Consider the following 55267-nt stretch of genomic DNA (forward strand, 5'->3'; position numbering starts at 1 on the left):
CGTCGCAACCGTCGATCGCCGACACCCACGGGCCGGGTGTGACCCCGTCCCAGCCGATGTCGTACGGCCGCACGGGACGCCGGGTCAGCACGGTGACCTCGTGCCCGGCCGCCGTCAACGCCCGCTGGAGAACCGTGCCCACCTGTCCGGTGCCACCGGGCAGCACTACCTTCATCGAACCCCCTCGACTCGGTTCGACAGCAGCGTAGCCCTACTTTTTGAACGTGTTCAACTACCGCCTCGGGTCTCCGCGCGTCCTCGGGTCTTTTCGTGACGACGGCACGGGGGGCGTCCATGAACCCGCCATGGACGCCCCCCACGGGGCACGATGTCACGCCCCGTCAGCCCGATCGCACCCGCCTACGTCTGATGGGCGAGGCTCCGGTGGATCGGTCGTGCCGAACCCGTCAGCGGAGCACCCGTCCCACCCCGCCGACTCGCGACGATCTCCGCCGCGATCGACAGGGCCGTCTCCTCGGGCGTACGGCCTCCGAGGTCGAGGCCGATGGGAGACCTGAGCCGCGCCAACTCGCTCTCGCTCAGCCCGGCTTCGCGCAGCCGGCGGTCGCGGTCGACGTGGGTGCGACGCGAGCCCATCGCGCCCACGAAGGCCGCGGGAACACGCAACGCGACCTCCAGCAGGGGGACGTCGAACTTGGCGTCGTGGGTGAGCACGCACAGCACGGTGCGCGCGTCCGTCGTCGTGCGCCGCAGATAGCGGTGGGGCCAGTCCGCGACGACGTCGTCCGCCTCCGGGAAGCGCGCCCGGGTGGCGAAGACGGGCCGCGCGTCGCACACGGTGACGTGGTAGCCGAGGAACTTGCCCGCACGGACCAGCGCCGCCGCGAAGTCGACCGCACCGAAGACGATCATTCGCGGCGGCGGCACACTCGACTCGACGAGCAGTGTGAGGCCACCGGGGCAGTGCGAGCCGTCCTCCGACAGCTCGACCGTCCCGGTACGGCCCGCGTCCAGCGCGGCCAGCGCCTCGGCCACGGCCGTCCCGTCCAGGTCCGGATGCCCGCCGAGCCCGCCCTCGTGGGAGCCGTCGGCACGGACCAGCAGCGCGGTGCCGAGGAGCCCGGCCGGGCCCCGTACGACCCGCGCGAGGGCCACCGGTTCGCCCGCCGCCGCGGTCTCCAGGGCCGTGCGCAGCAGTCGGCTCACGGGCGTGTCCGCGGCCACCGGCGTGATCATCACGTCGAGTACCCCGCCGCAGGTCAACCCCACGGCGAAGGCGTCCTCGTCGCTGTAGCCGAAGCGCTCCAGCGCACTCTCCCCGGTCTCCAGCGCCTGCGTGCACAACTCGTAGACCGCGCCCTCGACACAGCCACCGGAGACCGAGCCGATGACGGTGCCGTCCTCGTCGACCGCGAGAGTGGCGCCGGGACCGCGCGGTGCGCTGCCGCCGACGGCCACGACCGTGGCGACCGCGACGTCCCGGCCCTCCTCCAGCCAGCCGCTCAACTCCGGGGCGAGATCAAGCATTCCGGCCCGCAGCCAGGATGCGGTCGGGGCGGATGGGCAGACTGCGATGGCGTTGCCCGGTCGCGTGCCAGACCGCGTTGGCGATGGCCGCCGCCGCGCCGACGATGCCGATCTCGCCGATCCCCTTGATACCGACCGGGTCGTCCGGGTCGGGATCGTCCACCCAGTGCGCCTCGATGCGCGGCACGTCGGCGTGCGCGGCCACGTGGTAGCCCGCCAGGTCGGCCCCGACGTGACCGCCGGACGCCTGGTCGCGCACGCCCTCCTCGTGCAGGGCCATGGAGATGCCCCAGATCATGCCGCCGGTGAACTGGCCGCGTGCGGTGAGCGGGTTGACGATACGGCCCGCCGCGAAGACGCCGAGCATCCGCCGCACCCGCACCTCACCGGTGGTGACGTCCACGGCGACCTCGGCGAACTGCGCCCCGAAGGAGTGGCGTTCCTTCGGCGTGAGGGCGCGGAGGGCGGCGGTCGTGTCGGAACGCGCGCTGATGCCCTCGGGCGGGACGACCATGCCGGGGACGAGCCGCTCGCGCAGCTCCTCCGCCGCTGCGGTCACGGCCCAGGCCCACGAGCGGGTGCCCATCGAACCGCCCGCGATCATCGCAGGCCCGAACTCGCTGTCGCCCAGCCGCACATGGACCCGGTTCGGCGGGACGTCCAGGGCGTCCGCCGCGATCAGGGTCAGGGCGGTCCGCGCACCGGTGCCGATGTCCGCCGCGGCGATCCGCACGGTGAAGCGGCCGTCCGCCTCGGCGGTGATCGTGGCGGTCGAGGGGCCGGCGCCCGCGCCGAAGGACGCGGCTGCGGTGCCGGTGCCCAGCAGCCACCGTCCGTCACGGCGCAGCCCGGGGCGCGGGTCGCGCTCTGCCCACCCGAACCTGCGGGCACCCTCGTCGAAGCAGGCGCGCAGATTGCGGCTCGCGAACGGGAGTCCGGACACCGGGCCCTTCTCCGGTTCGTTGCGCAGGCGCAGTTCGATCGGGTCGACGCCGCACTTCTCGGCGAGTTCGTCGAGCGCCGCCTCCAGCGCGAAGGAGCCCGGTGCCTCGCCCGGCGCCCGCATCCACGTCGGGCTCGGGACGTCCAGCCGTACGACCAGGTTCTCCGTGTGGTGGGCGTCGGCGTCGTACATGACACGGGCCACGCCCGCGCTGGGCTCCACGAACTCGAACACGGTGGAGGTGCGGCTCAGGCTGCGGTGGTCCAGGGCGCGCAGCCGTCCGTCGGGGTCGGCACCGAGCCTGACCCGCTGGACGGTGGGGCTGCGATGGCCGCCCAGGGTGAACATCTGACGCCGGGACAGCACCACGCGCACCGGCCGCTGGAGGACCGTCGCGGCCATGATGGCGGCCACCTGGTGGGCGCGCACGCCCTTGCTGCCGAAGCCGCCGCCGACGTGTTCCGAACGCACCCGCACCGACGCCGGATCGAGCGAGAAGAGTCTCGCGAGTTCACCGACGACCCAGGTGGCGCCCTGGTTGGAGTCCACCAGTTCCAGCCGTCCGTCGTCCCAGCGGGCCGTCGCCGCGTGGGGCTCCATCGGGTTGTGGTGCTCCTCGGGAGTGGTGTACTCGGCGTCCAGGACGACGGCGGACGCGGCGAGTTCGGCGTCGAGGTCGCCCTTGTCCGTCACCGCGGGCATATGGCCGTCCAGCGCATAGGCGCCCGGGTGGTCGGCGGTCAACTCGGTGTCGTGCGGCTGCTGTTCGTAGCGGACCACCAGTGCCTCGGCGGCCTCACGCGCCTGTTCGGGCGTCTCGGCGACGACCAGCGCCACCGGCCAGCCCATGTGCGGCACCCGGTCGTTCTGGAACACGGCGCAGGTCGGATCGGGTCGCGTGCCCAGCATGCCGACGAAGTCGGTGTCGACCCGCGGGGCGTTGTGATGGTCCAGGACGGCGAGGACGCCCGGCATCGCGAGGACGGGAGCGGTCTCGATCTCCCGGATGCGGCCACGGGTGACGGTGGACAACGCCAGCCAGCCGTGGGCGAGTTCGGTGAAGGGGATCTCACCCGCGTAGCGGGCGGCGCCGGTGACCTTGTCCCGGCCCTCCACGCGGACGTGGCCGGTGCCCACGGCACGGACGGCCGCGGTGGTGGTCGTGGTCATCGCGCGGCCTCCTCGGCGAGTTCGCTCAGCACGGCCACCACGAGGTTGCGCATCAGGGTGACCTTGTATCCGTTGTGCGGCAGCGGTCGGGCCGCCGCCAGTTCGGCGTCCGCCGCCCGGGCGAACGTCTCGGCGTCCGCGGGCGCCCCGGCCAGGACGCGTTCGGCTGCGAGGGCCCGCCAGGGGCGGGAGGCGACCGCTCCGAACGCCAGCCGTACGTCGTGCACCACACCGTCGCGGACGTCTAGCGCGGCGGCGATCGAGCCCACGGCGAAGGCGTACGAGGCGCGCTCGCGGACCTTGCGGTAGCGGGAGCGGGCGGCGACCGGGGCCGGCGGCAGGGTGACGCCGGTGATCAGCGCGCCCGGCGGCAGGGCCGTCTCCCGGTGCGGGGTGTCACCGACGGGCTCGTAGAACCGGCCGATCGGCAACTCGCCCGGTCCTTCGGCGGTTTCGTAGTGCACCACGGCGTCGAGGGCGGTCAGGGCGACGCCCATGTCCGAGGGGTGCACGGCCACGCAGTGCTCGGACGCGCCCAGGATGGCGTGATTGTGGTGCTCGCCCTCGACGGCCGGGCAACCGCTGCCGGGGGCCCGCTTGTTGCACGGCTTGGTGACATCGGCGAAGTAGCCGCAGCGGGTGCGCTGGAGGAGGTTGCCGCCGACCGTGGCCATGTTGCGCAACTGGCCGGAGGCACCGGCGAGCACCGCCTGCGTCAGCACCGGGTAGCGGCGGCGGACCTCGGGGTGGGCCGCGAGGTCGCTGTTGGTGACGGTCGCACCGATGCGCAGACCGCCGTCGGCCACCGACTCGACGCGGTCCAGCGGCAGTTCGCGTACGTCGACGAGCCGGGCGGGCCGCTCGACACCGGTCTTCATCAGGTCGACCAGATTGGTGCCGCCCGCCAGGAAGCGCGCGTCCGGGTCGGCGTCGAGCAGGGCCACCGCGCCCGCCACGTCCGAGGCCCTCTGGTAGTCGAACTCCCTCATGCCGCGGCCTCCTTCGGGCCCGGCTCGGCGCCGGTCCGGGGCGCGGGAGCCGTATCGGCGGCCGCACGGGCGACGGCCTCGACGATCGAGTTGTACGCACCGCAGCGGCACAGGTTGCCGCTCATCCGTTCCCGGATCTCCTCGGGGGTCAGCGACGGAGGTCCCGCCTCGGGACGTATGTCGCCGGTGACGGCACTCGGCCACCCGGCCGCCTGCTCCCCGAGCACGCCGATCGCCGAACAGATCTGGCCCGGTGTGCAGTATCCGCACTGGTAGCCGTCCAGTTCGAGGAAGGCCCGCTGCACCGGGTGCAGTCGGTCGTCGTCGGCCACACCCTCGATCGTGGTGATCTCGCGTCCCTCGGCCGCGACCGCGAGTTGCAGGCAGGCCACGGTGCGGCGACCGTCGACCAGGACCGTGCAGGCACCGCACTGGCCCTGGTCACAGCCCTTCTTGGTGCCGGTCAGATCGAGACGCTCGCGCAGCGCGTCGAGCAGGGTGGTGCGGTGGTCGACGGGCAGCGTGTACTTCTCGCCGTTGATGTGCAGGGTGATGACGCTGGACGTCGATAAGGCCATGAGCAACTTCTTTCGCGTTTCCGGAACGGTGGGGGGCGGGTCCGGCGGTCGGTCGGACCGGCTTTCGGGGAAGTGCGTCGTACGGGACGATGGTTCGCCGCGGCGAAGTGGGCATGCTGACAAGGCCGATGAACTGCGGCAGGCGTCTGCCGCCGTCTGCTCAGCGGTCACGGCCACCGCTATGGTGGACCTATCCGGACAGCTGTCCGCCAACAGGGAACCTAACGGACTGCTGTCCGCTTAGCAAGGACGGGTTCGGCCATGAGCCTGTGAGGAGAGACCGGTGCAGCAGAAGAGAGTTGTGCCCCAGCGGTCGGACGCGCAGCGCAACCGTGAGCGCATCCTGGCGGTCGCACTGGAAGAACTCACGCGGTGTCCGGACGCCGCGCTCAGCGCGATCGCCAAGAAGGCGTGCGTCGGACAGGGCACGTTCTACCGGAACTTCCCCAACCGTGAGTCGCTCGTCCTGGAGATCTACCGTCACGAGATGCGGCAAGTCGCCGACAGCGCGGCCCAGTTGCTCGACGAGCTGCCCGCCGAACGGGCCCTGCGCGCCTGGATGGACCGGCTCGCCGAGTTCGCCATGACGAAGGCCGGGCTCGCCGACGCGATCCGGTTCGCCACGAGCGGCCCCGGCGGCCCGGCGAAGCCGTCCCCCACCCCGCTCGCCGAGGCGGCCGACCTCCTGCTCCGCGCCAACGAGGAGGCGGGCACCATTCGTCCCGGGGTGACCGCGGACGACTTCATCCTCGCGATCGCCGGCCTGTGGCTGATCGACCCCACGGACGACTGGCGCCCGCGCGCCACCCGACTCCTGGACCTGGTCATGGCCGGCCTGCGCGCCGGATCCCCGGGCTCCTAGCGGCCGGGCTCCAGGGCTCCCGAGCTCCAGGGGCCCCTCAATGTACTTGCGGGTCCATTTCTGCTCTGGCAGCGTCCATGGGATGGTCGTCATCGGTGGCTGGAGGGCTCATGCTGACGAAGAAGGGGGCCGCGACCCGTCGGCGGATCATCGAGGCGGCCGTCGCCGAGATCCGTGACCGCGGTGTCGGGGACCTCACCCTCGACGGCGTCTGCCGCCGCAGCGGCACAGGCAAGAGCCAGCTGTTCCACTACTTCCCCGAGGGCAAGGAACAACTGCTGCTCGCCGTGGCCCAGCGCGAGGCGGACCTCGTGATCGAGGAGCAGCAGTCCTGCGTGGGGGAGCTGACGTCGTGGTCGGCCTGGCGGGAGTGGCGTGACGAAGTCGTCCAGCGCTACCGCCGGCATGGCGTGAGCTGCCCGCTGGGCGCGATGATCACCGAGACCGACCGTCCTACTCCGGCGGCGCAGGAGGTCACCCGGCGCATGATCGACCAGTGGCAGCACCACATCGAGGCGGGCATCAAGGAGATGCAGGCGCTCGGCCACATCCGCTCCGACGTGGACGCGGGCACCGCCGCGGCCGGAGTGATCGCGGCGATCCACGGCGGCGTGGTGATCTTCATGGCCACGGGGTCACCGCGCCACATAGAAGCGGCGTTCGACATGTGCGTCGACCACCTACGCACCGGCACCGCCCTGGCCGCCTGACCCGTCGCTCAGCCGCGCAGGGCCGCCGCCCGGAGTGTACTTGAGGGTACATTTTTGATCTGGCAGCGTTCGCCGCGACCGTTCATCCACATGCTGATCGCGGGGCGTTCAAGTGAGTTTCAAGATAGGCAAGTTCGGTATCTGGCAGCCCGGATTCCTGACAACTCCGGCGTGCGCGGCGGAAATCGAGCGTCTGGGTTTCACCGCGCTCTGGCTGAGCGGGCAGACGGCCGATCTCGCCGGGATCGATGAGCTGCTCGAATCGACCACGTCGCTCACCGTCGGTACCAGCGTGCTGAACATCTGGCACGGCAGCGCCGAAACCGCCGCCGCGTCGTTCCACCGGATCAACGACCGTTTCCCCGGACGCTTTCTGCTCGGTATCGGAGCCGGTCATCCCGAGCAGAACCAGGAATTCCAGACGCCGATGCAGGCGATCACGGGTTATCTGGACAAGCTCGACGCCGCGGGAGTTCCCGTCGAATCCCGGGCCGTCGCGGCCCTAGGCCCGAAGATGCTCGCCATGGCGGCCGAACGGGCCGGTGGTGTACTGCCGTACAGCGTCACACCGGAATACACCGAGCGGGCCCGCCCCGTCCTCGGCGCCGCCCGGTTCATCGCACCCGAGCACAAGGTGGTGGTGGACACCGATCCCGCGCGGGCGCGGGAGACCAACCGCGACTACATGGAATCGATGCTCGGCCTGCGTCACTACAGGAACAGCCTGCGTCGGCTCGGGTTCACGGAGGACGACGTGACGGGACGCGGAAGCGACCGGCTCATCGACGCGCTCGTGGCACATGGCGACGTGAAGACCATCGCCGCTGAACTCGACGCGCACTTCGTGGCCGGTGCCGACCATGTCGCCCTTCAGGTGATGACCAGGAACCGGGTGGTGCCGCCCGGCTTCCCGCCGAACGTCACGGTCGAGGTGTACGACGACAAGATGCTCGCCCTCTACGGGACGCTCGCCGAGCAGCTTCTCTGACGCACCCCTGCGGCCTCGGGCCGGGACCGTGTGGGCGCGGACGGCGTACCGCCCGCGCCCGACGCGCCTACGACGCCTGGACGAGGTCGCCCGGGTCGCTCGCCGTGACGCCCGCCCCCGCGGCGGCGGCACGCCGGCGGGCGAGCACACCGGAGTACCAGTAGCCCATGACCAACAGGGCGACGAGGACGAGGGTTTCGGCGGTCCCCCAGACCCACGTGGACGCGCTGACCTCCTTGGGCGCGAGCTTGGGCAGTTCCTCCGGGAGGACCGCGGAGCGCTTGGCCACGTCGGCCTGGAACGCCTGGTTGCGCGCCGAGCCGTGCAGGAACGGCGCGACGAACAACAGCGCCGCCCCGAGCAGCGTCTCGACGGTGACGACCATGGGGAACTCCCGGACGAGGATCGTGCGCAGCGGTCGTACGTCACCCGCCGCACGCAGGGCGTCGATCCTCGGGTGCAGCCAGAACTGGTTGAAGCCGCCCAGGAGCAGCAGCACGCCGAAGATGAGGATCTTCACGCCGAGCACGCGCCCGTACATCGTCGTGAGCAACTGGGAGGGACCGTCGACGTGCTCCCAGTACAGGAACAGGCCCGAAAGGGCGATGGCGGCGACGCAGCTCATCGCGCCGACGGAGAAGCGGCGTATGGACGGTGACCAGAAGGCTCCCCGGTCGTCCGGGCCGACCGCGCCCGGCAGGGCGAGCAGCGCCAGGCCCGCCAGTCCGCCGAGCCAGACCGCGCCGCCGAGCAGGTGCAGCATCCACATCAGCGTCTCGAAGACGGTGCGGCCCCAGTCGTCCGGCACCTCGTCCGGGAACTTCGTGGTCCCCAGGGCGACCGCGCCCGCGCCCAGCCCCACGGCCAGCAGCCATCTCCGCGCCGGACCCGCCGCGGTGCGGCGCGCACACAGCGGAACGAGCACCACGGCGCCGGCGAGGACGAGGGTGACCTCGAGCCCGGAGAGACGGCCGGCGTTGCTGCCGTCGTACAGCGTGTTCCACGCCGCGCCGTAGTCGTAGCCGACGCCGTCCTCCGACGCGCCGTGGGCGAGGTCGGTGAGCACGGCGGGTACGGCCAGGAGCCCGAGGACCACGGCCGCGCGGGACAGCCGGGTCGTCACCGCGGCCAGCGTGTCCGCTCCGATCCGACGGGCGGGCGGGCCCGCGGACACGAGCGCCAGTGCCGTCAGGCCGACGAATCCCATCAAGGTCGCCCAGGCCGCCCACGCGACCGCGCTGTCCTCGAACGGGCCGAGGGGAGTCGAGGGCGGCGCCACGGCGAGTGGTGAGGCGTCCGGAAACGGGCTGAGCGGGGGCATGGCCGACCGTCCTAGGTAAGTGAGAGATCAAACAGCCCGGTTAGGTTAGGCACACCTAACTTGATGGATCAACGATTGTTGTTTCAAGGATTCTTCAAATCGCCGAGGTCACGACGGCGCCGCGACGGGGCCGCGACGGGGCCTGAGGCCGAGCGGCGGTGTCGTCGCGGAGCGGATGCATAGGATTGCCGGCATGGCGCTGCGACCGGTTCAGGTGAACATCAAGGCCCTCGACGCCTCGGCGGTCGGCCGGTTCTGGGCGGAGGCGCTCGGCTGGAGTGCGTACAGCCCCGGCGTGACCACCTACGTCGGACCCGCCGGCGGCCTCGTCTGGCCGGACCCGGTCGCCCTCGGCGTCGACGTCGTTCCCGTCCCGGAACCCAAGACGCCGACGAAGAACCGTGTGCACCTCGACCTCGCCACCACGTCCGCGGCCCATCGGACGGAGTTGGTCGCGCGCCTCGAGTCTCTCGGCGCGACGCCCGCCGACGTGGGCCAGGGCGACGTGCCGTGGACGGTCCTCGCCGACCCGGAGGGCAACGAGTTCTGCGTGCTGGAGCCCCGGGAGGTCTACCGGGACACCGGGCCGATCGCCGCGGTGGTGGTCGACTGCGTGGATCCGCGGGCCATGGCCCGGTTCTGGGGCGAGGCGATCGACTGGACCCTGCACGAGGTGGCCGACGATCACGCGGTGCTGCGCTCCGCCAAGGGCGCCGGCCCGTATCTGGAGTTCCTCCGCAAACCCGAAGCGAAGACCGTACCGGACCGCGTCCACCTCGACCTGCTGCCGTACCCCGGCGACGACAAGGCGACGGAGGTGACCCGACTACGCGCTCTCGGCGCCACCGACCTCGACATCGGCCAGGGCGCCACCCCGTGGACCTGCCTGACGGACCCGGACGACCACGAGTTCTGCGTCCTGTCCCATCCCTGACGCGGGCGTCGATTTGTGCTGCGGAGCGGCGGGCCAGGTCGAGTGCCGTCCTGGCCCGCCGTTGCCTCAGGAAGCCGTTGGTGGGTGCTCGTGGCTGTCGTAGGGGCGGGTGATGATTTCCATGCCGTGGCCGGACGGATCCATGAAGTACAGGCCGCGTCCGCCGTGGTGGTGGTTGATCTCTCCGGGCTGCTTCAGACGGGGATCGGCGTAGTACGTGATCCCGGCCTCCCTGATGCGCGCGAACGCCGCGTCGAACTCCTCGTCGGAGATGAGGAACGCGTAGTGCTGCATGACGATCGACTCCGCCGGGATGGTGGCGAAGTCCAGGGTGACCCCGTTGGCCGTGGACACGGGAATGAACGGGCCCCACTCGGTCCCGACCTCAAGTCCCAGGATGTGCGCCAGGAACTGGGCCGACTCCCGGTTGTCCCGGGCGTGGACGATGGTGTGATTCAACTCGACTGACATGTGTGGAATGCCTCCGCAAGGCAATCTCACGGGCACCTCCATGCCTCACCCGGCCGGTGACCGACACGCGATGCCGTACACATGATCCTAAGCACCACCGCGCACGCCGTCATCACCCTGTGCGGGGCGAGCGGGAGCGCGCTTCAACTGCGGGGCGTCACAGGCGTGTTGGTGCGATCGGCGACTCCGCTTCGGGAAGTTTCGATGTCGGTACCGGCGGGTGGGATCACCCGTCGCCGGCCTCCCGCGCCACCCGCTCCAGTCGGTTCCGGTAGTCGTCCCACCAAGCCCGATCACCTGGCGCCAGGCTGTCCTTGCCCTGCGAATGTCCGACGGACCCGTCGATGAGCTCCCGCACGATGTCGGCGTGGCCGGCGTGGCGCTGGGTGTCGGAGATCACCCGTACGACGATGTGGTGCAGGGTCACCTCGCGGCGTTCCTCCGGCCACCACGGCACGTGACCGATCGCGTCGAGCGGCAGCGCGGCCATCGTGGCGTCGGAGTGCTCCCACGCCCGCCGGTAGAGCCCGACGATCTCCTCGCGCGACTCGTCCGCGGTCGCCCACATGTCCGCGTTGGGTTCCGCGTCCTCCGTGTACCACCAGGCCGGCGGCGCCTCGTCGAAGAACGGTCGCCCGAACGTGTCGCCGAGGTACCCCAGCTCCACCCCGGCGACATGCTTGACCAGCCCCAACAGGTTCGTGCCCGTGGCGGTCAGCGGACGGCGCACGTCGTATTCCGAGAGCCCGTCGAGCTTCCACACCAGGGCGTCCCGCGCGTCTTGCAGATACCGCAGAAGATCCGCTTTCGGCTTCGCTTCGATCATGCCGAAAAGTCTCCCACCCACCACTGACAACGGGGCTCCTCGCATCAAGGAAGGGTCGTCTTGGCGGCGATCCTGGCCCGCAACGCGTCACGGACGGCTGGCCATTCATCCGCGAGCAGGCTGTAGTACAAGGAGTCGCGGCGGGTGCCGTCCTGGCGTCGCATATGGCTGCGCAGCGTTCCTTCATGGACGAGCCCTAGACGGATCAGGGCGTGCTGGGAGCGCACGTTCAGATTGTCGGTGCGCAGGGCGAGCCTGGTGATGTGCAGGTCGTCGAAAGCGTGACCGAACAGCAGCAGTTTGGATTCGGCGTTGTACGGTCCTCCCCAGCAGGACCGGTCGAACCAGGTCGCCCCGACTTCGGCGCGGCTTTCGTCGAGATCGATGTCGTACAGGCTGGTCGAACCGATCACGGCGTCGTCGCGATGACGCCGCACGGCGAAGCACAGCCGACCGGGGTCCGCGATCATCCGGCTCAGCATCGTGCGCATCTGCGTCATGGACTCGGGGCGGGGCCGTGGCATCCATCGCCATACTTCGGGATCGGACGCGGCGGGGAAGAGCGCTTCGGCGTGGTCGGTCGATAACGGGACGAGACGGATCTCGCCGCCGACGAGAGCGTTGGTGGTCACGGCGACACACTAGAACCAGCGGATCGGACCACCGATGAGTTTTCGGGCCCGGCAGGGTCCATCTCTTCGCTAGTGGAAACTGGGTACGAGTTCTGTGAGGGGATCATGAGCACCCACGCACTACCCCCCGTCGTCGACACCGGAACCTGGGAGCGTCGGCTTGAGGCGTTGCGGGTTCGGGAGAAGGCCGCCACCCGTGAGCTCGACGCCATCGCGGCCGAGCGTCGGCGCCTGCCGATGGTCGAGATGCCCGACTACACCCTTGAGGGCGAGGACGGTCCCGTCCGGCTGGTGGACGTCTTCGAGGGCAAGCGGCAGTTGATCGTCTACAACCACATGTGGTTCGCCGGCAAGGAATGGCAGTGCCCGGGGTGTACGGGGTTCACCTCGCAGTACACCCGGCTGGGCTTCCTGGACAACTATGACGCGCGCTTCGTCATCGTTACCCAGGGCCCGATCAAGGAGGCGCTCGCCTACAAGGAGCGGGTCGGCAACCGGATGCCCTGGTACTCGACCGCCAACAGCTCGTTCGGCGCCGACGTCGGCGCACCGCCCGACGGAGGATTCGCGGTCAATGTGTTCCTCCGCGACGGCGACACCGTCTACCGCACCTGGCACACCACCGGCCGGGGCACCGAGCAGTTGAGCCACACCTTCGCCCTGATCGACCTCCTGCCGTACGGACGCCAGGAGGAGTGGCAGGACTCGCCCGAGGGCTGGCCGCAGTCGCCCACCTACAGCAGGTGGGCGACATCCGAAGACATCGCCGCCCTGTACGGCCCCGGCCCCGGCTCCGGTTCCGGGGGCGACTGAGCGACGTCAGCGGAGTACGTGCTCGGCGAACGTCCACCTGTTGGCGGCCAGGGCGTCGTCCGGCACCGGAAGGGGGCCGCGCCCGAGGCGACGGGAGTGGTCGAACGGCGTGTCCGTCCATGTGCGCCAGCCGTGCCCCGCGAGCGCCGTCGCCGAGTCGGGTCTCGGGTCCGGGTCGAAGAGGGCCGGCAGGTCGACGCCGATCCGCCGCCGTGCCGCCGTGTACACGGGTGAGTCGCGGACGGCGGCGGATTCGAGGGTGACCTTCGCCTCGTAGGCGAGGGCACTGCCCGGCACGCTGTGCGCGGCGACGGTGTTGATCAGCAGGCGCTCCGCCGCCGACGGGAGGTAGAGGAGCAGACCCTCGGCCAGCCAGGTGGTCGGGCGGGACGGGTCGAATCCCGCGGCGGTCAGGGCCGGGATCCACTCGTGGCGGAGGTCGGCCACGACAGGGATCCGGCGCGCCCCGGCAGCGGTACCAGCAGTGGCCCTGCCGACGCCGGCGGTGCGGGCAGCGTCGCTGCCCGCCGCAGACCCCGGATACGGCGTCGTCCGCAGCACGTGTTCCTTGAACGCCAGCACCGCTTCCTGGTCGACCTCGAAGACCGCGCAGCCACGCGGCCAGGCCAGTCGGTACGCGCGCGTGTCCAGGCCGGCACCCAGGACGACCACCTGACGGGTCCCCGCCTCGGCCCGGCTCAGCAGGTAGTCGTCGAAGACACGTGTCCGCAGCCCGAAGTACCGGCCCAGCCGCCCCCACAGCGGGTCGGCCTCGCCCGCGGGCACCTCGTCCGGATGCAGCGGCCAGTCCGCGCAGGCCGGTGCCGCACGGACGAAGTGTTCCGCGTACACGTCCCTGGCCAGGGCGTCCGGGCGCGCGGCCTCGATGGCCCGCGCGGCGGCGACCATGAGCGCGGTCAGCCCCACCCCACCGCCCACCCCCGCGGTCACCGAAGCGGTCCCGGTCGTGGAGCCGGTCACCGAGCCGGTCATGGAGCCCTGTCTCCTTTCATTACGGCTGCCTTCACAGCCACTGGGCCGTTGTCCTCAGCCGTCCGCCGGTCCGGTTCCTCGGCGGACCTCGTCCATACGGCGGCCTCGTCGTGGCCGGTGACGCGCGCGCCGTAGACACGGCTCATGAAGCGCAGTGTCTGGTCGAGCGGCGTGTGGAGCGCCGCGGTGCAGTCCTGGAGGACGGTGACGTGGAAGCCCTTCTGGAACGCGGTACGCGCCGTGGTGTCCACGCAGACGTCGGCGAACAGGCCCGCCAGGGCGAGGTGTTCGACACCGCGTTCCCGGAGGTGACGCTCGAAGCCCTCGGCGAGGAACGCGTCGAAGCAGGCCCGCTTCGTGAACACCTGCTCGCCGGGCGCGGGACCGAGCCCGGCGGGGAACTCCGCGCCCCACGTGCCCTCCAGACACTTGGGCGGCCTGCCCCGCGCCGCGTCCCGGCGCCGCCAACTCGCCCGCTGGTGGACCGGGTCCCCGACAAAACGCACGAACACCACCTCGGTGTCGCGCTCACGGGCCAGCGCGACGGCACGCGCGGTGTTCGCCACCACCCCCGCCAACTCGGCCGGGTCGCCCGGGTAGCGCGCGATAGCCAGCGGGCCGGCACAGAAGTCGTTCTGGACGTCGACGACGACCAGCGCCGTGCTCCCGTACGAGGTCACGGCCGCCCCGAGGTGGGTACGGCCACCGGCGCGCGGACGACGGAGTGGGGCACCGGGCTTTCCGGCTGTTCCAGGTCCGCCCTGTCCATGGGCGACTCCAGGTCCGCCGGGACCACGGGCTGTTCCAGGTCCGCCGGGACCACGGGCTGCTCCAGGGCCACTGGGTCCACGCACTGCTCCAGGGCCACCGGGCCCACCGTCGGCTCCAAGGCGTCGAGCAGGGCCTTCACGACCTCGGAGGTGGAGTGGCGCCCGCCCAGGTCCGGAGTACGGACACCTGCCTCACGGATGCGTGCCAGGGCGGCCTCGGCCGCGGCGATTGCCCCGCCACAGCCCGCGTGCCGCTCGGCGACCGCCGCGGCGGCCCGCACGGTGGCCACGGGATTGACCAGGTCACGGCCTTCCAGGTCGTCGGCCGAACCGTGCACCGTCTGGTACTCGACGAGTCCGCGCACGTCCGGGTGCAGATGGACGTTGAGGGTGCAGTGGTCCTCCTGCCGGCCGGCCCCGAACCGGTCGAGCAGGACGACGTGCATGATGTCCGCCCACTCGTTGCCCGCCACCAGGACCGTGCGGTCGGCCGGGCCGTGGGTGATGAGGTTCCGGTTCACCGTGTCCGGCTGGAAGACCTGGACCTCGACACCGTGGCGGGCGGCGAACTCGGTGGCCCACACGTCGAGCGCGCCGTCGAGCAGGTGGAACTTGTACGCCATGACGATGCGGGCCGGTCCCTCGCCCGGCCACTCCCGCCGGGCCCTGCGCAGCGCGTAGTGGAGGACCTCCTCGGTGATGTCCTGACGGAACTCGGTGACCCTGCGGACCTGGCCGGGGGCGTGCTCGTTGTCGCCGGTGTAGAAGCCCTGGGCCTGGTCCCGGACCAGCAGCACCCTCGCTCCTGCGGCGTCCAGGGTGTCCACCTTGACGGCCTGGAGCCGCTGGCGTACCAGGTACAGCGTCTGCGCGTTGATCGCCGTCCGGAAGATCACTCGGGTGCCGGCGGCGGCGCGGGCGCGCACGAACGACTCGTAGTGGTCGGCGTCCCCGTGCGTGAGCCGGCGGATCTCCTCGATGCCGCCGCCCTCGTCCCGCAGGGAGACGTAGGAGTGGTACGTGCGCGGAGAGCGGTCCACCCTGATGTGCCGGTCGTGCAACTGGGCGAACCTGCCCAGGACTTGTTCGAAGACGGCCGCGACCTCGGGGCCCGTGCCGCGCCCCACGGCGAGGCCGACGGTGTGCTCCGGGGCGGGTACGGCGGTGGGGCCGGGGCTCGTTGTGCTCGCGGGGTGCGATGTGCTGCTCATGGACGTCCCGTCGCCGTGTCAGACAGCCGTGCCCGTGACGAGGTGGTCGCCCGCGATGCCGACCTTGTCGGGGGCGTAGTACTCCATGATCCCCTCGGCCCAGGTCCGCACCGGGACACGGTCGTTGTCCGTGGGTCCGAAGGCGTCGAAGAGCGCGTCGATGTTGGCGGGGTGGAAGCCGATCGCCGTCATCAGCGCGGTGAAGGCGGGGCGTTCGATGAGCCCGTCACCGTCGGGGTCGCCCAGCACGGCGAGGGCCTCGGCGAAGTCGGCGATCGTCGAGGCGAAGCGCTCCGGGGACAGCACGCAGGCGGTGTACTCGTCGAGGCTGATGACCCCGTCGCCGTTGGCGTCCAGTTCGGTGACCAGCGTGGTCCAGTACCGCTCGAAGGCGGTCCGCATCGTGTCCTTGGCCGCCCGGTCGGACTGCGGTGCCGCGGCGACCACCCGGTCGCTCATCAGCGTGAAGTCGCCGGCGTCGAGGACGCCGTTCCCGTTCGCGTCCAGCAGGGAGAAGATGAGTTCGACCCGCTGGATGGCTTCTGCGCGCATGAGACTTCGTGCCCTTCTCGCGGTCGATTCCCGGAGCGGGGCACCGAATTCGCCTGCCGCTCCGTGGGCCGGACGGTGCCCGGCCCGGAAGGTGACTGCCCGTGCGGCCTGCGCACATGCGACGAAGCGGCACGATTACCCAGAAGGGTGGAAGTGCTTGGATATCGCTGCGAGTTCGGAACCGGGCGTGCTGCGACCCGTGCGGGGACCTGTGGGGGCGGGCCGGTCCGGGACGGTGGGTCGGCAGGTGTGAATTGGTTCTAACTGAGGCGTTGAATAAGGGGAGTTGACGATTTCTGGTGAGCCCGCCGACTCGCTTATGATCTTGGTCATGTCTGTACAGAGCTCTGAGAACGCCCCCTCCCGCAAACAGCGACTCCAGGAGAAGCAACGTCGTCAACTGACGGTGGTCGACACCGTGGACAAGGCCGAGGTCAAGGTCCGCAAGGCCGAATCCGAACTGGCCGTCGCCGTGGCCGAGGCGGTGCGGGTGTTCGGTGGCGAGCCCTCCGCCTCGGAGGAGCTCGACATGCCCATCGAGGCGATTCGTCGCTTTGTCGCCATGGCGGCGAACGAGGAGGCCGCAGCGGCGGCCGAGGCCGCCGACGACATGGCCGACGCCGTCGCCGCCTCCTGAGCCGGACGCCGGCCCCGGCCGGCCCTCGCCCGGGCTCCGGATCACGCCGAGCCCGGGTGACTGGTACTGGCTTTCCCAGGCACCGATCCCCAGGGAAAGGAAGGACGCCGACTTCCGCCGCTGGTGGTCGGACCACCGGGTGCGGGCCCAACGACAGGGCCGCAAGGAGTTCGTCCACGCGATCGCCGGTGAACTGAGCCTGGACTTCCAGGTGTTCGACGTACGGGGTGCGGTGGATCAGAGCCTGCTCGTCTACACGGCGGAACCGCACTCGCCGAGCGCGCAGGCCCTCACCTTCCTGGCGGGCTGGGCCGCCGCCGACACCTCCGCTCGGTCGACGCAGAACTCTGGAGCGGAGTAGAGGATCGTGCAAGGGGTGGCGAGGATAGTTCTAAATTAATGGCAGGTCAGGGCGGTTGAATGGGGTCATCGGTTCTTCCGCGGGGCAGGAAAATGCCTTCTCTTCGCGGTTCCCACGACACCCTGAGGACCACACCATGAGCACCGTCCTGATCACCGGCACCTCCTCCGGATACGGGCGGGAAACCGCCCTCCACTTCCACGCCCAGGGCTGGAACGTCATCGCCACGATGCGCACCCCGCGCCCGGAACTCCTCCCCGAGTCGGACCGGCTGCGTATCGTCCGGCTCGATGTGACCGACCCGGAGAGCATCACCGCCGCGTTCGAGGCCGCGGGCCCCGTCGACGCCCTGGTCAACAACGCCGGTGTCCCCTCGATGGGCGTGGTCGAGGGCACGCCGATGACCCGCGTACGGGAGGTGTTCGAGACCAACACCTTCGGCGTGATGGCGACGACCCGGGCGGTACTGCCCCAGTTCCGCGAGCGCGGTTCGGGCGTGGTGGTCAACGTGACCTCCAGCGTGGTGCTGGGCCACATGCCGCTCTCGGCCGTCTACAAGGCGAGCAAGATGGCCGTCGAGGGGTTCACCGCGTCCCTCGCCCTCGAACTCGCCCCGTTCGGCGTGCGGGCGAAGACGGTCGAGCCGGGCGCCTGCCTGACCACGAACTTCGCCGCCAACGCGACGAACGGCGCCCCGCTGCACGAGCAGGTCCCGGCGCCCTACGCGGAGTGGACGAAGAAGATCATGGGCGATGTCACGGGCCGGGACCTGTTCACCACGGAGAGTGATGTCGCCGAGACGGTGTGGCGGGCCGTGCACGACACCACCGGCCAGCTCCGGTTCCCGGCCGGCCCCGACGCACTCTGGCTCGCCCAGGCGAAGTGACCGGCCCGGATCGGCGCACACCGGGGTCGAGGTCCGGCACGACCCCGGGCGGGTGTCCCACCCGGGGGCGGTCAGCTCGTGCGCAGGCGCGTCAGCGTCGCGTCCAGGTCGGTTCCCCGTGGCCGGTTGTACGGCAGCCTGGCCAGCACCGCGGCCATGCCGCACGTGCCGGTGACGGCGGAGAGGACCAGGCCGCCGGCGATGCCGGCGGACATCAGCCGGAAGGCCGGGTGCGCGAACTCGCCCAGCGCCAGCCCGAGCAGGACGACCGAACCGGCGGTGAGCCGGACCTGCCGCTCCATGCCCCACCTCGCCGTCGCCCCCGCGTCGCCTTCGGGACGAGCCAGTGCATGGCCCTGCGCCGCCCAGGCGTTGGTGCCGCCGACGAGGGTGGCGGCCGGTATGCCCTGTGCGGCGAGGGCGCGGCAGGCGGTCCCGGACCGGGCACCCGAGGCGCAGACGACGAGTACGGGGCCCCGCTCCGCGGCGTCGCGGATGTCGGGCAGGGCGCGTTCGAGGTGGTCGAGCGGGATGTTGAGGGCACCGGGGACGTGCCCGCCGGCGTACTCGCCTGGCGTGCGGACGTCGATGACGGTCAGCTCGTCGAGCCGGGCGCGGGCCTGCTGGGGATCGAGGGCGGTGGGAGCGGTCATGGCAGGTGTCGTCCTTGTCTGTCGATGGCCCCCGGCAAGGGGCGTACGATACCCCTAGGGGTATGGATGAGGGATGTGGACGGGAGTGGTGAGCGGTCGTGGAACTTGATCCGGCGGGTGCCGAACTGCGGTCTGTGCTGAACCGGTTGCGCCGGGCCCAGGAGCAGATCTCCGGTGTGATCCGGATGATCGAGGAGGGACGGGACTGCGAGGAGGTCGTCACCCAGCTCGCGGCCGCCTCCCGCGCCCTGGACCGTGCCGGGTTCGCGATCATCGCGACCGGTCTTCAGCAGTGCCTGGCGGGCCTGGAGGACGGTCGCGCGAACGGCGAGGACCGGGAACGGATGCGTGGCCGGCTGGAGAAGCTGTTCCTCTCACTGGCCTGACGTCTTCGCGCCGTTCAGACGAACGCGTCGACGAGCATGAGGACGGCCACCGCGAGCAGGACGTGGGCGAAGAGGCGCTGGAGGGCGTCTCCCCTGATCCTCTTCGCCAGGCGCTTGCCGTCCCAGGCGCCCAGCACCGCGGCGGCGGTGAACGGCCAGACCAGACCCCAGTCCAGGTGCGTACCGGCACCGGCCCGTGCCGCGAGGGCGGCCAGCGAGTTGATCGTGATGACCAGCAGACTGGTGCCGACGGCCCGCCGCATCGGCAGACGCACCACGCTCACCAGGGCCGGAACCGCGAGGAATCCGCCGCCCACGCCCAGGAACCCGGTCACCGCGCCGAGTCCGGCACCGGAGGCGCCGGCCCGGCCGGGGCTCACCCGGCCGTGCGATTCGGCGCGCGAGGGCCGCAGCATGCGTACGGCGGCGGACGCCGCGACGACGGCGAAGGCGACGACCAGCGCGGTCTGGGGCAGATGGCCGGCCGCAGCCCCGGCGACGATCGCGGGCACGATGCCCGCCGCCGCGAAGAGCAGCCCCGTCCGCCACACCACGTTGCCGTCCCCGGCATGTCCGACGAGCGCCGTGACCGACGTCAGGGTGACGATGACCAGGCTCGCGGTGGTCGCCTGCGCCGGAGTGAAGCCCAGCAGATAGATCAGCGCGGGAACGGCCAGGACGCTGCCGCCACCGCCCAGACCCCCCAGGGCCAGGCCGACGACGGCACCCGCGACGAGCGCGAGCAGCAGAGCGGTCATGCCGTCGAGAACCTTTCGGGAAGTCGGAAACGGGTGCGGGAACGGGGGCGGAACAGGGTGCGGTCACGGCGGTTTCAGCCGGTCACCAGGGTCAGTCCGGCCTCGGCGGCGGCGTCGAATCCGTCGTCGACCGCCACCACGTCGCGGCCCGCGGCGTCGAGCAGTGAGGCGGCGATCGCCGCGCGCATACCGCCGGCGCAGTGCACCCACACCGTGCCGTCCGGCACCTCGGACAGGCGCTTGTGCAGTTCGTGGACCGGAATGTGCGCCGAGCCCTCGATGTGTCCGCCCGCCCGCTCGGAGTCGCGTCGGACGTCCAGGACGACGATGCCCTCCGTGCCGTGTTCGGCCAGGCCGGCGAAGGTCGTACGGGGGAAGGAGGAGAGGGGGAGGCCGTCGGCCGCCCATTCCTCCGGCGCGCCCGTCGCGGCGGCCGCGGGCCGGTCGACGCCGACCCTGACGAGTTCCCGCTGGGCGTCGGCCAGTTGCTCGGGCGACTCGGCGAGCAGCGTGACCGGCTTGCCCCACGGGATCATCCAGGCCAGATACGTGGCGATCTTGCCGTCGGCCTCGAAGTTGAACGACCCGGCGACATGTCCCTCGGCGAACGCCACGCGACCGCGCAGGTCCACCACCCACTCGCCGGCCGCCAGCCGCGCCGCGATCTCCTCGGCGTCCGCCGCGGCCGGGGGAGTGAGGTCGACCGGGACGGGCCCGCCGGAGTTGGCCGGTCCCATGTGCGCGTAGTACGCGGGCACGTCGTCGAGGCCGGCCAGCAGCCGGGCGACGAAGGTGTCCACGTCCGTGGTGAACGCCGCGTTGGCCGACTTCTCCCCGCCGATCGTCGTGGCGTCCCCCTCGGCCTGCGCGGAGGAGCAGAAGCTGCCGAAACCGTGCGTGGGCAACACCGCGGTCTCGTCCGGCAGTTGGGCCGCCAGCCGGTGTACGGAGGTGTGCTGGGCGCGGGCCAGCCGCTCGGTCAGCCGGGGCTCGACCAGGTCCGGACGCCCCACCGTGCCGATCAGCAGCGACCCGCCGGTGAACGCGGCCACCGGCCGTCCCGCGTCCTGGAGCACGTAGGAGGTGTGGTGCGGCGTATGACCCGGGGTCGCGACGGCCCGCAGTTCGATATCGGCGTCGACGGTCACGGTGTCCCCGTCGGCGACCGCGGTGCGCGCGAACGACACGCGCGCACCGGCCGGGACCAGGTAGGCGGCGCCGGCCGTCCGGGCCAGCTCCAGGCCGCCGGTGACGTAGTCGTTGTGGATGTGGGTCTCGACCACGTGTGTGATCCGCACCCCGCGCCGGGCGGCCACGGCCAGCACCTGGTCGATGTCGCGCGGCGGGTCCACCGCCACGGCCGCCCGCCGCCCACCGGCCAGGTAGGAGCGGTTGCCGAGACCTTTGAGCTCGATGGTGTCGATGAAGAACATGGGACGCCCCTTCTCGAAATTACCCCCCGGGGTATGTTCGTCAGCGTAGCACGGGTACCCCCGGGGGTATTTGACCGACCGGAGGGGAGCGGGGGGAGCACATACGGAGCCCGATGATCGGAGATCGGTAAGGTGCGCGGATGCCCCCACTGAACCTGCGCCACGCGGCCCGCGCCGTCGTGCTGGACGAGGACGACCGTGTGCTGCTGTGCCGATTCGCCTTGCCCGACCCGGTCCCGAGAGTCGTCTGGGCCACCCCGGGCGGCGGTCTCGAAGGGGACGAGACGCCGCTGGCCGCGTTGCGTCGCGAGCTCCACGAGGAGGTGGGCCTGGTCCTCGACGAGGATCCGCCCCACGTGTGGCATCAGGAGGTCGTCGCCCCCGGGCACAGTCCGGGGCACGACGGCGTGGTCAACGACTACTTCCTCGTCCGCACCCCGTCGTTCACCCCTCGTGGCGCGCTGTCGGCCGACCAACTGGCCGCCGAGCACATCAGCGCGGTCAGATGGTGGCCGTGGTGGGAGATCGCCGCGTACCGCGGCTCGGACCTGTTCTCACCCCGGGACCTCGCCACCCCGCTGGAACGGCTGATCACCGGTGGCGCTCCCGCCGAGCCGGTGCTGCTCGGCCTGTGACATGGCCCGCAACGGCCGGTGACATGGCCTGCACGGTCTACAGGTCGAGTACGACGTCCTGCTGGGGCCGTGCGCAGCAGATCAGGGCACTGGCGTCGGCGGGCGGTTCGACCGGCTCCGGGGAGTAGCTGACGCCGCCGGAGAGCAGTCCCGTCTCGCAGGTGTGGCACACCCCCGTCCGGCACGACCAGCGGGCCGGCACGTCGCATGCCTCGGCGAGTTCCAGGAGCGTGCCGTACTCGTCCTTCCACGGCACGGTCAGCCCGTCGCGGGCGAAGGTGACGGCGGGCCCGGTCCCGGGCGGGCCCGCCGGCGGATGCGGCGGACTCGCCGCCGCCGCGGCGATCCCCGGCGTGATCGCCGGCCCCGCGCCGAAGATCTCGGTGTGGACGGCCCGCGGGGACACCCCGAGGGCCACGAGGGCCTCGGTCACACCGGTCATGAACGCCGCGGGCCCGCACAGATACGCCTGCGCGTCGGCGGGCAGACCCGCCCCCGACAGCGTCTCGGCACCGAGCCGCCCAGGCCGGGTGTAGTCGACACCCGGCCGGTCCTCCGGACGCGGCCGGCTGTAACAGACCAGCGTGTGACTGTGCGGCAGCGCGGCCAGCAACTCCCGGCTCTCCCGGGCGAAGGCGTGGTCCGCGCCGTCACGGGCCCCGTGCAGCCACCAGACCTCCCGGCCGGGGGACACGTCGGTCAGGGCGTGCAGCATCGCCATGACCGGGGTGGCGCCCACACCGGCGGAGGCCAGCACGACGGGCTGCTGCCCGGCGCCGAGCACGAAGGTGCCGCGTGGAGCGGCCGCCATCAACCGGTCACCGACGCGGACGCGGGTGTGCAGCCGGGTGCTCGCCGCACCGTGCGGCTCCTGCTTGACGCTGATCCGGTACCGCTCCCCGCCCGGCCGCCCCGACAACGAGTAGCTGCGCACCAGTGCGGGCCCGTCGCCGTTCCCGTCGAGCCGTACGGTCAGATACTGGCCGGGCGCCGCGGCGGGCAGCGGCGCCCCGTCGGCCGACGTCAGCCACAGTGACACGACGCCCCGGCTCTCCCGCGTGATCTGCGCGACGGACAGCGGCCGGAACCCCGGCCAGGCCGGCGGAGGAACCGCCGCCGCGGCGGTCAGACCCGCGTTCCCCGCCGTCCCCGCCTCACCGTCCTCGGGCTGGGCGAGCAGCGCGCGGAAGGACTCCTGCCAGCCCGGACTCAGCGCCTCGATCCGCAGCGCCTGCCGCAGCCGCTCCCGTGCGTGACCGGGCAGGTAGAGCAGGCCGTCGACCTCGGCGACGGTCATCCCGCCCGGACCCGACGCGACCTTCACGATCTCCTGCCCCGCCTCGACCTCCCCCTCGGTGATCACCCGGAGGTAGAAGCCCGGCCGCCGGTGCGCCACGAGCAGCGCGGGCATCCGGGGCTCGTCCATGCGCATGCCGACGCGGTAGCAGGTCACCCGGGGCTGCGACACCTCGAAGACCGCGTCCCCGATCCGGTAGCGGTCGCCGACGCAGACCTCGTCGTCGGCCAGTCCCTCCACCGTGAAGTTCTCGCCGAACTGCCCGTGGACGAAGTCGTCGCGGCCGAGCTCCTTCTCCCAGTACCGGTAGGAGTCGACCTGGTAGACCAGAACGGCCCGCATCTCGCCGCCGTGGCCCGCGAGGTCGCCCTGGCCGTCGCCGTCGATGTTCAGCCGTCTGACCAGGCGCGGTCCGCTGACCGGCGACTTCCAGACACCGGTGTACACGGTGCGGCCCCGCCACGACACATCCTTGGGCAGTCCGACATTCACGGAGACGAGCCTGGCCACGTCTCTCACCTCGCCCTCGACGACTGTGCCCTCCCCAACCTAGGTCCGCCCTCCCCGTCCGGCGACCCGCCGGCCGTCAGGCCGCGGCCCGTTCGTCCACCGGTCGGCGGCGCAGGCCCGGGTGCCGGAGGGCCGGGGGCACGAACGCCTGGTCGAGCGTGCCGACGTCGGTGCCGGGCGGGACGATCTCGTCGATCCGGTCGAGGAGGTCGTCGTCGAGCACCACGTCGACACCGGCGAGGAGGTCGTCGAGGTGGCTCATGGTGCGCGGCCCGAGGAGCGCGCTGGTCACACCGGGATGGGCGATCGTGAACGCCATGGCGAGGTGGGTCAGCGGCAGGCCCGCCTCCCCGGCGAGCGAGATGAATCGCTCGACGACGTCGTGACGGCGCTCGTCGTTGAGGTGCCGGGAGAACCGGGCGCGGCGGAGTTCGTTCGGCCGGTCCTTGCGGACGCGCCCCGTGAGCAGCCCCTGCCCGAGCGGGCCCCACACCAGCGTGGCCATCCCGAAGCGCTGTACGACCGGCAGCACCTCGCGTTCGATGCCGCGGTTGAGCAGCGAGTACGGCGGCTGCTCGGTGTGGAACCGCTCCAGACCGCGCCGCTCGGCGACCCACTGGGCCTCGACGATGTCGGACACCGGCATGGCGGACGTCCCGATCGCCCGGACCTTTCCGCTGCGGATCAGGTCGGAGAGCGCGGAGAGCGTTTCCTCGACGTCCGTGGAGGGGTCCGGCCGGTGGATCTGGTAGAGGTCGATGTGGTCGGTCCGCAGGCGGCGCAGGGAGTTCTCGACCGCGGTCATGATCCAGCGCCGTGACGCGCCCTGCTGATTGGGGTCGTCGCCCATCGGGCGGCCCACCTTGGTCGCGAGGACGACGTCGTCCCGCCGCCCCTTGAGCGCCCTGCTGACGATCTCCTCCGAGTCGCCGTAGGAGTCGGCGGTGTCGACGAGGTTGATTCCCGCGTCCAGCGCCTTGTGGATGATGCGGGCCGAGTCGTCGGGGTCGGGGTTGCCGACGGACGTGGCGAACATCAAGGCGCCGAGCGCATAGGGGCTGACCTTGATGCCGGTCCGGCCGAGCGTGCGGTACTGCATGCGAACCATGCCTTCCTTCACGGAGACTTCTGGAGCGAACGGGGACTTCCGGATCGAATCGAGGAGCGCGGTGCGCGGTGCGCAGTGATCCGCCGAGCCGTCCCCGTCGGCCTCCAGCGTGGGGCGCCGCGGACCTCGGCGGGAGAGACGTCCTCATCCGGGGACGGGCAGTCCCTGGCTGTATCCGGCGTTCCGGGACATGGTGGGGGCGTGGACAGAACCGAACTGGCCGACTTCCTGCGTCGCTGCCGTACCCGGCTCGGCCCCGCCGACGTGGGACTCGCGCAGGGCGCGCGGCGCCGTACCCCGGGACTGCGCCGCGAGGAGGTGGCGCAGTTGGCCGGGATGTCCACCGACCACTACACCCGCCTGGAACAGGCCAGGGGTTCACGCCCGTCCCGCCAGATGCTCGGCGCCGTCGCCCGCGCGCTGCGGCTGACCGTCGACGAGCGGGACCACCTCTTCCACCTGGCCGGCGAGGAGCCCCCGCGCCATCACCCGGCCACGGAACACGTCCGCCCCGGCCTGCTCCTCGTCCTCGACCGGCTGACCGACACCCCCGCCCAGGTGGTGAGCGACCGGGGTGACATCCTCGCGCAGAACGCGATGGCCAAGGCGCTCCACGGCGACGCGTCCGCCCGTCCCGAGGCGGAACACAACATCACCTGGCGCTACTTCACGGACCCGTCCGCGCGGGAACTCTTCCCGCCCGAGGAGCGGGACCGGGCCGCCCGAGTGGCGGTGGCGGATCTGCGCGCCACACTCGGGCGCCGCCCTGACGACGCCCGGCTGGCCGAACTGGTCCGCCGACTCCGCGCCCGCAGCGAGGAGTTCTCGGCACTGTGGGACGCCCACGACGTCGCCGTGCGCCGCGGTGACGTCAAGCGCTTCGCGCATCCGGTCGTCGGACTGCTGGAGCTGGACTGCGAGGTGCTGCTGAGCCCGGAGCACGACCAGCGACTGATCGTCTACACCGCCCGCCCGGGCAGCGAGTCCTACGAGCGGCTCCAACTGCTGCGCGTGGTCGGCCTCCAGGACCTGGCCCACGGCTGACTCCGCGCGACGGAGGGGAGTTCAGCGGTGGCGGGGCCGCGTTCAGGGGATCAGGAAGTCGGCCTTTCCCTCCTTGGCCGCGTCGACGAACTCGGCGATCGCCGAGGAGGGGTAGACGAGGGCCGGGCCGTCGGGGTCCGCCGAGTGCCTGATCGCCACGTTGCCGCGGTCGAGCTGCTTCACTTCGACACAGTGTCCGTTGCTGCTTCCGCCCCACGGCTTGTACCATCCGTCGGCCCCCAGTTCCTTGGCGGCGTTCAAGGCGTACATCAACGTTCTCTCTCCTCGATCAGGGGTGCAGACAGGGGCGGTTCGGGGGCGGACGACGCGTGTGCGGTCCTCGGCCCTCAGGAGCCCCGTAACGGCGGGCGCCGCGCAGTCGGGAACGGGGAGGACGGAGCTCTCTCGGCCCGCCGCGGGTGCTGCGGCCGTCTGCCCAGGACCATCCGAAGAGCGGTCGGGGCAGACCGTGGTGCGCTCACGTCTCACGCCTCCTCGGGCGCCCGGTCGCCGAGCAGTCTGTCATGAGAATCCCCACAGGCACAGGCCACCCGGGGGCATCCGTAGGGTCCGTTTCACATACGAAACCCCCACACCCGCCGAGCAGTTGGGCCGTTGCACCGCCGACCGCCGACCGCCGACCGCCGACCGCCGACCGCCGACCGCCGACCGCCGACCGCCGACCGCCGACCCCGGCGGACGGCCCTACGCGCTCTTGGCGCGGCTGCGGTACGCGCGGGCCGCCATGCGGGTGCTGCACGCGGTGCTGCAGTACAGGCCCGACGAGTTCCGGGTCTTGTCGAAGAAGCCGGTGTAGCACGACGGCTCCTTGCACATCTTCAGCCGGGCCCAGCCACCCCGCGCGGCCAGGTCGGCCGCGGCGGCGAAGAGCGAGCCGAAGCCGCCGAGCACCCCGTCCTGGGCCGGAACCAGCCGGCATCCCTCGGCGCTGAGGTGGGGCGCGAGAGGGTAGCGCCGGGCGATCTGCCGGAGGTACTCCTCGGCCTCGGGCAGCGCCGTCTCGCCGTCCTCGCACCCGGAATGCGCCCGGAAGACCGTCACCAGGGCGTCCCGCAGTTCGCGGGCGGCCAGCGCGTCCGCGCCGGTCACCGTGGAGCCGGCGTCGACGAGACCGTTGAGGCTCAGCCACGCGGACAGGTCCTCCGGCCCCGTCAGACGGTCCGCCCTGCCTCCGAGGGGCCCGGTGTTGACGAATCCGAGGAGCAGGTCGGAACTCGTACACACGGAAGGCGGGCACTTCTCCGCCGTGGCCTGCGTCATGGTCACACCTCTCTCCCGGACGGTCATCCTACGGCATCCACCGCTGTACGTCATGGGCGTATCCAACTAGACAATGACTGATCAGCCTCAGCGTTGTCATGCGTCACTGGCTAACGTGTTACGGTCCATTCTGTCGCGATGCCGAGGCCCGCACGGACCGCTCCATGGGCACGCGTTTTCATCTGGAGGTAGTCATGTCGTCACTTCTTGTCATCCTCACCGGGGCGACGAAATGGACCCAGAAGGACGGCTCGCAGCGTCCCACCGGCTTCTGGAGCGAGGAGTTCGTGGAGCCGCACAAGGCGTTCACCGCGGCCGGCGTGGAGCTGACCGTGGTCACCCCCGGCGGGCGTCCGGCCGTGGTGGACGAGCTCAGCCTGAGCGCGCAGGCCAACGGCGGGGACGAGGAGAAGGCCGCCGAGCTGCGGTCGTACCTGGAGAAGGAGCGGGAACTGCTCGCCTCGCCGCAGCGGCTCGAGGACGTCGACCCCGCCGATTTCGACGGCGTGTTCATCCCCGGCGGCCACGGCCCGATGCAGGACCTGGCGGTCAACGAGGACGTGGCCCGCGTGCTCCAGGCCCTGCTGCCGGACTCGTCCAAGGTCGTGGCCTCGCTCTGTCACGGTCAGGCCGCCTTCCTGGCCGCCGGTGACACCGAGGGCCAGTGGCTGTTCAAGGGTCGCCGCATGACCTCGTTCACCGACGAGGAGGAGACGCAGACCGGCCTGGCGGCCAACGCGCCCTGGCTGCTCGGCACGCGCCTCGAGCAGGCCGGGGCGATCTTCGAGCCGGGTGCCGCCTGGTCCTCGCACGTGGTCGTCGACGGCAACCTCGTGCGAAGGGCTCACCGACGAGGAACTGCGGCAGCGGTCGATGCCGCCGTCCACGCTTTCGCTGCTCGGTCTGGTGCGGCACATGGCGGAGGTGGAGCGTGCCTGGTTCCGCCGGGTGTTCGAGGACGTCGACGCTCCCATGGTCTGGTCCGAGAAGATCGACTTCCAGGCGGCCTACGACGCGAGCGCGTCGACCAGGGACGAGGCGTTCGCCGCCTGGGAGGCCGAGGTGGCGAACTCGCGCCGTATCGAGCGGGAGGCCGAGTCCCTGGACCGGGCCGGGTACCAGCCGCGGTGGGAGGAGGAGGTGTCGCTCCGGATGGTGATGGTGCACGTACTCCTGGAGTACGGCCGCCACAACGGGCACGCGGACTTTCTGCGTGAGGGCGTCGACGGAACCGTGGGCGCCTGAGGCCGCAGTCGCCGCGCGGCAACTGTTCGAGCATGTGCTCGTCCTCCGGGGACGGACCCGACACGAAACGTGCCAGGACCGCACCCTCCGGTTCCCCGCGCGCACGCCACCCCGACCCGGTCCGGTCCGGTGGTCAGGCCGTGGTCGGCTCGGACGGGACCAGACAGGCCAGGGCCTGTGCGACGGTGCGGCGGACCCGAGGGTCGCGGGCGATGTCGCGCTGGTCGATGCTGCGCAGCCCCAGCATGGGCGTGGGCCCGGGCACCACGACGGCGCCGGTGGCGCGCAGCACGGCGTTGAGGTGGTGTTCGGCGCCGTGCGAGTGGTACCCGACCAGGAGACCGGTGGCGGGCTTGGCCGTCAGCGGAGCGTGGTCGCGGGGGCGGGAGAGCCAGTCGAGGGTGTTCTTCAGTACGGCCGAGATGGCGGCGTTGTTGACGGGGCTGAGGACGAACAGGCTGTCCGCGGCGCCCACTTGGGCACGCAGCGCGGCGATCTGCGGCAGCGGGTGGTCGGTGTCCAGGTCCTCGTTGAAGAGGGGGAGGGCGTCCAGACCGGTGGCGAGGACGACCTCGTGACCGGGACCGGCCTCGGTGAGGGCGGTCCGGGCGATCTGGGTGGTCACCGACCCGGTGCGCAGACTGCCGGAGAGGACCAGGGTGCGGTGGGCGGTGGCGGGCATGGGCGTGGACATGGTCGTGGTCTCCGTGGTGCGGGTCACTGGGCGGGCTGGGAGAGGGCGTCCAGGGCCCGCAGCGCGCTGTCGGGCAGTTCGATGCCGGCGGCGGCGATGTTCTGGGCGAGGTGCGCACGGGTCGAGGTGCCGGGGATGAGCAGGATGGTGGGGGAGCGGTGCAGCAGCCAGGCCAGGGCGAGCTGCCGGGCCGTGACCCCCAGCTGTCCGGCGATCTCCTCCAGGGCCTGGACCTGAAGGGGGCGGAACCCGCCCAGGGGCCAGAACGGCACGTAGGCGATGCCCTGTTGCGCGCACCAGTCCACCAGCGCGTCGTCCTGCCGGTGGGCGATGTTGTAGTGGTTCTGCACGGCCACCACCGGCGCGATCCCCGCGGCGGCCCGGACCTGCTCCGCGCTGACGTTGCTGACGCCCAGGTTCCGGATCAGTCCCTGTTCACGCAGCTCGGCCAGCACGGTGAACGGCTCGACGATGTCGGCGGGGTCGAAGGTGTCGGTCATCCGCAGGTTCACCAGGTCGAGAGCGTCCAGGCCCAGGTGCTCCAGGTTGTCGTGGACCGCCTGGATCAGCTCGGGGCGCGACAGTGCGGCGGGCCAGCCGCGGTCGGGGGTGCGGCGGGCACCGACCTTGGTGGCGATGTGCAGCCCCGCGCGGTAGGGGTGCAGGGCCTCACGGATCAGTTCGTTGACGACGTGGGGGCCGTAGTAGTCGCTGGTGTCCAGGTGCGTGATCCCGGCGTCGGCCACGCCGCGCAGGACGGCCAGGGCCTCGTCACGGTCGCGCGGTGGACCGTACGCCATCGGGCCGGCCAGTTGCAGCGCGCCGTAGCCGACACGCGACAGCGTGAGGGTGTCGGACAGGCGCAGGGTGCCACCGGGAAGGGTGTCGCTCATCGCGGGAAACTCCTTGGCGAAAGGGGTGAGTCGAGGGGCCGACGGTCGCGGTCGCCGTCTGTTCGGCGGACCGTCCGCGGCCTCACGTCCACCCTGCCGTCCCGGCGCCCGGACGCCCACCGAATCCCGGCGGAAGGGATCCGAACCTCCATCCCCAGGGTCAGGAGCCACCTATAGTTCCACCGTGGATCAGACAGACCGGCGCATCGTGCAGTGCCTCCTCCATGACGGGCGCATGTCCTTCCGCCGCATCGCCCAGGTCGTGGGGGTCTCCGAGCAGACCGCGGCCCGCCGCTACCGTGCGCTGGTGGCCGACGGCGCCGTGCGCGTCCGGGCACTGCCCGGACCCGGCCGGGCAGGCGAGCAGAGCTGGTTCGTGCGGGTCCAGTGCCGGCCCGACGCGACCGACGCGCTCGCCGACGCCCTGGCCGCGCGCGAGGACACCTCGTACGTCAGCGTGACCTCCGGCGGGTCCGAGATCGTCTGCCAGACCCGCAGCGACCCCGCCCGCCCCCAGGGCTCCGTCCTGCAACGCCTGCCGCGCACCGCGAAGGTCCTGGGCTTCCACGCCTACCAGGTCCTCCACATGCACCTGGGCACCGACGCCAAGTGGCGCGCCTTCGACGGGACCCTCACCCCTGCCCAACTGGCCGCGACGCAGGCCCCGGACCCCGTCGACACGATGCGGGACCCGGACCCCGCCCGTACGACGGAAGCCCCGGACCCCTCCGACCTCCCACCGGATCACGGGGAAGGACCGGGCGTACTGCGCGACTCCGACGCCCCGCTCCTGGCCGAGCTCGCGCGCGACGGCCGTGCCGGTGTGGTCGAACTGGCCCGCAGCACCGGCTGGACCAAGGCACGCGTCTCGGCGCGGCTGGAGGAACTGCTCGACGAGCGCGCGCTCCACATGGCCGTCGACCTCGCCTACGGCCGCTTCGGATTCCACGCCACGGCCTACCTCTGGCTCACTGTCACCCCCGGCCGGCTGCACCCCACCGGCGAAACGCTCTCGCGCCACCCCGCGACCACCTTCGCCGCCGCCGTCACCGGCTCGGCCAACCTGCTGGTCACCGTCACCTGCCGCACCACCGACGACCTCTACGCCTACGTCACCGGTACGGTCGGCGCGATCCCGGCCATCACCCAGGTCGACGTCGTCCCCGTCCTGAACCGCCTCAAGCAGGCGGGCACCCGGGTCCGCGACGGCCGCCTGACCCCTTCCTGACGCCAACTCCCGGCACGGACAAGGGCGATGCGGCGCGCGCCCCGAGGTCTGCCGTGCTCCGAACCATTGACACCGGCCCGGCGCGACACCACACTCGCGACAAGCCAATGGTGAAGGAAAGTTCACTCAGCGAACAACCGGCTGGATCGTCGACTCCGCAGGCACACCCCCACCACACCTGCCCTCAGGGAGCGAACGCACCGTGACCACCTCTCAGCCCCGGGAATCCCGGGTGTCCCGCCCGTTCGGACCCGCGGGCGTCGTCATCGCCCTGTGCTGGCTCGCCGTCTTCTTCGACGGCATGGACGTCAACATCTACGGCGCGACGATGCCGCACCTCCTCGCCGACAAGAGCCTCGGTTTCTCCCCGTCCCTCGCCGGCACCGTCGGCAGCTGGACCACCTTCGGCATGCTCGTCGGTGCCCTCCTCACCGGCACCCTCACCGACTGGCTGGGCCGCAAGCCGCTGGTCATCGGCAGTGTGGTGTTCTTCTCGCTCGGCTCGGCGCTGTGCGCCCTCGCGCCGAGCGTCACCGTGTTCGGCGCCGGGCGGTTCGTGTCCGGGCTCGGGCTCGGCGGGCTGATGCCGATCGGGCTCGCGATCGTCGCCGAGTTCGCGCCGCCGCGCCGGGCCGCGCTGGCGACCGGCGTGATGATGACCTCGTACCACGCGGGCGGCATGGCGGCGACCGGCATCGGCCTCGCCGTCGCCCCCGACCACGGCTGGCGCTGGGTGTTCTGGGCCGGTGTGCTGCCCGCGGTGGTGGCCGTTCCGCTGGTCCTGAAGTGGCTGCCGGAGTCGCCGGGCGTGCTGTACGCCAGGGGCCGCGCGGACGACGCGTACGCCGTCGCCGACCGGTACGGCCTGGACCGGCCGCGAGCCGCCGAGGCGCCCGAGGCCGGGGCCAAGGGGCGCCTGTCCGCGATCACCGCGCTCTTCGCCCCCGGCACCCGCTGGGCCACGCCCCTGCTGTGGACCGCGTCGTTCGCCGGGCTGCTCCTCGTCTACGGCGTCTCGACGTGGCTGCCCGAACTGATGCGGGCCTCCGGCTACTCGCTCTCCTCCTCGATCACCTTCCTCATGGTGATCAACGCCGGCGGCATCGTCGGCATGCTCGTCGCGGGCCGTACCGCCGACAGGTTCGGCCCGGTGCGGATCTCCGCGATCTGGTTCGTGCTGACCGCCTGCGGCACCTTCCTGCTCAAGGCCCAACTGCCGCTCGGCGCCGCCTACGTCGTCGTCTTCCTCACCGGTGTCTGGCTCTTCAGCGCCCAGACGATGGTCTACGCCGCCACCTCCCGGGTCTACGCGCCGACCGAGCGGGCCACGGGACTGGGCTGGGTGACGGGTGTCGGCCGGGTCGGCGCGGTGGTCGGCCCCTCGCTCGGCGGCGCGGTGGTCGCGGGCGGCAACGCCGGCCTGGGCTTCACCACATTCGCGGTGTCCGCGGTGCTCGGCGCCGTCGCCATCAGTCTCGTACCGCTCGTCCGGGGCGCCCGCCCCGCACACCGCACCGGAACGGCCGCCACGGAAGCCGTCGCGAGGCCCTGAGCCGACGCGGTGTGCGCCGTAGTCCTCGGAGGGCATGGCCAAGAGCCACTTCGTGCGATGTCATGGCTTCAGGTGACGGTGTGTCCCGTGCGGGCCGTCCGGGAACGCAGCGTCCTTCCAACGACATCGTGCAGAAGGAGTGGGGATGCCATGCTCGCCCATCGTTCCAGCGACGGTCCGGGCCGCCCGGTCGTGTTCGTCCACGGCAACTCCTCCTCGTCCCGGACCTGGTTGCCCTTGCTCGACACGTCCTTCGGGACGCGCTACCGGTGCTTCGCGCCGGACCTTCCGGGACACGGCCGGTCGGCCCCGCGGGCAGAGGGCGTCGACGGCTATTCGGTGCCCGGGTACGCCGCCGCGGTGGCCGACTTCATCACCACGAAGGGACTTCAGGACGCCGTTGTGGTCGGCTGGAGCCTCGGGGGCCACGCCGTCATCGAAGCCGCTCCCACCCTCGACACGTCGGTGGCGGGATACGTGATCTTCGGGACGCCGCCGATCGAGGACGCGGCCTCCTTCGCCCGTGCCTATCTTCCCAATCCGGCGATGGGCCACGGCTTCCGGGCCACGCTCACTCCCGCCGAGGCGCGGGAGTACGCCGTCAGTTTCGTGGCCGCGCACTCGGCCGTTCCGCTGGACGACCTGGTGTCGGACATCCTGGCCACCGACCCCGACGCCAGGGGCGGCCTGGGAGCGTCCGTCAGCGAGGGCAGATTCGTCAACGAGGCGGACATCCTGAGCCATCTGACCAGACCCATCGCCATCCTGCACGGCGCCGAGGAGAGCCTCGTCAGCGTCGACTACCTGAAGGGCCTTGCCGCGCCCACCCTGTGGCGCGACTCCGTCCAGTCCGTCGAGGGAGCCGGCCACGCCATCCACCTCGACCGCCCCGAAGCACTGGCCGACCTGCTGGAGGCTTTCATCACCGACCTTCCGCCCCACCCCTGACAGTCGGGGCGCGTGCGCGAGGATGACGGATGACCTTGCCGCACTGCTGCCCTGGAGGAACCTGGTGGACATGAGCCCCGAGCCCAGGCTGATCCTGCTGTGCGGGCTGCCCGGCTCCGGGAAGACGACGCTGGCCAAACGCTTGGCGCGCGAGATCCCGGCGGTGCGGCTGTGCCCGGACGAATGGATGTCGGACCTCGGCATCAACCCGTTCGACGAGCAGGCCCGCGACCGGCTGGAGCGGCGGTTCTGGGCCCATGCCCAGGAACTGCTGCGGCTCGGGCAGGCCGTGATCCTGGAGTTCGGGTTCTGGGGGCGCCCCGAGCGGGACGAGAAGCGAACGGCGGCGCGCGCACTCGGGGTTCCCGTGGAGCTGCACCACCTTGTCGCGTCGATCGACGAACTGTCCCGCCGTCTCGAAACCCGCGGCCGGGAAGGCGAGCCGGGAACCGTCCCGGTCAGCCGAGAACAGCTCCAGGAATACGCCGAGTCCTTCCAGGCGCCCGACGCGGACGAACTGGCACTCTTCGACAACTCACCGACTCAGGGGGAGGACGAGGCGCGCCGCTGAGTCGCCCTCGTGCGCATCATGCGACGCGCATCACCGAGGCGTGGCGGCCGCGCGAGCGGCTGCTTCCGGGCGACGACATCGGGCCGCCCTCGCCAGGATTCCGTCGTCAGCCCGCACGGCATGATCATGGGCATGCGCGGGTTCGGCAGCAGTGGCCCCGGTGCCACCGTCCGCGCGTACTTCGGTTTCACCGCCGTAGCCGTCCCATCGCCGAAGCCGTCCGTCAGGTTCTGCGGGTGCAGAACCCCACCCTCGACCGAGAAGGCCCGAACCGTGATCTCCATCGGAGTTGTCGCACCACCGGATCTGCCACCCGCCGACTTCATCCACTACGCCCAGGACGCGGAGCGGCTCGGCTTCGACCAGCTGTGGGTGGTCGAGGACTGCTTCTTCCGCGGCGGCATCGCCCAGGCCGCGGTCGCGCTCGCGCAGACCCGCTCCCTCACCGTCGGATGCGGAATCCTGCCCGCGGGCGCCCGCAACCCCGCCTTCGCCGCGCTCGACATCGGCACGCTCGCCGCCATGTTCCCCGGCCGGCTCGTCGTCGGAGCGGGCCACGGCATGCCGAACTGGATGCGCCAGACGGGAAGTTGGCCGGAGAGCCCGGTCACCCTGCTCACCGAGTACATCACCGCCCTGAAGGATCTGCTGGCCGGCCGCAAGGTGACCACCGACGGCCGGTACGTCCGGTTGAGCGACGTCCAGCTCGAATCGCCGCCCGTGTCCGCGCCGCCGGTCCTCGCCGGTGTGCGCGGGCCCGTCTCCCTGCGGCGCACCGGCGCGGTGGCTGACGGCGTCATCCTCGCCGAGCCGGTTACCCCCGAATACCTCGGCGCGGTACGCCGAATCACCGATCCCGCCCGTGTCGTCGCCTACAACATCGGCGCGATCGACGAGTCCCCCGCCCTGGCACGGCAGCGGGCACGACAGGGCCTGCGCATGATCGGGGACCCCGAGTGGGCGCCGCACATCGCGCCGCTGCCCTTCGCCGAGGAGTTCGCGGAGCTGCGGCAGGAGGCCGCGTCCCGCGAGGCGTTCGCCGACGCGCTGCCGGACGCCTGGGTCGACCAGCTCGCCGTGGTCGGCACGGCGCGCACCGCGGCGGAGCGGGCCCACAGCCTCGCCGCCGCGGGCGCCACCGACCTCGTCCTCATCCCGGCCGGCGACGAGCCCCGGGCGTGCCTTCCCTCACTCGCCCGCATCCTCCCGGAAATCGCCCACCTCCGGAACGAGGACCCGGACACCCCCTAGGACGGCATCCGTTCCTCGCGGACACCGTCCTGGGCGCCTTCATGTCGCGCCGGGCGCCCAGGACGGGCCAGCGCCGTTCCCGAACCGCTGACGGTGGCTGCCCGCCTCAGCGCAAGGCACTCAGCACAAGGCCGCCTCAGCACAAGGCGCCGGCCTCCCGCACATCGCCGAGCGCTTGCCACGCGACGGCGGCGCCGAAGCCGCACCGGCCGACCTGAAGCGGATCACGGACGCGATCCTCACCGGCCGGATCACGGTAACGCTGTGACCGGCTGAACTCACTTCACATTGACGCCCGCCCAGGCGGCGTTCACGGCCTCCCGCTCGGTGCTGTCCGGGCCGTACAGGTCCTCGGTCGCGCGGAGGCTCGCCTCGCGTGCCGCGTGGTAGTCGGTGTTCGAGGTCATGTACGTGGTCAGCGCCCGGTACCAGATCTTCGCGGCCTTGTCCCGCCCGATGCCGGTGAGGGTCGAGCCGTCGGCGGTCGGGCTGTCGTAGTCGACGCCGTTGATCGTCTTCTTGCCGCTGCCCTCGGACAGCAGGTAGAAGAAGTGGTTGGCTATTCCGGACGAGAAGTGCACGTCCAGGTCGCCGACACCGTCGTACCAGGCGTCCGCGGACTCGCCGTCCTTGCTCGGCTCGTCCATGTAGCGGATGGGCTTGCCCGGTTCGAGGGTGTCGATCTTCTCGCCCAGGAGGTAGTCACCGACGTCCTCCGGGTTGCCGGCGCCGAATTCGACCGCGGAGGCGAAGATGTCGGACGTGGCCTCGTTCAGACCGCCGGACTCGCCGCTGTAGACGAGTTGCGCGGTCGCGGAGGTGACGCCGTGGGTCATCTCGTGCGCGGAGATGTCGATCTCGGTCATCGGGCCGATGCCGCCGCCGCTGAACCCGTCCCCGTAGGTCATGCAGAAGCAGGCGTCGTCCCAGAAGGCGTTGGCGTAGCCGCGACTGTAGTGGACCCGCGAGTAGGAGCCGACGCCGTCGTTCCTGATGCCGTTGCGGCCGTGCTCCGCCTTGTAGTAGTCCCAGGTCAGAGCCACGCCGTAGTGGACGTCGACCGCGGCCGTCTGGTCGTCGTCGACCGTTCCGTCGCCCCAGTGGTCGTCGGGGTCGGTGAACAGGGTGCCGCGCCCGGGAATGGTCGTCCGGTTGAGGTTGTACGTCTTGTGGCCGCCGCGTTCGGCGTCCGTGAGGCTGTAGGTGCCGTCCTGCTCCCGTGTCGTCCCGACGGTGACCTCACCGCTGTACTGGCTCTCCCCGGTCCCGGTGTGGACGCCCTGGTAGCTGTACAGCTCCGCGCCCGTGACGGCGTCGGTGATCACGTGCAGTTCGTTGGGGGTGCCGTCCTTCTGCATCCCGCCGACGACGGTTTCGTAGGCGAGGACGGGTTTGCCGTCGGCGGCCCAGACCACCTTGCGGGGTGACTCGGCCACGGCCTTGGCGGTGTTGTCGGCCTCGGCGCTTTCCAGGGCGGTTCGCCGGGCGGCGGACGCGGTGACGTGCGCCGTGGTGGTGGCGACGGCGATGGGGGTCTCCGTGGCCTTGGTGACGCTCTCGAGGGCGCCGTCCGCCGTCGTGTGGACCACCAAGTCGCCCCCGAGGACGGGGAGTCCGTCGTAGGTCCGGTCGTAGCGGGTGTGCGTGCTGCCGTCGGTGTCCTTCAACACGTCGGAGACGACCAGCTTTTCCTTGCCGCCCAGCCGTAACTGCCGTGCGACCCGGGTGGTGTGGGCCGTGGCGTCGCGCAGCAGCTCCGCCCGGCCGGTGGCCGACAGGGCGAGCGGCACGGCACCCTCACGGAGACCGTCGCCGGGGGAGGCGCCGGCGGGTGCGCCGGTCAACGCGGCGATGGCCAGCGCCAGGGTGGTAACGGCCGCACCGGCGGCGGCCCTTGTGTCATGCGATCGCACGGGTCGAGTCAAGGCGAACTCCTGATTGCCGTGGGGGGAACCGGACGGTGGGGTCCGGCGGGTGTACAGGAAACGCGAACACGAGCTGTCGCCAGCCGACCGGAGTTTAGCGCGTCCATGTCAATCTTGGTCATGTCCCGGGCAGGGCGCCTTGGGCGGCCCGCCGATTCGCCGACTTGCCAGGTGTGGATGCCGACGTGGAGGGTGCCGCCCGGAGGCTAGGTCTCCGGCGTGGGCTCGGGGTGAGAGTCGGGCGTCGGGCTGTGGTGTTCCGTCGATCGTTGCGACCAGCGTGTGGTACCTGCCCAGCAGACCGGTGAACCGGGAGAAGGTTCGTACGGTGCGTCGGCTCTCCGGGGCGAGGGCGTCGGCGGTGGTGGTCCGGTCGTCCAGTCCGATGCCCTCGACATGGCGGGCGAACTCCGCGGTCGGGGCGGTGAGTCGGTCGGCGATGTCCCGGGCCTGTGCGGAGTCCGCGGGTAGTCCGGTTGTCGGTGAGCGCTTCACGGATCTCGTCCAGACCGGCGCCCAGTTCGCGCAGGCTGCGGACGAGTTCCAGCCGGGCGACGGCGTGGACGTCGTAGAGCCGGTATCCGGCGTCGGAGCGACCGCCGGCCGCGATGATCCCGGCGTCGGAGTAGAACCTGATGGCGCCGACGCTCGGACCGGTCCGGTGCGCCACCCGCCCGATGGGATACGGCTCGGTGTCGTCCACGCGGGCCACTATGGAGTCTGAAGAAGGTCGAGAGTCAACTCTGAGCTCGGCGAGGAAGGAAGAAGCGGATGCGTGAGATCACGGTCACGATGTTCATGACCCTGGACGGTGTGGTCCAGGGCCTCGGCCGCCAGGACGAGGACACCCGTGGCGGCTTCGCGTACGGGGGTTGGGGGCCTGCGTACAACGACGACGTGATGGGACACGAACTCGCCCGGGGCATGGCCAGGCCGGGCGACATGCTGTTCGGCCGGCGTACCTGGCAGGACTTCCTGGTGGCCTGGGGAAGCGCGACGGACGGCAACCCGTTCACCACGCACATGAACGCGGCCACCAAGTACGTCGTGTCGAGGACCCTGCGGAGCGCGGACGCCTGGCAGAACTCGATCCTGCTGCGCGGCGACGCCGTCGAGACCGTGACCGAACTGAAGGCCCAGTCAGGGAGGGCCCTGTCCGTCAACGGCAGCGCGTCGCTGGTACGCACCCTGCACGCCGCCGGTCTGATCGACCACTACACGCTGCTGATCCACCCGCTGACCCTCGGCACCGGTACACGGCTGTTCGAAGGCCCCGCCCCCATGACCGAGTTCGAACTCACCGGCAGTGTCACGACCGGTAAGGGCGTGATCATCGCGCACTACTCGCGCCGTTGACGCGTGATCGCGCCGCCGGTGAGGGGGAGTGTCCCCTGATCAGCGCGCGCTGGGCGCGGTTCTGCGGTAGGCCGTGGGTGTCGTACCGATCTCGCGCCTGAAGTGCGTCCGCAGGTTGCTCGCCGTGCCGAACCCCGTCGCGTCGGCGATCTTCTCGACGGACCAGTCCGTCCGTTCGAGGAGCCGCCGCGCGGTGAGTATTCGCTGGAGGGTGACCCAGCGCATGGGAGGCATTCCGGTTTCGGCCTGGAACCGCCGGATGAACGTCCGCCGGGACAGATTGCTGTGGGCGGCCATGTGCCCGACGGTGACGGACCGGGCCATGTTCTCCATCACCCAGGCGCGGGTGGCGGAGAGCGACGCGGCGGGCGGTGCGAGAACGTCCGTGTACTGATGGTGGTCACCGTCTCGCACCGGCGCCGCGACGACACCTTTTCCGGCCTCGTGCGCCGCGGCCGCACCGTAGTCGGTGCCGATGACATGGAGGCAGGCGTCGATGCCGGCACCGGCCCCCGCCGACGTGAGGATGTTTCCGTCCTCCACGAAGACCCTGTTGTCCAGAACGTTGACGGCGGGGAAGAGACGGCGGAGTCGCGAGGTGTATTGCCAATGTGTGGTGGCGTTCCTCCGGTCGAGGATTCCGGCGGCCGCCAGTGCGAAGGCACCCGTGCAGATGGCGACGATGCGTGTGCCGCGGTCGGCGCACCGGCGCAGAGTGTCGAGATGGGAGTCGGGGAGGGGAGTCTCCGGGTCCTGGAATCCCGGGACCACCACGATGTCCGCGGTTGCCGCCGCGGCCAGGGGGTGCGTCGCCACAACTCCCGGCACGGCGTCGTCGGTCGGTACGTGGTGGTCGTCCGGGCGGTGGTCGCCGTCCGGGCGGGTCTCCGCGGTGGCTTGCGCAGTGGCTTCCACGGTTTCGGAGCAGACAAGGACCCGGTAGCCGTCGTGGCTGCCCAGGATGTGGGCGGGGATGCTGAAGTCGAGAGCGATCACGCGGGGCGTCACCAGGATGGCCACGATCAGTCGGCCGGCGTGGTCGGGCAATGCGGCTCCTCCGGTCCTACAGCGGTCTGCACGGCGCAGTAATTGACGCCGTGAGTTTAGCGGTTTCAGCGGCGGGGAGACCCTGGCACGATACGTGCGAGAAGTGGCACCGGAGCCGCTTGTGGGGCCTACCTGGTGGCTTTACGGTGACGGGGAATTCGTCAGCCCATTCACTTTCGGAGGCGATGGACGTGACCGTGCCGGCCAGCAAGGGATCTCACGTGGAGAATTTCGGCGTTCCCTGGGAAAGTTCCTATGGATATGTCCAGGCGATTCGGCATGGAGACACGATCTATATCTCCGGCCAACTGGCGAACAAGGGGAGTGAACTCGTCGCCCCCGCTCCTTTGGACGACAACGGGAAAGTGACGGATTTCTCGAACATGGGCGACCAGATGCGCCAGAGCTACGTCAACGCGCAGGAACTCCTCGGGCGATTCGGGGCCTCTCTCGACGACGTGGTCGAGGAGGTGCTGTACGTCCTGGACATCCCCGCGGCCTTCGAGGTGGCGGGCCCGGTACGCAAGGCCGCCTACGGACGCCAGGATCCGCAGGTGGCCAGCACCATCGTCGGCGTGACCGGCCTGGCCTTCCCGGAACAACTCATCGAGATCAAACTCATCGCCCGCGTCTAGTGCTGTAACCGGAAACGATCGCCGGAGTGGTGTTGATCGTCCTCGCGCCGGACGGGCGTGACGACGCATCTGCCTGGGGCGGCCACCGTCTCATCTCCGTGGCCTGAGTGCCGCGCCGTGACCGTCGACGATCTGACACGAGCGGCCTCGCCGCAGGAACAGCCACCGTCAGGTCCTTTCGGGTTGCGGGCCAGCAGGCAGGCACCCCGGGTCGGCTGTAGCCGTTCATCGCCGACGTGGTCTCCCCAGAGCAGGTAGCCGCCGGGTGCGAGCGCGCGACGGAACTCGGCGAACACCGACGGCAGCCACTGCGGGGGCGTGTGGTGGGTGGAGTACCAGGCCAGGATGCCGCCGAGTTCGTCGTCCCTCATCTCCAGCGCGGTCATCGAGCCCTCGGTGAACCGCAGGTTCGGATAGGCGTGCCGGGCCAGCTCGATCATCTTCGGTGACAGATCGACACCGAAGGCGGACACCCCCAGCCCGGCCAGGTGCGCCGTCACGCGGCCGGGGCCGCATCCCAGGTCCGCGACCGGTCCCAGACCAGCCGTCCGCACGAGTTCGGCGAACCCCGCCAGCATCGCGCGTGACAGCGGATCCATCGCGGCGGGCGGCGGGACGCGTTCGACGTAATCGGCGGCGACCGTGTCGTACGACTCGCGGACGGCGGTCAGAAAGGAGGGCTCAGCCATGCGGGGGACCATAGACCAACGGAGGGTGAGGCGGGGCGCTGGACGTAGTTATGACCTCGCACCCGACCGGTGCCGCCGACGTGCCGAACGTGGCACACGGCTACTTCTCCAGCGCAGGCACCCGCCTCCTCGTCCACGTCCCCCGGAGCGCACGATGAGCGAAACCGCCCGTGAGATCCGCATCAACCGGTTCGGGCCGCCGGAGGTCCTGGAACTCACCGCGAGCACACGGCCCGCCCCGGGGCCCGGACAGGCGCTCGTCGAGGTGCACGCCATCGGGGTCAACTACATGGACGTCTCGACCCGCCAAGGGTTCAACCCGACGCTGACGCTCCCGGCGACGCTCGGTGTCGAGGGCTCGGGGACCGTCAAGGCGCTCGGCGACGACGTCGACGACCTTCACGTCGGGCAGCGCGTGGCCTGGTACTACGTTCCCGGCAGTTACACCGATCTGCTCCTGGCCCCCGCCGACGCCCTGGTGCCGGTACCCGACCACATCGACCACGACACGGCCGCGGGCCTGCTGATGCAGGGACTCACCGCCCAGCACCTGGCCCGGTACGCGCACACCGGCGGCACCGCTCTCGTCCACTCCGCGGCCGGCGGAGTCGGCTCCCTGCTCACCCAACTCCTCGCCGCGTCAGGCATCACCGTGCTCGCACGCGTCTCCGCGCCCGAGAAGGCGGAAACCGCCCGCCGGGCCGGCGCGAGCCATGTCATCGTCGACCGGGCCGGACGCTTCGCCGAGGAGGTCCGCGAACTCACCGAAGGACGCGGGGTCGACATCGTCTACGACGGAACCGGCGCCGAGACCTACCGCGACTCCCTCGCCTGCCTCTCCGCCCACGGCACATACGCCTACTACGGGGGCGCCGACGCTCAACCCGACCCCATCAGGCTCGCGGAACTACCGGGCAGCGTCCTGCTCACCCACCCGATCGTCATGGACCACGTCCCCACGCGCCGGACACTGCTCGACAACGCGGCGCGGCTGTTCACCGCCGTGTCCGACGGTCGGCTCCGCCTCACCCTCGGCGGTGTCCACCCGCTCGACCGGGCGGATCAGGCACACCGCGCCCTGGAATCACGCGGAACCATCGGAAAACTGCTTCTCCGTCCGTGACGCATACGGTTCGTGACGCATACGGTTCGTGACGCACACGGTCCGCGATGCTTTCCGGAGGCAGGGCGACACGTCCGATTCGGTACCACGTCCGGTGGACAAGAACGTTGAGCTCGTCTTCGGCTGATCCGGGAGCACGGAGCGCCCTGCATTGAGGGGGACGGCCCGCAGTTACGGGACAACCTGGCGGTGGGCCGACGGCTGGGATGAGGAGTTCTCGCCCGCCATGTGCTTCCGGGCCGGCCCGGACCCGGCGTGCCCGACGGGTCGGCGCGGTCCCTGTGGTCCTTCCGGCCGCGCTCGCGCGGGAGCGCCCCGCAGCGCGTGGCTGAGGGGCGCCTTATGGGGAGTCAGTCGACCATCTGCCCGTCGCCCGAACCGCCCTTGCAGGTGTTGTTCGCCCAATTGACCGTTCCGCCGCCCTGCTCGCACTCACCGGGGGTGAGGCTGGCGGCGGTGGCGGTGGTGGCGCCTGTGAGGCCGAGTCCGGCGAGGGCTGCCGTGGCGATGACGGCGGCGAAGATTCGTCGAATGCGCATGTGGTTCCCCTTTCACGGATTGCCTCAATTGGGGCACTAGTCAGCTTGACCTTCACCCATGTGGGTGGCACGCCATGTTGCGCCATTCGGGTGATATTGCCGGCGGGCGCGGGGACGGTGGCGCGACCCGCCGGACAGGCCCTGGGAGATCTCCGACGGTGCGGGTTACGTCGGGTCGTGACGGCTCCCGTGGGACGCGCTGTGCGGCGGGCTTTGGCCGATGGTCGCCAGCAGGTGTGTGACCAGGGGATTGTGGTCGTTCTTGCGCCAGGCGACGGCCACCCGTGTGCGGGCCGTGCCGGATTCGATCCTGCGGAAGGCGACGCCTTTCAGGCGGATGCGTCGGATGCTCGCCGGGGCCAAGGAGACGCCCAGCCCGGTTTCCACGAGGGCGCACACCGTTTGCCACTCCACCGCGGATTGGACTATCCGTGGTGCGAACCCCGCTGCGGTGCACAGGCCGACGATCTGGTCGTACAGCGTCGGACCGACCGCGCGGGGCAGCAGCACGAAGGGCGAATCTGCCAACTGCGCGAGCCTTACGGTCCGTTGGGCGGCCAGAGGATGCGCGGACGGCAGAACGGCCACAAACGGCTCGCTGAGCACCGTACTGAAGCCGAGTTCCATCTCGTCGGCGGGGGGTTCGCGCAGCAGACCGATGTCGATGGTCCTGTCGTGCAGGGCGGCGATCTGCGGAGCGGTGGTCATCTCGTGGATGTCCAGGTGCACGCCGGGGAACCGGTGACGGAAGGTGCGCAGCAGGCCCGGCAGGATCGTCAGGGCGAGGGAGGCGGAGAAGCCGATCCGCAGGCGGCCGGCCTGTCCACTGCCGACGGCCCGAGCCGCGGCCAGGCCGTCCGCGAGGTCGGTGAGTGCCCGCCGGGCGGCGGGCAGCAGTTCGCTGCCGGCCGGGGTCAGGGTGACCTGCCCCGGGGCGCGGGTGAACAGCGCGTGACCGACCTTGTCCTCCAGGCGGCGGATCTGCTGGCTCAGCGGCGGCTGGGCGATGCCCAGGCGGGCGGCCGCGTGGCCGAAGTGGAGTTCCTCCGCGAGCACGACGAAGGCGTGCAGCTGAGGCAGGGGGAGTTCGGGACGCTCCATACGCCAAGAGATATCAGACCATGCATGCGGCCGTATTAGACGTATCAATGCTGGTCATTTAGCGTTCGGCGCATGACAGAGCGACGCGCGATCCTCAGCGGCTCGGCCTTCGAGGAGCAGATCGGCTACGCCCGAGCCGTGGTCGACGGCGACCGGGTGCATGTGTCCGGGACGACCGGGTTCGACTACGCCACCATGACGATCTCCGACGACGTGGTGGAGCAGGCCGAGCAGTGCCTCCGCAACATCGGGGCCGCACTGGCCGAGGCGGGGTGCACCTTCGCCGACGTGGTGCGCGTGCGCTACCTGCTGCCCGACCGCGAGGACTTCGAGCCCTGCTGGCCGGTCCTGCGGCGGTACTTCGGCGACGTCCGGCCGGCCGCCACGATGCTCGTGTGCGGTCTCGCCGACCCACGGATGAAGATCGAGACAGAGGTGTACGCGCGGCGGCGCACCCCGCCTCGCGGTGGCGCCGTGAGCGAGCACTCGGAAGTGCCTGTCATGCCGGTCGAGGCACATGAACCCCCGTACTACGCGGCCGTCTTCACCACGGTGCGCACCCACGACCAGAGCGACTACGGCGAGACCGACGCACGCTTGGAGGACCTGGTGAAGGACGTCCCCGGGTATCTGGGGATGGACCACGCGCAGACTCCCGGCGGGCTGGGCATCACCGTCAGCTACTTCCGTGATACCGACGCCCTCACGCAGTGGCGGACCAACGCCGAGCACCGCGCGGCGCAGTTGCGCGGGCGAGCCCAGTGGTACGAGACCTACACACTGCATGTCGCGAAAGTGGAACGGAGCCACGGGTTCACACGAGCGGAGGCGGTCCCGGAGAGCCCGACGGCAGGCTGACCGACCAGAGCCACCTCGGCGAGCCGAAGTGACTTCAGCGAGCCCTCACCTCAGCGAGCCCAAGTCACTTCAGCGAGCCGAAGTCGCCTCAGCCGGCGGAACCCGATCTTCCGGAGGGCGCGAGCCGCCTCGCCTGCCCCGGTACCGTGGCTGCGCATGACCGATTCCGAGATCGAGATCACCGCGGACCTGATCCGCGAGCTGTTGCGGGAGCAGCATCCGGACCTCGCCGGACTGGCCGTCCGCGAGGTGGCGGGCGGCTGGGACAACCAGATGTGGCGTCTCGGGGACGAGTTGGCCGTACGCATGCCGCGCACGGAAGGCGCCCCCGGTCTCCAGCGCAACGAGCGCCGGTGGCTGCCCGTCCTGGCCCCGCGTCTGCCCCTCCCGGTCCCGAACCCCGTACGGGTCGGCGTATCGTCCGCGCTCTTCCCGAAGCCCTGGACCATCATGACGTGGGTTCCCGGCGAGCCACTCGACTGCTCGTCGATCAGCCGCGGCGACCACGCGGCCGACACTTTGGCGGGCTTCCTCGGGGCGCTTCATGTGGAGGCCCCTCCGGAGGCGCCGACCAGTGCGAACCTCGGCGGTCACCCCAAGGAGTGCACGGACGGCTTCGAGGAGTTCCTGCAAGCCGTTGACCCCGGCGACGTCGCCGCCGACGTCCGGGCCGTCTGGGACGACGCCGTAGCGGCCCCGGAGTGGGAGGGTCCGTCGATGTGGCTGCATGGTGACCTCCATCCCGCGAATGTCGTCGTCTCGGACGGGACGCTCTCGGGCGTGGTCGATTTCGGTGCCCTGTTCGCCGGCGATCCGGCGTGGGACCTCGCGGCCGCCTGGGTGATCCTTCCCGCGGGCGCCGCCGCACGGTTCTTCGACGCATACGCGCGTGCGGACGATGCGACGATCCGGCGCGCCCGGGGGCTGGCCGCCATGAAAAGCCTGTTCCTCATGCTCATGGGCCGGAACGGGGATCGGGGCCTTCCGGGCGGCAAGCCGACATGGGGACCCGCCGGCCGGGCAGCACTCGATCGCGTCCTGGCGGACGATCTGCCGTAGACACGGAGCACCGCTCACTCGAACTGCCCGATGACGCCCGGCCGCCGCTCCCCGAGGGGCGGCACACATGCCCGGCGGGTCTTTCCACCTCGTGGAAAGGACTCGTTGCCATCAGGGTCGGGGGAAGGCAACCTTCGCGAAACGTCGATTTAACGCCACCATGATGCTCAGCCCCATGGATGGGAGCGAAGGTATATGACCAGGTTGGCCCGCGAACCAGGATACCGGCGATTGTCGCGCCGACGGCGAATTATCGCGCTCGTCACAGCAGTTTGCGCAGTCGCGTTGTCGAGCGCCTGCTCGGATCTCAGTGATTCCGCCGGCGGGGGCACAAAACCCGTCGCGGCCGCGACGCCGGCACCGTTGCCCAAGGGCATGGTGGAGATCGGCCGGGACTTCGCCCTGAGCCCACCCACAGGGCTGGGCGGTGATTTCCCGTTGAGCAAGCCCGCCCCCAAGGGAAAACACGTCTGTTTCATCGACAACGGAAACCAGTACACGGAACTCTTCCGGCGCGGAGTGGAGCAGGCGACCGCGGCCCTGGGCTGGCGCGTCACCGTGATCCAGGCGGATCAGAACGTGTCGAGCTCCTACGGCTCCGCGGTCAGGTCGAGCGGGCAGGCCGGGTGCGACGGCGTGATCATGCCGAGCGCGCAGTACGCCAACTACCAGTCCCAGATCCCCGGCGCGATCAAGCGCAACATGATCATCCTGGACGCCAACTCCAGCAACACCGTGGGCAAGGGTGTCGTCAAGGTGCTGAGCGCGAACAAGCTCCAGTACTACGAGGGCGCCGCGACGGCCAACGTGGTCCTCAAGCACATCGCCCAGCACCACCCCAAGGGCGACGTGACCATCCAGACCGTGATGGTACCGCAGTTCGCAAACGTGTTCGATCCGATCCTGGATGGCTTCAACCGCCAGATCGCGGTCGGCTGTGGAGCCCGCTGCAAGATCTACACCGTCACCGACGACCTCAGTGTCGCCACGGGCCCGAACCCCTCCGCGCCGTTCGTCGCCGCCCTGCAACGCCACCCGGAGACGGACTACATGATCCAGTCCGGCATCACCGATTCGGGTCTGGTGGCCGCCCTGCAACAGGCCGGCCTCAAGGTGCCCGCGATCGTCGGCACCGCCCCCCTGCAGTCCCAGCTCCGTGACCTGCGGTCCGAGCAGCCCACGACCGTCGCGTGGGTGGCCCAGCCCTTCATCACCTACGGATGGTTCATGGTCGACGGACTGGTCCGCTACTGGGCCGACGACAAACCGTACGACCCCTGGGCCCACCATCCCGACACGAAGTGGGCGCTGTACCCGAACAACGTCGAGGAATTCGTCGACGGAGGCCAGTCGGCGTTCCCGAAGGGCTACCAGCAGCTGTTCAAGTCGATGTGGAAGATCTGACATGAGCATCGAATCGCATCCCACCACGGCGGCATGGCCCGCACTGGCACTGAGCGGCCTGTCGAAGACCTTCGGGGCGACCGCCGCACTGCGCGACGTCGAACTCACCGTCGGCGCCGGAGAGATCCACGCGCTGCTGGGCCACAACGGCTCCGGCAAGTCGACCCTGATCAAGATACTGGCGGGCTTCCACGCCCCCGACACACCTGTCGGCTGTTCCACACCCGACGGCACCTTCCCCATGGGGGACCACGCCGCCGCCCGGGAAGCCGGTCTGCGCTTCGTGCACCAGGATCTCGGCCTGGTGGACACGCTGGACACCGTGGACAACCTGGCCCTCGACGGCGCATACGTGCGGCGCCGTGGCGGCCTCGTCAACTGGCGGGCGTGCCGACGCAGGGCCCAGGACCTGCTCGCCGACCTCGGCTACGAGCTGCCGGTCCGACAGCCCGTCGGACGCCTGACTCCAGGACAGCGCACGGGTGTCGCGATCGCCAGGGCACTCCAGGACGGCGGCGGACCGGTCCGCCTGCTGGTCCTCGACGAACCGACCGCGGCCATGCCGGCCTCGGACGCCGAGCGGCTGTTCGAGGTGCTCGCCGGTCTCCGCGACCGCGGTGTCGGCATCCTGCTGGTCACCCATCACCTCGACGAGGTGTTCGCGATGGCCGACCGCGTCACGGTGCTCCGGGACGGCCGCGTCGTCAGCACCGGACCGACCGACGAGCTGTCCCCCCATTCCCTGGTGGAGATGATGGTCGGCTCCGAGTCGGCGGTGGCCGAAAGCCGCCGGGCCACCTCTCATACGCAGCCGGGCCCGGTCGCCCTCAGCGTGTCCGGGCTGGAGTGCGACGGCGTCGCGAACGTGAGCTTCGACGTACGGCGCGGCGAGATCGTCGGCATCGCCGGGATCGACGGCTCGGGCCGCAGCGAACTGCTGGAAGCCGTCGCGGGCAACCGCCGCCGCACCGGGCGAGTGGCCATCGCGTCGAACGCCGTGGCGGGAAACCGGCCCCACGCCGCACGCCGGGCGGGACTCGGATTCGTGCCGGCGAACCGGCCCAGGCACTCGCTCTTCCCGTCCCACGACGTCGCGTCGAACATCACGGCACCCGGGCTGAGCGGTTACCTCCGGGCAGGTCTGGTCAGCCGGAGCGCCGAACTCACGGCGGCGGACAACTGGGTGGAACGGCTCGGCATCAAGCCGTCCGACCCCCGGGCACTGATCCGTTCCCTCAGCGGCGGCAACCAGCAGAAGGCCGTGATCGCGAGGTGGCTGGCCCGTGAGCCGGAGGTGCTCGTGCTGTCCGAACCCACCCAGGGAGTGGACATCGCCGCCCGGGAGTCGATCTACGACGGCATCCAGCTCGCGGCCCGGACCGGCGCCGTGCTGATCGGCTCCTCCGACTCCGCCGAACTGGCCAGGATCTGCGACCGCGTGTTGGTGATGCACCGGGGCGCGGTGACGGCCGAGCTCAGCGGATCCGAGCTGGTCGAACAGAAGATCGATCGGCTCTGCATCCTCAGCGCCCAGCCCACCGCCCAGGAAGTGAGAGGCGATGACTGACTCCATCACACGAGCCCGTCCCCACACGCAGAAGCCGTGGGACGCCCTGGCCCGGCGAACCGGGCTGGTCCGGTTCAGCGGGATCTACGTCATGGCCGTGGTCGTGCTGTTGTTCTGGCAGGTGCTGCGACCCGGCGTCTGGCTCAGCGTGAACAACATGGAGGTGATCCTCGGCCAGGCGTCGGTGGTCGGTCTCCTCGCGATCGCGGCGGTGCTCCCGATGTCGGCCGGCCTGCTGGACATCTCCTTCGCCAACGTCGCCGGGTTCAGCATGGGACTCACCGCCTCGCTGACCCTGCACACCTCCGTCAACCCCTGGCTGCTCGCCCTGCTGTCCATCGGCCTGTCGGCCCTCTTCGGCCTCGTCTCGGGCCTGCTGGTCGCGGCCTTCGAACTGCCGAGCCTGATCGTCACGTTGGGAATGTCGTCGATCGCGCTCGCCGTGACACAACTCGTGCTCGACGGCGCGACGTTGTATCCGCGTGATCGGCTGCCGGGCAGCTTCCTCGCGCTCGGCGCCGACAGCTGGGGCTTCCTGCCCATCTCGGCCGCCACCCTGCTGGTGGTCGCGCTGGTGGCCTACGTCTGGATCGAACACACCCCCTCGGGACGGCGGTTGCTGGCGGTCGGCGGCAATCCGGCCGCGGCCCGGCTGGCGGGAGTACGCGGCAAGCGCTACCAGGTCGCGGTGCTCACCCTGTCCGCGGCCGTCTCGGGGCTTGCCGGGGTGGTCCTGCTCGCCACCATCGGCACGGCGGACGACGTCAGCTCCGCGGCGTACCTGCTGCCGGTGTTCGCGGCGGCGTTCGTCGGAAGCACCCAGGTCAAGGCCCGGTTCAACGTGGCGGGAACCATCCTCGCCGTCCTCCTCATCCAGACCGGCATCCACGGCATCGAACTCACCGGTCTGAACCAGTGGGTCAACCACGTCTTCAACGGCGCCGTGCTGGTCGTGGCCGTCGTCATCTCGCGAGGAAGCCGCAAATATGCCTTCTGACAACGCATCCACACCACGAGCGGTGTCCGTCCACTCGGCGCCGGGCGGGAAGGCGACCGCGGCAGGACGCCTCCGGCGCACATCGGCCGGTCCCGCGGACGGCCTCAACTCGCCGCGCTCTACACGGCCGTTGCTCACCCGGCTCGTCGAACGCTCGGGCTTCTTCCACTACAGCGGACTGTACGCGCTGGTCATCATGGTGGTGGTGTTCGCCTTCTGGGACGCCCCGTACTTCTGGACGCTGCCCACCCTGAAGACCGTTCTGGTCACCTCCGCGATCGGAGGGACCGTCGCGCTGGGAGCGGTCGTGCCCTTCGCCGGGAACATGCTCGACCTCCAGTTCGCCAACGTGGCCGGGTTCTCGCTCGCACTGATGACCTGGCTGTCCTTGAACGTCCACGCCAACGACGGCCTGCTCGCCCTCGTCACCATCGGCGCCGGCACCCTCTTCGGCCTGGTGTCCGGGCTGATCGTGTCCGGACTGCGGGTGAGCAGCCTCATCGTCACCCTGGGCGTCGGCACCCTGGCGCAGGGCGCCGCCTACTACCTGATACAGGCCAAGACCGTCCAGGCGGATCTCTCACCGTGGTTCACCGAGATCGGCCGGGCACAGGTCGGACCGATACCCGTACCGGTGATCGCCCTGGCGGTCCTGGCCGTACTGCTGCACGTGTGGCTGGAGCACACCGCGTCCGGCCGCACCCTCCGCCTGGTCGGGGACAACGCGGACGCCGCCCGCATGGCCGGGATCAACGTACCGAAGGTGGAGCTCCTGTCCCTCACCTTCTCCTCCTTCGTCGCCGGCACGGCCGGAGTCATCTGGTGCGCCCAGATCGGCTTCGGCAACAGCAGCAACGGTGCCCGGCTCCTGCTGCCCGCGATCTCGGCGATCCTGCTGGGCGCCACACAGTTCCGGCACCGCATCAACGTCCCCGGCACCCTGCTCGCGGTGGTCCTCATCCAGACCGCCGTCCAGGGGATGCAGTTGCGGGCCGGCGGCTCCGCCACCTGGCCGTCGAACCTCTTCGCGGGGACGCTCCTGGTCCTGGCGATCTGCCTCGTGGTGTGGAACGGGCGGCGCCGCGTCCGGCTGGAGCAGCGTGAGGCGGCGCTCCGCGAGGCCGCTGTCGGAGGTGTGTGACATGTCCGTACACATGCCTCGTGTCGGCCTGGCGCTGCCCCATGGCATCGCCGGGGACCGGCGGAAGCTGGTGGCGGCGGCGGAGGACGCCGGCTACCAGTACCTGACCATCGCCGACCACGTCGTGGGAGCCGACACGACCAACCGTCCGGGCTGGAAGGGGCGCTACGACGCCTCCGACCCCTTTCGTGAGGTCTTCGTCCATCTCGGTCACCTCGCGGCCCTGACCACCCTGGAACTCGTACCCAGCGTCCTGGTCCTGCCGCAGCGGCCCACGGCGCTCGTGGCGAAGCAGACCGCGGAACTGGCCCTGCTGAGCCGGGGAGGTGTCCGCCTCGGTGTCGGTGTCGGCTGGAACTCCGTCGAATTCGAAGCCCTCGGAGCCCAGTTCGACACGCGCGCCGCACGGATCGAGGAACAGATCGCGGTCCTGCGATTGCTGTGGTCCACCCCGGTCGTCTCCTTCACCGGACGGTTCCACCACCTGGACCAGGTGGGCATCGCCCCGCTGCCACCGGCCCCGATCCCCGTGTGGCTCGGGGGCGGGCTGGGGACGACCGAGCGGGCGAGGGAGCGGGTGCGGCGGCGCATCGTGACCCTGGGCGACGGCTGGATCACGGCGCCACAACTCACGCCGGAGCAACTGGCGCCCGCAGCGGCCGAGTTGAGGGCGACCGCCGAGCAGGAGGACCGCGATCCCGCGTCGGTCGGCCTTCAGGTGACACTCGTCGTGGGAGCCGAGGACGACGCGGCCGCGGTGCGCGCGCGGCTGGCACTCCTCCTGGAGGCCGCGCCGACACACATCACCGTCGACTGCCGCGGCACGGGTGCTTCGCTCGCCGAATTCATCGATATCAGTTCCGCCACGGCGGAACTGATATCCGGAGAAATATAAGCGGCTGTTCCACCGGGCGGAAAGCCTGGTTCGACAATGCGGCGGCGAGGGGACGACGATCGGTTCGTCCAGGTCGCATGGTCTCGAAGAGGAGGACCAATGACAAAGCCTCAGAACAGGGTGACGATGGTCGCCACGGGCGAACTCATGCTCTGCATGGACGACGATCCCGAGCGCTACTTCACGCCCACGGCGCCCTATCTGAGCGAGGCCGACCTGGTGATCGGTCATCTCGAGTTCATGCACACCCGTAATCCCCAGCCGGCCTGGGACAATCGTTTGCCGGCTCCCGATCCCGACAAACTCCGGGGCCTGACGGCGGGGAACTTCACGGCCGTGTCCCTCGCCGGGAACCCGGCCTACACCTACGGCCCGCCGGGCATCGGCGACACGGTCGCGTGGCTCGACGAGCACGGCATCGCGCACGCGGGCGCGGGCATGAACATCAACGAGGCCGCGGCGCCCGCCGTCATCGAACGCGGTGGCGTGCGGTTCGGGCTCCTGTCCTACGACTGTGTCGGAGTCGACGCCAACGCGGCGACCGAGACGAAGCCCGGCGTGGCGTACGTCGACGTGATCACGCACTACGAGCCGTCCCGGCTGCCCGCCGGACCGCCGCAGATCTACACCTGGCCGGAGCCCTGGAGCCTCAAGGCCATGAGCGAGGAGATCCAGGCACTGCGCGAACACTGCGACGTGCTGCTGGTCGCCCTGCACATCGGCCACGCGCACTTCGGTTCGGTCCGGCACGAGTTCCACCTGCACGACTACGAGAAGGCCGTCGCGCGGGCGGCGATCGACGCCGGCGCCGACGTGATCCTCGGCAATCACGCGCACGTCCTCAAGGGCGTGGAGTTCTACCGCGGCAAGCCGATCTTCTACTGCCTCGGAAACTTCGTCACGGCGTTCCCCTGGGAGTCGCACTACGTCTTCCGGCGCCAGGAACTCACCACCCGTATGCGGTCCCGGCTGCGGGAACGGCCGGGCTCGGCCGCGGACCACATCGACCCGTCGTACCCCAATTACCCGTTCCCGGAAGCGTCCCGGAAGAGCTTGATCATGAAGGCCGAGTTCGACGGCCGCACGCTGGACCGGCTCAGCTTCCTGCCCTGCCTCATCACCCCGGACGGCCGACCCGAGGTCGTCGGCCGCGCCGCGGGCGGCCAGGAGGTCCTGGACTACATGCGGCAGGCCACGGCCGAGGCACAACTCAACGCGGATTTCGACTGGGACGGGGACGAAGTCGTCATCGCGGAGAAATAGCTCCGCTCCCCGCCCAGTCGACAAGAAAGGTGACAGATGTCCCTGAAATTTGGAATATTCGACTCCTTCGACCTTTCCCACGACACCCCCGAGGGCGTGCTCTCGGGCCGTCTGGAATTCGCGGAGGAGGCCGAGCGGGCCGGTTTCGACCACTACCACGTGACCGAACACCACGGCACCCCCCTGTCCGTGTGCCCGTCCCCGAACATCTTCATCGCCGCGCTGAGCCGGACGACCACGGTCATGCGCCTGGGGGCCCTGGTCAACGTGCTGCCCTCCTACGAGCCCTTCCGGCTCGCCGAGGAGATCGCCACGCTCGACCAACTCACCCACGGCAGGCTCGACTTCGGCGTGGGCGCGGGCATCAGCCCGATCGAGCTCGGGATCGTCGGCGTGGAGGGGGACCGCGACCATGTGCGCGCCCTGTACCAGGAGACGCTTACGGCCGTGACCAACGCGCTCGGCACCGGCCGGATGAAGCACACCGGCAAGCTGCTGCGGGACTACGACGCCCAGCTGTCGATCCTCCCCTTCCAGAAGCCCTACCCGCAGTTGTGGTACGCCTCGGGCAACGCGGCCTCGGCCGAATGGGCCGGCTCCAACGGCATCAACTTCGTGGGCCGTTGGGAGAGCGGAGCCATGACCGCCCTCGCCGAGACCTACTGGGACGCCTGGCAGAAGCACCGCGACGAGCCGGGCCGGCTCAACCCGCAGGAGGAGGAGCCGAGGCTCGGGATCTCCGGACCCGTCGTCATCGGTGAGTCCGAGGCCCACGCACTGGACCTGTTCCACCGGGCCCACGACCTCCACGAGCAGCGCATCCTGCACCTGTGGCACGAGAACGACGACCATCGGCTCGACGGAGCCTTCAGCGGCGAGCGCCTGCTGGCCGCAGGCAACGCCGTCGTCGGCACCGTCGACAGCGTCCGCGACCAGCTGGTCGCCCAGGTCGAGACGTCCGGCATCAACTACCTGGAGATGAAGCTGCTGTTCGGCGACATCCCGGTGGGCCACGCGGCGGCGACCGCACGCACGGTCATGACCTCCATCGCTCCCGCGGCCCGCGCCGCCGCACGGGGAAGCGCCCGCCACGCGGGTGCGCGGGCGTCATGACCGAGGGCACCGACGCACGGACGGCGCGGGGCCGCCAGGAGCTCCGATGACCGACGGACCCGAACACCCGACGGTGCTCACACCGACCGAGGCCGGCTGGCTGAGCGGAAGCAGCGACGGCACGGTCGTCTCCTTCCTGGGTGTTCCCTACGCCACCGCCCCGACCGGCACGCGCCGTTTCGGCCCGCCCGACCCCCTGCCCGCCTGGGACGGAGTGCGCGCCGCCGACCGGCCGGGCCCCTCGGCCCCCCAGCCGGGCAGCCTGCGCGCCCGGCTGGTCCTCGGCTCGTCACCGCCCTCCGGTGACGACTGCCTCGTACTGAACGTGTGGACGCCCGATCCCCGCGCGGGGGCCGGGCTCCCCGTTCTGGTGTGGCTCCACGGAGGCGCGTTCACGAACGGCTCCGGCGCGGTGGCGGCCCTCGACGGCGCCCGTCTGGCACACGCCACCGACTCCGTGGTCGTCACGGTCAACTACCGCCTCGGAGCCCGGGGGTTCGCCTACCACCCCCAGCTGGGCGGGAACTGCGGCAACGCGGGCCTGTACGACCAGCAGGCCGCGTTGAGGTGGGTGCGGCGGGAGATCACCTCGTTCGGTGGAGACCCCGCGCGGGTGACCCTGGCCGGCGACTCGGCCGGTTCCATGGCGGCGGCCCTGCACTCCGTCCTGCCGAGCAGCGGGTCGCTCTTCGCCCAGGTCTCACTCCACAGCGGGACGCCTCGACTTCAGTCCCCCGACGCGGCCGCCGCCTTCACCGAGCGGCTTGCGGACCGGCTGCGGGTGGACCTCGACGGACTGAACCACGTGGGCGACGCGGACCTGATCCGGGCCACCGCCGAACTGGACGCGGCACCGCGCTTCGGCCCGGTCGCCGTGGGCGAACTGGCGGCCCCGCTGCCCGAACTCCAGTCGGCCGCACCGCCGGTGCCGCA

General features: G+C 70.8%; 57 protein-coding genes and 3 pseudogenes (2 of these 60 running past the window's edge). 32 read left to right on the top strand and 28 right to left on the bottom strand.

Annotated features, from left to right (window positions below):
* The 5 genes from AB0F77_RS10135 to AB0F77_RS10155 all read right to left on the bottom strand — a co-directional run.
* Nucleotides 1-175, bottom strand: partial view of a TIGR01777 family oxidoreductase gene (locus AB0F77_RS10135; RefSeq protein ID WP_361944441.1) — the start only. The gene continues 821 nt to the left of window position 1, outside the view; 175 of the gene's 996 nt are visible here — the first part of the coding sequence; the start codon lies at nt 173-175; its stop codon lies off the left edge, out of view.
* 185 nt (nt 176-360) lie between these two features.
* A complete protein-coding gene (locus tag AB0F77_RS10140; protein ID WP_361944444.1) occupies nt 361-1488 on the bottom strand; it encodes an XdhC/CoxI family protein in 1128 nt (375 codons plus the stop codon).
* Complete coding sequence (locus tag AB0F77_RS10145) at nt 1481-3601, bottom strand: xanthine dehydrogenase family protein molybdopterin-binding subunit (protein WP_361944447.1); 2121 nt, start codon at nt 3599-3601, stop codon at nt 1481-1483. The genes AB0F77_RS10140 and AB0F77_RS10145 overlap by 8 nt, the downstream gene beginning before the upstream one ends.
* Nucleotides 3598-4590, bottom strand: coding sequence for a xanthine dehydrogenase family protein subunit M (locus AB0F77_RS10150; protein ID WP_361944450.1), 993 nt, complete (start codon nt 4588-4590; stop codon nt 3598-3600). The genes AB0F77_RS10145 and AB0F77_RS10150 overlap by 4 nt, the downstream gene beginning before the upstream one ends.
* A complete protein-coding gene (locus AB0F77_RS10155; RefSeq protein ID WP_361944453.1) occupies nt 4587-5168 on the bottom strand; it encodes a 2Fe-2S iron-sulfur cluster-binding protein in 582 nt (193 codons plus the stop codon). The genes AB0F77_RS10150 and AB0F77_RS10155 overlap by 4 nt, the downstream gene beginning before the upstream one ends.
* 283 nt (nt 5169-5451) lie before the next feature.
* Here AB0F77_RS10155 and AB0F77_RS10160 point away from each other — a divergent pair, with 283 nt between their 5' ends.
* From AB0F77_RS10160 to AB0F77_RS10170, 3 genes are all read left to right on the top strand, one after another.
* Nucleotides 5452-6030 carry a TetR/AcrR family transcriptional regulator gene (locus tag AB0F77_RS10160; RefSeq protein ID WP_361944456.1) on the top strand — a complete coding sequence of 193 codons (579 nt, stop codon included), beginning with the start codon at nt 5452-5454 and terminating at the stop codon, nt 6028-6030.
* Nucleotides 6031-6140: 110 nt separating this feature from the next.
* Nucleotides 6141-6740, top strand: coding sequence for a TetR/AcrR family transcriptional regulator (locus AB0F77_RS10165; RefSeq protein WP_361944459.1), 600 nt, complete (start codon nt 6141-6143; stop codon nt 6738-6740).
* Between the two features lie 112 nt (nt 6741-6852).
* Nucleotides 6853-7728, top strand: a complete 876-nt coding sequence (locus AB0F77_RS10170; protein WP_361944462.1) for an LLM class F420-dependent oxidoreductase — start codon at nt 6853-6855, stop codon at nt 7726-7728.
* Between the two features lie 67 nt (nt 7729-7795).
* Here AB0F77_RS10170 and AB0F77_RS10175 read toward each other — a convergent pair whose 3' ends face one another.
* The gene (locus AB0F77_RS10175) at nt 7796-9049 is read right to left on the bottom strand and encodes a CopD family protein (protein ID WP_361944465.1); all 1254 of its coding nucleotides are present in this window, start codon (nt 9047-9049) and stop codon (nt 7796-7798) included.
* Nucleotides 9050-9242: 193 nt separating this feature from the next.
* Between AB0F77_RS10175 and AB0F77_RS10180 the strand changes: the two genes are divergently transcribed.
* A complete protein-coding gene (locus AB0F77_RS10180) occupies nt 9243-9983 on the top strand; it encodes a VOC family protein (RefSeq protein ID WP_361944468.1) in 741 nt (246 codons plus the stop codon).
* A gap of 66 nt (nt 9984-10049) precedes the next feature.
* On the opposite strand, the gene AB0F77_RS10185 is transcribed toward AB0F77_RS10180, so the two are convergent.
* The 3 genes from AB0F77_RS10185 to AB0F77_RS10195 all read right to left on the bottom strand — a co-directional run bounded on the left by AB0F77_RS10185 (nt 10050) and on the right by AB0F77_RS10195 (nt 11912).
* Nucleotides 10050-10454: a VOC family protein gene (locus AB0F77_RS10185; protein ID WP_361944471.1), complete on the bottom strand. Its 405-nt coding sequence runs from the start codon at nt 10452-10454 to the stop codon at nt 10050-10052.
* 226 nt (nt 10455-10680) lie between these two features.
* On the bottom strand, nt 10681-11280 hold the full coding sequence (locus AB0F77_RS10190; RefSeq protein WP_361944474.1) for a DinB family protein: 600 nt from the start codon (nt 11278-11280) through the stop codon (nt 10681-10683).
* 44 nt (nt 11281-11324) lie between these two features.
* Nucleotides 11325-11912 carry a GNAT family protein gene (locus tag AB0F77_RS10195; protein ID WP_361944477.1) on the bottom strand — a complete coding sequence of 196 codons (588 nt, stop codon included), beginning with the start codon at nt 11910-11912 and terminating at the stop codon, nt 11325-11327.
* 105 nt (nt 11913-12017) lie between these two features.
* On the opposite strand from AB0F77_RS10195, the gene AB0F77_RS10200 reads away from it, so the two are divergent.
* Complete coding sequence (locus AB0F77_RS10200) at nt 12018-12725, top strand: DUF899 family protein (RefSeq protein WP_361944480.1); 708 nt, start codon at nt 12018-12020, stop codon at nt 12723-12725.
* Between the two features lie 6 nt (nt 12726-12731).
* On the opposite strand, the gene AB0F77_RS10205 is transcribed toward AB0F77_RS10200, so the two are convergent.
* Genes AB0F77_RS10205 through AB0F77_RS10220 form a run of 4 tightly spaced genes read right to left on the bottom strand, consistent with a single transcriptional unit; the run spans nt 12732 to nt 16251 of the window.
* Nucleotides 12732-13718, bottom strand: a complete 987-nt coding sequence (locus tag AB0F77_RS10205; protein ID WP_361944483.1) for an SAM-dependent methyltransferase — start codon at nt 13716-13718, stop codon at nt 12732-12734.
* On the bottom strand, nt 13715-14398 hold the full coding sequence (locus AB0F77_RS10210) for an isochorismatase family cysteine hydrolase (protein ID WP_361944486.1): 684 nt from the start codon (nt 14396-14398) through the stop codon (nt 13715-13717). The genes AB0F77_RS10205 and AB0F77_RS10210 overlap by 4 nt, the downstream gene beginning before the upstream one ends.
* Entirely contained in the window at nt 14395-15699 is a 1305-nt protein-coding gene (locus tag AB0F77_RS10215; protein ID WP_361944489.1) for an isocitrate/isopropylmalate family dehydrogenase, read from the bottom strand. The genes AB0F77_RS10210 and AB0F77_RS10215 overlap by 4 nt, the downstream gene beginning before the upstream one ends.
* 18 nt (nt 15700-15717) lie before the next feature.
* Nucleotides 15718-16251, bottom strand: coding sequence for an EF-hand domain-containing protein (locus AB0F77_RS10220; RefSeq protein WP_361944492.1), 534 nt, complete (start codon nt 16249-16251; stop codon nt 15718-15720).
* 331 nt (nt 16252-16582) lie between these two features.
* Here AB0F77_RS10220 and AB0F77_RS10225 point away from each other — a divergent pair, with 331 nt between their 5' ends.
* The 3 genes from AB0F77_RS10225 (at nt 16583) to AB0F77_RS10235 (ending at nt 18135) form a co-directional block, all read left to right on the top strand.
* Nucleotides 16583-16888 carry a hypothetical protein gene (locus AB0F77_RS10225; protein WP_361944495.1) on the top strand — a complete coding sequence of 102 codons (306 nt, stop codon included), beginning with the start codon at nt 16583-16585 and terminating at the stop codon, nt 16886-16888.
* The gene (locus AB0F77_RS10230) at nt 16806-17249 is read left to right on the top strand and encodes a hypothetical protein (RefSeq protein ID WP_361944498.1); all 444 of its coding nucleotides are present in this window, start codon (nt 16806-16808) and stop codon (nt 17247-17249) included. The genes AB0F77_RS10225 and AB0F77_RS10230 overlap by 83 nt, the downstream gene beginning before the upstream one ends.
* A 136-nt stretch (nt 17250-17385) precedes the next feature.
* Nucleotides 17386-18135: an SDR family oxidoreductase gene (locus tag AB0F77_RS10235; protein ID WP_361944501.1), complete on the top strand. Its 750-nt coding sequence runs from the start codon at nt 17386-17388 to the stop codon at nt 18133-18135.
* Nucleotides 18136-18206: 71 nt separating this feature from the next.
* On the opposite strand, the gene AB0F77_RS10240 is transcribed toward AB0F77_RS10235, so the two are convergent.
* Nucleotides 18207-18788: a rhodanese-like domain-containing protein gene (locus AB0F77_RS10240; RefSeq protein WP_361944504.1), complete on the bottom strand. Its 582-nt coding sequence runs from the start codon at nt 18786-18788 to the stop codon at nt 18207-18209.
* A gap of 98 nt (nt 18789-18886) precedes the next feature.
* On the opposite strand from AB0F77_RS10240, the gene AB0F77_RS10245 reads away from it, so the two are divergent.
* On the top strand, nt 18887-19174 hold the full coding sequence (locus AB0F77_RS10245) for a metal-sensitive transcriptional regulator (RefSeq protein ID WP_361944507.1): 288 nt from the start codon (nt 18887-18889) through the stop codon (nt 19172-19174).
* A gap of 14 nt (nt 19175-19188) precedes the next feature.
* Here the strand turns inward: AB0F77_RS10245 and AB0F77_RS10250 are convergent, their stop codons facing one another.
* Both AB0F77_RS10250 and AB0F77_RS10255 read right to left on the bottom strand, forming a co-directional pair.
* Nucleotides 19189-19932, bottom strand: a complete 744-nt coding sequence (locus AB0F77_RS10250) for a sulfite exporter TauE/SafE family protein (protein ID WP_361944510.1) — start codon at nt 19930-19932, stop codon at nt 19189-19191.
* Nucleotides 19933-20006: 74 nt separating this feature from the next.
* Nucleotides 20007-21365: a rhodanese-like domain-containing protein gene (locus AB0F77_RS10255; protein WP_361944513.1), complete on the bottom strand. Its 1359-nt coding sequence runs from the start codon at nt 21363-21365 to the stop codon at nt 20007-20009.
* A gap of 140 nt (nt 21366-21505) precedes the next feature.
* Here AB0F77_RS10255 and AB0F77_RS10260 point away from each other — a divergent pair, with 140 nt between their 5' ends.
* The gene (locus AB0F77_RS10260) at nt 21506-22000 is read left to right on the top strand and encodes an NUDIX domain-containing protein (RefSeq protein WP_361944516.1); all 495 of its coding nucleotides are present in this window, start codon (nt 21506-21508) and stop codon (nt 21998-22000) included.
* A gap of 37 nt (nt 22001-22037) precedes the next feature.
* Here AB0F77_RS10260 and AB0F77_RS10265 read toward each other — a convergent pair whose 3' ends face one another.
* Both AB0F77_RS10265 and AB0F77_RS10270 read right to left on the bottom strand, forming a co-directional pair.
* Nucleotides 22038-23807 (bottom strand): MOSC and FAD-binding oxidoreductase domain-containing protein, encoded by a 1770-nt coding sequence (locus AB0F77_RS10265; protein ID WP_361944519.1) that lies wholly within the window; start codon nt 23805-23807, stop codon nt 22038-22040.
* 76 nt (nt 23808-23883) lie between these two features.
* The gene (locus AB0F77_RS10270; protein ID WP_361945106.1) at nt 23884-24906 is read right to left on the bottom strand and encodes an aldo/keto reductase; all 1023 of its coding nucleotides are present in this window, start codon (nt 24904-24906) and stop codon (nt 23884-23886) included.
* 210 nt (nt 24907-25116) lie between these two features.
* Here AB0F77_RS10270 and AB0F77_RS10275 point away from each other — a divergent pair, with 210 nt between their 5' ends.
* Entirely contained in the window at nt 25117-25959 is an 843-nt protein-coding gene (locus AB0F77_RS10275) for a helix-turn-helix transcriptional regulator (RefSeq protein WP_361944522.1), read from the top strand.
* Between the two features lie 42 nt (nt 25960-26001).
* Here AB0F77_RS10275 and AB0F77_RS10280 read toward each other — a convergent pair whose 3' ends face one another.
* The gene (locus AB0F77_RS10280) at nt 26002-26229 is read right to left on the bottom strand and encodes a DUF397 domain-containing protein (RefSeq protein WP_361944525.1); all 228 of its coding nucleotides are present in this window, start codon (nt 26227-26229) and stop codon (nt 26002-26004) included.
* A gap of 435 nt (nt 26230-26664) precedes the next feature.
* On the bottom strand, nt 26665-27240 hold the full coding sequence (locus AB0F77_RS10285) for a CGNR zinc finger domain-containing protein (protein WP_361944528.1): 576 nt from the start codon (nt 27238-27240) through the stop codon (nt 26665-26667).
* A gap of 194 nt (nt 27241-27434) precedes the next feature.
* Here AB0F77_RS10285 and AB0F77_RS10290 point away from each other — a divergent pair.
* A pseudogene (locus AB0F77_RS10290) lies at nt 27435-28016 on the top strand (type 1 glutamine amidotransferase domain-containing protein); the annotation flags it as partial.
* Between the two features lie 58 nt (nt 28017-28074).
* Nucleotides 28075-28485 (top strand): annotated as a pseudogene (locus AB0F77_RS10295) (DinB family protein); the annotation flags it as partial.
* 133 nt (nt 28486-28618) lie between these two features.
* On the opposite strand, the gene AB0F77_RS10300 reads toward AB0F77_RS10295, so the two are convergent.
* Both AB0F77_RS10300 and AB0F77_RS10305 read right to left on the bottom strand, forming a co-directional pair.
* Nucleotides 28619-29179, bottom strand: coding sequence for an NAD(P)H-dependent oxidoreductase (locus tag AB0F77_RS10300; RefSeq protein ID WP_361944531.1), 561 nt, complete (start codon nt 29177-29179; stop codon nt 28619-28621).
* A 23-nt stretch (nt 29180-29202) separates the two neighbouring features.
* Nucleotides 29203-30072: an oxidoreductase gene (locus tag AB0F77_RS10305; protein ID WP_361944534.1), complete on the bottom strand. Its 870-nt coding sequence runs from the start codon at nt 30070-30072 to the stop codon at nt 29203-29205.
* A 184-nt stretch (nt 30073-30256) separates the two neighbouring features.
* On the opposite strand from AB0F77_RS10305, the gene AB0F77_RS10310 reads away from it, so the two are divergent.
* From AB0F77_RS10310 to AB0F77_RS10330, 5 genes are all read left to right on the top strand, one after another.
* Nucleotides 30257-31300, top strand: coding sequence for an AsnC family transcriptional regulator (locus AB0F77_RS10310; protein WP_361944537.1), 1044 nt, complete (start codon nt 30257-30259; stop codon nt 31298-31300).
* A 202-nt stretch (nt 31301-31502) separates the two neighbouring features.
* Entirely contained in the window at nt 31503-32852 is a 1350-nt protein-coding gene (locus AB0F77_RS10315) for an aromatic acid/H+ symport family MFS transporter (RefSeq protein WP_361944540.1), read from the top strand.
* A gap of 150 nt (nt 32853-33002) precedes the next feature.
* Entirely contained in the window at nt 33003-33800 is a 798-nt protein-coding gene (locus tag AB0F77_RS10320) for an alpha/beta hydrolase (RefSeq protein WP_361944543.1), read from the top strand.
* 22 nt (nt 33801-33822) lie between these two features.
* Complete coding sequence (locus AB0F77_RS10325) at nt 33823-34371, top strand: ATP-binding protein (protein ID WP_361944546.1); 549 nt, start codon at nt 33823-33825, stop codon at nt 34369-34371.
* Between the two features lie 273 nt (nt 34372-34644).
* Nucleotides 34645-35622 carry an LLM class flavin-dependent oxidoreductase gene (locus AB0F77_RS10330; RefSeq protein WP_361944549.1) on the top strand — a complete coding sequence of 326 codons (978 nt, stop codon included), beginning with the start codon at nt 34645-34647 and terminating at the stop codon, nt 35620-35622.
* Between the two features lie 278 nt (nt 35623-35900).
* Here the strand turns inward: AB0F77_RS10330 and AB0F77_RS10335 are convergent, their stop codons facing one another.
* Together AB0F77_RS10335 and AB0F77_RS10340 are read right to left on the bottom strand one after the other, a co-directional pair.
* Nucleotides 35901-37535: a M4 family metallopeptidase gene (locus tag AB0F77_RS10335; protein ID WP_361944552.1), complete on the bottom strand. Its 1635-nt coding sequence runs from the start codon at nt 37533-37535 to the stop codon at nt 35901-35903.
* Nucleotides 37536-37665: 130 nt separating this feature from the next.
* A complete protein-coding gene (locus AB0F77_RS10340) occupies nt 37666-38259 on the bottom strand; it encodes a MerR family transcriptional regulator (protein WP_361944555.1) in 594 nt (197 codons plus the stop codon).
* A 59-nt stretch (nt 38260-38318) separates the two neighbouring features.
* On the opposite strand from AB0F77_RS10340, the gene AB0F77_RS10345 reads away from it, so the two are divergent.
* A complete protein-coding gene (locus AB0F77_RS10345) occupies nt 38319-38903 on the top strand; it encodes a dihydrofolate reductase family protein (RefSeq protein WP_361944558.1) in 585 nt (194 codons plus the stop codon).
* 39 nt (nt 38904-38942) lie between these two features.
* Here AB0F77_RS10345 and AB0F77_RS10350 read toward each other — a convergent pair whose 3' ends face one another.
* Nucleotides 38943-39950: a helix-turn-helix domain-containing protein gene (locus AB0F77_RS10350; protein WP_361944561.1), complete on the bottom strand. Its 1008-nt coding sequence runs from the start codon at nt 39948-39950 to the stop codon at nt 38943-38945.
* Nucleotides 39951-40135: 185 nt separating this feature from the next.
* On the opposite strand from AB0F77_RS10350, the gene AB0F77_RS10355 reads away from it, so the two are divergent.
* Nucleotides 40136-40585: a Rid family hydrolase gene (locus AB0F77_RS10355; protein ID WP_361944564.1), complete on the top strand. Its 450-nt coding sequence runs from the start codon at nt 40136-40138 to the stop codon at nt 40583-40585.
* Here the strand turns inward: AB0F77_RS10355 and AB0F77_RS10360 are convergent.
* A complete protein-coding gene (locus AB0F77_RS10360; RefSeq protein WP_361944567.1) occupies nt 40582-41274 on the bottom strand; it encodes a class I SAM-dependent methyltransferase in 693 nt (230 codons plus the stop codon). The two genes, AB0F77_RS10355 and AB0F77_RS10360, sit on opposite strands and share 4 nt — an antisense overlap.
* Nucleotides 41275-41428: 154 nt before the next feature.
* On the opposite strand from AB0F77_RS10360, the gene AB0F77_RS10365 reads away from it, so the two are divergent.
* Complete coding sequence (locus AB0F77_RS10365; RefSeq protein WP_361944570.1) at nt 41429-42397, top strand: quinone oxidoreductase; 969 nt, start codon at nt 41429-41431, stop codon at nt 42395-42397.
* Between the two features lie 350 nt (nt 42398-42747).
* Here the strand turns inward: AB0F77_RS10365 and AB0F77_RS10370 are convergent, their stop codons facing one another.
* Together AB0F77_RS10370 and AB0F77_RS10375 are read right to left on the bottom strand one after the other, a co-directional pair.
* Nucleotides 42748-42936, bottom strand: coding sequence for a hypothetical protein (locus tag AB0F77_RS10370; RefSeq protein WP_361944573.1), 189 nt, complete (start codon nt 42934-42936; stop codon nt 42748-42750).
* A gap of 165 nt (nt 42937-43101) precedes the next feature.
* Nucleotides 43102-44037, bottom strand: coding sequence for a LysR family transcriptional regulator (locus tag AB0F77_RS10375; RefSeq protein ID WP_361944576.1), 936 nt, complete (start codon nt 44035-44037; stop codon nt 43102-43104).
* Nucleotides 44038-44109: 72 nt separating this feature from the next.
* Between AB0F77_RS10375 and AB0F77_RS10380 the strand changes: the two are divergent.
* From AB0F77_RS10380 to AB0F77_RS10430, 11 genes and pseudogenes are all read left to right on the top strand, one after another.
* A pseudogene (locus AB0F77_RS10380) lies at nt 44110-44487 on the top strand (RidA family protein); the annotation flags it as partial.
* Between the two features lie 24 nt (nt 44488-44511).
* The gene (locus AB0F77_RS10385; RefSeq protein ID WP_361945108.1) at nt 44512-44895 is read left to right on the top strand and encodes an antibiotic biosynthesis monooxygenase; all 384 of its coding nucleotides are present in this window, start codon (nt 44512-44514) and stop codon (nt 44893-44895) included.
* Nucleotides 44896-45051: 156 nt separating this feature from the next.
* Complete coding sequence (locus AB0F77_RS10390) at nt 45052-45954, top strand: aminoglycoside phosphotransferase family protein (RefSeq protein ID WP_361944579.1); 903 nt, start codon at nt 45052-45054, stop codon at nt 45952-45954.
* A 363-nt stretch (nt 45955-46317) separates the two neighbouring features.
* Nucleotides 46318-47358 carry a hypothetical protein gene (locus AB0F77_RS10395; protein ID WP_361944582.1) on the top strand — a complete coding sequence of 347 codons (1041 nt, stop codon included), beginning with the start codon at nt 46318-46320 and terminating at the stop codon, nt 47356-47358.
* A gap of 1 nt (nt 47359) precedes the next feature.
* Complete coding sequence (locus tag AB0F77_RS10400; RefSeq protein ID WP_361944585.1) at nt 47360-48925, top strand: sugar ABC transporter ATP-binding protein; 1566 nt, start codon at nt 47360-47362, stop codon at nt 48923-48925.
* Nucleotides 48918-49922, top strand: coding sequence for an ABC transporter permease (locus AB0F77_RS10405; RefSeq protein WP_361944588.1), 1005 nt, complete (start codon nt 48918-48920; stop codon nt 49920-49922). Before AB0F77_RS10400 ends, AB0F77_RS10405 begins: the two co-directional genes overlap by 8 nt.
* Nucleotides 49912-51063, top strand: a complete 1152-nt coding sequence (locus AB0F77_RS10410; protein WP_361944591.1) for an ABC transporter permease — start codon at nt 49912-49914, stop codon at nt 51061-51063. The genes AB0F77_RS10405 and AB0F77_RS10410 overlap by 11 nt, the downstream gene beginning before the upstream one ends.
* 1 nt (nt 51064) lies before the next feature.
* Nucleotides 51065-51958, top strand: coding sequence for a TIGR03619 family F420-dependent LLM class oxidoreductase (locus AB0F77_RS10415; protein ID WP_361944594.1), 894 nt, complete (start codon nt 51065-51067; stop codon nt 51956-51958).
* Nucleotides 51959-52057: 99 nt separating this feature from the next.
* Complete coding sequence (locus AB0F77_RS10420; protein ID WP_361944597.1) at nt 52058-53221, top strand: CapA family protein; 1164 nt, start codon at nt 52058-52060, stop codon at nt 53219-53221.
* A 36-nt stretch (nt 53222-53257) separates the two neighbouring features.
* Nucleotides 53258-54334, top strand: a complete 1077-nt coding sequence (locus AB0F77_RS10425; protein WP_361944600.1) for an LLM class flavin-dependent oxidoreductase — start codon at nt 53258-53260, stop codon at nt 54332-54334.
* Between the two features lie 46 nt (nt 54335-54380).
* On the top strand, nt 54381-55267 hold the 5' portion of the coding sequence (locus tag AB0F77_RS10430; protein ID WP_361944603.1) for a carboxylesterase family protein. Its footprint extends 538 nt past the window's final position; 887 of the gene's 1425 nt are visible here — the first part of the coding sequence; its start codon is at nt 54381-54383; its stop codon lies off the right edge, out of view.

The organism is Streptomyces sp. NPDC026672 (assembly GCF_040638185.1).
Lineage (GTDB): Bacteria > Actinomycetota > Actinomycetes > Streptomycetales > Streptomycetaceae > Streptomyces.

Coding starts and splice junctions, on each gene's coding strand:
- AB0F77_RS10305 (WP_361944534.1), bottom strand. CDS start 30,072: ATGAGCGACACCCTTCCCGGTGGCACCCTGCGCCTGTCCGACACCCTC.
- AB0F77_RS10215 (WP_361944489.1), bottom strand. CDS start 15,699: ATGAGCAGCACATCGCACCCCGCGAGCACAACGAGCCCCGGCCCCACC.
- AB0F77_RS10240 (WP_361944504.1), bottom strand. CDS start 18,788: ATGACCGCTCCCACCGCCCTCGATCCCCAGCAGGCCCGCGCCCGGCTC.
- AB0F77_RS10255 (WP_361944513.1), bottom strand. CDS start 21,365: ATGTTCTTCATCGACACCATCGAGCTCAAAGGTCTCGGCAACCGCTCC.
- AB0F77_RS10205 (WP_361944483.1), bottom strand. CDS start 13,718: ATGACCGGCTCGGTGACCGGCTCCACGACCGGGACCGCTTCGGTGACC.
- AB0F77_RS10235 (WP_361944501.1), top strand. CDS start 17,386: ATGAGCACCGTCCTGATCACCGGCACCTCCTCCGGATACGGGCGGGAA.
- AB0F77_RS10355 (WP_361944564.1), top strand. CDS start 40,136: ATGGACGTGACCGTGCCGGCCAGCAAGGGATCTCACGTGGAGAATTTC.
- AB0F77_RS10225 (WP_361944495.1), top strand. CDS start 16,583: ATGTCTGTACAGAGCTCTGAGAACGCCCCCTCCCGCAAACAGCGACTC.
- AB0F77_RS10405 (WP_361944588.1), top strand. CDS start 48,918: ATGACTGACTCCATCACACGAGCCCGTCCCCACACGCAGAAGCCGTGG.
- AB0F77_RS10185 (WP_361944471.1), bottom strand. CDS start 10,454: ATGTCAGTCGAGTTGAATCACACCATCGTCCACGCCCGGGACAACCGG.
- AB0F77_RS10285 (WP_361944528.1), bottom strand. CDS start 27,240: ATGACGCAGGCCACGGCGGAGAAGTGCCCGCCTTCCGTGTGTACGAGT.
- AB0F77_RS10390 (WP_361944579.1), top strand. CDS start 45,052: ATGACCGATTCCGAGATCGAGATCACCGCGGACCTGATCCGCGAGCTG.
- AB0F77_RS10270 (WP_361945106.1), bottom strand. CDS start 24,906: ATGCAGTACCGCACGCTCGGCCGGACCGGCATCAAGGTCAGCCCCTAT.
- AB0F77_RS10345 (WP_361944558.1), top strand. CDS start 38,319: ATGCGTGAGATCACGGTCACGATGTTCATGACCCTGGACGGTGTGGTC.
- AB0F77_RS10250 (WP_361944510.1), bottom strand. CDS start 19,932: ATGACCGCTCTGCTGCTCGCGCTCGTCGCGGGTGCCGTCGTCGGCCTG.
- AB0F77_RS10155 (WP_361944453.1), bottom strand. CDS start 5,168: ATGGCCTTATCGACGTCCAGCGTCATCACCCTGCACATCAACGGCGAG.
- AB0F77_RS10300 (WP_361944531.1), bottom strand. CDS start 29,179: ATGTCCACGCCCATGCCCGCCACCGCCCACCGCACCCTGGTCCTCTCC.
- AB0F77_RS10165 (WP_361944459.1), top strand. CDS start 6,141: ATGCTGACGAAGAAGGGGGCCGCGACCCGTCGGCGGATCATCGAGGCG.
- AB0F77_RS10360 (WP_361944567.1), bottom strand. CDS start 41,274: ATGGCTGAGCCCTCCTTTCTGACCGCCGTCCGCGAGTCGTACGACACG.
- AB0F77_RS10220 (WP_361944492.1), bottom strand. CDS start 16,251: ATGCGCGCAGAAGCCATCCAGCGGGTCGAACTCATCTTCTCCCTGCTG.
- AB0F77_RS10370 (WP_361944573.1), bottom strand. CDS start 42,936: ATGCGCATTCGACGAATCTTCGCCGCCGTCATCGCCACGGCAGCCCTC.
- AB0F77_RS10420 (WP_361944597.1), top strand. CDS start 52,058: ATGACAAAGCCTCAGAACAGGGTGACGATGGTCGCCACGGGCGAACTC.
- AB0F77_RS10145 (WP_361944447.1), bottom strand. CDS start 3,601: ATGACCACGACCACCACCGCGGCCGTCCGTGCCGTGGGCACCGGCCAC.
- AB0F77_RS10175 (WP_361944465.1), bottom strand. CDS start 9,049: ATGCCCCCGCTCAGCCCGTTTCCGGACGCCTCACCACTCGCCGTGGCG.
- AB0F77_RS10410 (WP_361944591.1), top strand. CDS start 49,912: ATGCCTTCTGACAACGCATCCACACCACGAGCGGTGTCCGTCCACTCG.
- AB0F77_RS10180 (WP_361944468.1), top strand. CDS start 9,243: ATGGCGCTGCGACCGGTTCAGGTGAACATCAAGGCCCTCGACGCCTCG.
- AB0F77_RS10190 (WP_361944474.1), bottom strand. CDS start 11,280: ATGATCGAAGCGAAGCCGAAAGCGGATCTTCTGCGGTATCTGCAAGAC.
- AB0F77_RS10325 (WP_361944546.1), top strand. CDS start 33,823: ATGACGGATGACCTTGCCGCACTGCTGCCCTGGAGGAACCTGGTGGAC.
- AB0F77_RS10365 (WP_361944570.1), top strand. CDS start 41,429: ATGAGCGAAACCGCCCGTGAGATCCGCATCAACCGGTTCGGGCCGCCG.
- AB0F77_RS10140 (WP_361944444.1), bottom strand. CDS start 1,488: ATGCTTGATCTCGCCCCGGAGTTGAGCGGCTGGCTGGAGGAGGGCCGG.
- AB0F77_RS10150 (WP_361944450.1), bottom strand. CDS start 4,590: ATGAGGGAGTTCGACTACCAGAGGGCCTCGGACGTGGCGGGCGCGGTG.
- AB0F77_RS10280 (WP_361944525.1), bottom strand. CDS start 26,229: ATGTACGCCTTGAACGCCGCCAAGGAACTGGGGGCCGACGGATGGTAC.
- AB0F77_RS10425 (WP_361944600.1), top strand. CDS start 53,258: ATGTCCCTGAAATTTGGAATATTCGACTCCTTCGACCTTTCCCACGAC.
- AB0F77_RS10400 (WP_361944585.1), top strand. CDS start 47,360: ATGAGCATCGAATCGCATCCCACCACGGCGGCATGGCCCGCACTGGCA.
- AB0F77_RS10260 (WP_361944516.1), top strand. CDS start 21,506: ATGCCCCCACTGAACCTGCGCCACGCGGCCCGCGCCGTCGTGCTGGAC.
- AB0F77_RS10415 (WP_361944594.1), top strand. CDS start 51,065: ATGTCCGTACACATGCCTCGTGTCGGCCTGGCGCTGCCCCATGGCATC.
- AB0F77_RS10320 (WP_361944543.1), top strand. CDS start 33,003: ATGCTCGCCCATCGTTCCAGCGACGGTCCGGGCCGCCCGGTCGTGTTC.
- AB0F77_RS10200 (WP_361944480.1), top strand. CDS start 12,018: ATGAGCACCCACGCACTACCCCCCGTCGTCGACACCGGAACCTGGGAG.
- AB0F77_RS10375 (WP_361944576.1), bottom strand. CDS start 44,037: ATGGAGCGTCCCGAACTCCCCCTGCCTCAGCTGCACGCCTTCGTCGTG.